Origin of the sequence: Rhabdobacter roseus (assembly GCF_014202275.1) — a bacterium.
GTDB classification, from domain to species: domain Bacteria; phylum Bacteroidota; class Bacteroidia; order Cytophagales; family Spirosomataceae; genus Rhabdobacter; species Rhabdobacter roseus.
In genome coordinates this window covers 57,672-115,342 of record NZ_JACHGF010000015.1, presented here as the reverse complement: position 1 = coordinate 115,342, position 57,671 = coordinate 57,672, and the positions used below count along the sequence as shown (strand labels likewise).

Genomic DNA, 57,671 nt, shown 5'->3' with positions numbered 1-57,671 from the left:
CTTCTTATCGTGGTAAAACATACTTAAAAAAAGGTTTAGTTAAATAAAAAAGAAATGATTGGCTTCTGTTTCTATTCTTCTTATACTAAAAATATCTATACCAGTCATTTACCCTCCTCTCTTTTATAGGCTTCGTGAATATTTTACTCAATGTAGGCTTTTATTTCAGCATAAGGGGTGGAAAGTACCTTTGGTAAATTTTCCACAACTTCGAAAATTAGCCTAAATAAAAATAAGATTATCATTTAAACATAAAGTCTACTACAAAGTCTATGCACGTATTGTTCCATCATATATAACCTTTATATCTATACGCGATCGTAAATTGAGTGATATTTGTTTAATAGCAGCCACCAACGAAGGGCAATCCTGGCAAGCTTTTTCTAAAACATACCATGTAATAACCCTTAGGGTATAAATAAATTTATACAAATCAGAATTAACTAGCCAAATCGATGGCTTCAGATATTTAATTTGATATCGATAAATTAATACACACAAAAGATATAAGGCATATATCCACCTTTTATTTCATAATAAAATCAGTAACGATTACGCACTATTATTTGCTTCATTAAAGGAATTATTAAGCTAGAGATCAGACTTCTTATTCTGATGCGCAAAATAGCGATGCTTCCAATGCTCGCTATCACGGAAAAGAAAACATTATCAACTTAGAAAAGACCAGGCAGTAGGAGCTAGAAAGCAGAGGCCGGTTAGCTCCTGCCCTATACGGTACTCGAAGAATGGAAACTCCATATTTACGCTCAATAGTACAGCCTTAAACCAGGCTGGCCGACTGGTCTAGCACCCCGCTGGTGGCCCTTCACTTTTCCATCAACGCCATTGATGATATCAAAAACTCCTCAGTCACTTATTATACACACCTGACAAAGACGTCTTCCAAACAGAAGCGCCGTAAGTTAGGTACTTACGGCGCTTCTGTTTGTTTGGAAGACCTGCTCCTGTTTTCCTTAACAATCCTAAGGATTTGTTGGGCGGTTGTGGTTCATGACGCTATCGCGTAGCATCATTGCGTGTTCCAAGTGTTGTTCCAGGGTCGGTATTTTGCTGGAGGCCCACCCTTTCAAATCTGCATCTTCACCGTTGTTGGCTTCGTTCCGGAAGAGGGTAATCGTTTCCTGGTGCGAAGCAACCATCATACGGGCGAAGGTACTATCGAAAGCCATTCCTTGCATGGCCGACAAAGAGTCAACTTTCTGCTGCTTTGCCGTACTCAAAGTGGTAGGTAATGTAATACCCTTAAAGTTGGCAATTGCCATTAGTTCTTCATTGGCCTTGGTGTGGTCGGTTACCATCATTTGTCCAAATTCTTTCACACCCTGAGACATCCCTCTTTCCTGAGCCAACTGCCCTAGTCTCACTTCCAACATTCCGCCATCAGCTGCTGCTACGGCAAATGCACGATCCGTTTCCGGAACCAACATCTCGTCATCGTCGTCATTGTTACAGGAAGCCGCTATAAACAAGCCCGCTACCAGGTAAGCGAATAATTTAACTTTTTTCATAATTCTACATGTTGATGATTAATAAATCCATACCGGTTAAATAAGTGTGCCAATCCAATGCTTATTAAAAGTTAATATTATTCTATAATAAGCAGGATCAAAAGCTAGTAATTGTAACCGATTAGCGATACTATACGCATTAAAGCTAATGGTAGTCATTAAAAAATGAGATATACCTACTTCTTTCGTAAATAAATGTGGAAACTAATGGGCAATAAAGTACCATTTAGTATTCCAGGGGCTACTATCTTTACCTATTAATTGTAGTTCAGTAGCTTACTCAACATAAATCCAGAGATAGGATTGGAATGTTTAGCTTAAGTCATCACTTTCATTTTTTATCATTTTAACCCAAGTTCTAACACACAAAAATATAGCATAAGTGTATTTCCAAAGCGTATGCACTATTTAGGGATATTCTATTGGTGCTATTATAAATTTTTCTACAATGTATAGTCAGTACTTAACTACCAACGCCATATTTTTTTGTTGGCCAATTACAAGGCACAGCATGTACTTCTTTGCCTTGTAGCCATCATTTCCTATCTTATACGTAGTAGTTCGAGTTTAATCCATCTAAAATACAAGTCCGGTGCAAACGAACAGTTCGTTTACACCGGACTTGTACATTGAATATATATTCAGCTTACTTTTAGATTCTGTTGGGATGATAACTGGGCTCTCGCTTCGTAACGAGGCCAGCTCCGGCCTCGATGAGTCCAAAGACCAGGTGAGGAAGGTAAACCACCTCCGCAAAGCCAAACAACCAGGGGGAAGCGGCCAGAAAAAGCCCCACAATCAAATCCGTATTAAGGTGGGTGGTCATCTTGATGCTTTTCATTACGCCTAATTCATACTCCGTAAATAAAGACATGAGTAGGATGGAAAAACCAACTACCATCGGTAACCACTGGGCGGCCCCTCCGTCGTTGAAGCCAAATAGCCAGGGCGAGGCAATAAAAAGTACCCCGCTCAGGTAATCGAGCACACCATGTATTTTTGTGCTTAAGAATCTCATATTCAATTGACTTAAGGTGTTAGATATGAATATAGTAGTTAAAATAGTATGCCAGCCTTCGTTTCTATTCTTCGTACGCTTAGCTACTACTCTTCAAATTGGCCTTAGCTTCTCAGGGGCATTTTAATACCACCGTGGAGCGGCCCGGTACCAGGATCTCCCCCCCCGGTGGGTAGGCTATCCCTTCTTCTTCCAGGTAGTTTTCGTGGGTATCAAGTACTTTAAACCACTCCTGCCCATTCTTTTCCTTAGGAAGCACGTAGGATATGGGCTCATCGTGGGCGTTGAAAATCAAATAAAAACTGTCGTCCACAATTTTATTATTTTGATAGTCGACACAACGAATACCCTTTCCGTTCAGATAGACCGCCAGCGACTTAGCAAAGGCTTCCTCCCAGCTGTCGTCCGGTATATTACTACCATCGGGCAAATACCAGGCAATATCCTCCACATCTGAGCCTTTGATAGGTACTCCCTGAAACCAACGACGCCGGTGAAAAGCCGGGTGGTGCTTGCTGAAATGAATCAATTTTCTGGTAAAGGAAAGGAAGTCCTGATCCGCGGAAGACCAGTCCAGCCAGGAGATTTCGTTATCCTGACAGTAGGCATTGTTGTTTCCCTGCTGCGTGCGCCCCCATTCATCCCCGGCAAGCAGCATAGGTACCCCCTGTGACAAAAACAGCGTCGTCAGGAAATTTCGCTTTTGCTTAGCGCGTAGGGCCAGGATCTGCGGGTCGTCGGTGGGGCCTTCTACCCCACCATTCCAGGAGTTATTGTCACTTTCGCCGTCCTGGTTGTCTTCGCCATTGGCCTCATTATGCTTTTCGTTGTACGATACCAAATCGTGTAGGGTAAAGCCATCGTGCGCCGTTATGAAGTTGATACTGGCGGTCGGATGCCGGTAATCGCCTTTGTATAGATCGGGGCTGCCCGTAAAACGCTGGGCAAACTCGGCCAGTTTGCTTTCGGCCCCGCGCCAGTAGTCGCGCACGCAGTCACGATACATACCATTCCATTCGGCCCAACCGGGCGGAAACTTCCCTACCTGATAGCCGTCTTCACCCATATCCCAGGGTTCGGCGATCAGTTTTACCTGTGAGATAATCGGGTCCTGATGAATGATGCTAAAGAAGGCACCCAGGCGGTCGGTTTCGTGAAGTACCCGTGCCAGGGCCGCCGCCAGATCAAACCGAAAGCCATCGACGTGCATCTCGGTGATCCAGTAGCGAAGGCTGTCCATGATCATCTGAAGTACGTAGGGCATCCGAACGTTCAGGGTATTGCCCGTTCCGGTATAATCCATGTAAAAACGCGGGTTCTCTTCGGTGAGGCGGTAGTAGGAGGCGTTGTCAATGCCTTTGAACGACAGCGTAGGGCCCAAATGATTCCCCTCGGCCGTATGGTTATAGACTACATCCAAGATTACCTCGATACCGGCCTTATGCAATGCCTTTACCATTTCCTTAAACTCCCTAACCTGCTCGCCCATTACACCACTGCTACTATAGCGAGCGTCCGGCGCAAAAAAGCCCAGGGTATTATAGCCCCAGTAATTGGTCAGTCCTTTTTCAATCAGGTGCCGGTCGTCCACAAAGTGATGAATAGGCTGTAATTCCAGGGTAGTCACACCCAGCTCCTGTAAGTACTGGATCGTGACGGGATGCGCTAGGGCGGCATAAGTACCCCTCATTTCTTCGGGAATGGCGGGGTGCGAAATGGTAAAACCTTTTACGTGCGCTTCGTAGATAATGGCGTCATGATAGGGCACTTCGGGGGGACGATCACCTTCCCAATCAAACTGCGTATCCACCACGACCGACTTGGGCAAGAAAGGCGCACTGTCCGTCTCACTAAAGCTTAAATCTGTTTCCGGATGGCCCAGCTCATAACCAAACAGGGCGTCGTCCCATTGTACGGCTCCCGCAATGGCCTTGGCGTAGGGGTCCAGCACGAGTTTATTAGGATTAAACCGGTGGCCTTGGCTTGGCTCGTAGGGGCCGTGGATGCGGTAGTTATAGAGCTGGCCGGGGGCTATGTCAAGTACATAGACATGCCACACGTGGTGCGTCACCTCTTCTATTTTTATTTTGTAAGTTTCGGTCTGGCCGTTGGTAGATTCAAAAAAGCACAGCTCGACACCGGTCGCATTTTCAGCAAATATGGCAAAATTTACCCCCTTTCCGTCCCAGGTTGCTCCCAAGGGGTAAGGCTTTCCGGGATATATCGCTTTATTTTCTGAAACATTTCCTGATTCTTCGAGTGCGTGATTATTAATAAGCTTATCCATATTTGTAATGAATGATGGGTAATTTTCGATCAGGTAGTTAATTTTTTTACGGCCACGGCTAGGCAGGAAGTAAGCTTGCCAAGTCTCTCTTGTGTCAACCTCCAGTTGCGCTATCTACTTTTACCGATTGTTTAATTCAACTATAGAGCATGATCAATCTATAGGGATAGCGACTTATTATTAGCCAGGTACGTGTTTACCGGGCAGGCTGTGTTTTCTTCAGGGCGGGCAGTACTTTATCCCCAAAAACCTCGATGAATTGTTCCTGTTCCAGGTTGACATTGTGCAGGTACAGGTGGGACACGCCAAGTTCCACGTCCTGAAGCAGCCACTCCAGGTGCTGGTCGGTGCTGTCCGACACCCGCACGTGGGGCGGAATATCATCGGGCTTCACGTTTGCGCCCGCGGCATCAAAGCCTTCCGGGGTACGTATGTCGGATAGGATATTCGGCGGCAGAATGTTGTTTTTCCACTGCTCATGGGCCCCCGTCAGGGCTTTTTGGTACGTTTTGTCGTAAGAAAGCTGCACTTTGAGGTATATAGGCTTCCCTTCGCCCCCGCCTTTCCAGAAGGCCTCAATCATTTTTTTCAACTCCTCAGGTGGCCGGGAAGTAGTGATCATGCCGTCGGCCCAGCTTCCAAGCCACTCAGCCGTGGCTTCCGATAGCGCCGCTCCAATGACCGTCGGCATGTAGCTGGGTCGGGTGTAAAGCTTGGCGTCTTGTACATTTACCAAGCCCGCGTGTGTAACCGACTCCCCGCGCCACAGCGCCCGCATGAGGTCCACGCATTCTTGGAGCCGTTGGTTCCGGGTGGCTTTATCGGGCCATTTTTCGCCGTTGATGTGCTCATTGAGGTACTGTCCGCTACCGGCGGCAATCCAGAACCGCCCGGGAAACATTTCACACAGGGTACCTACGGCCTGCGCGATAATGGCGGGACTGTACCGCTGTACGGGCGCGTTCACGATCCCAAAGCTGAGTTGAGTGGCTTGAAGTGCGGCTCCCAGCCAGCTCCAGGCATGGCCGCTTTCGCCCTGTAGCTCGCTCCAGGGAAAATAATGATCGGATGATAAGGCGTCGTCAAAGCCGGCTTTTTCGGCCCGTTGAACCAGCTTTATAAGCTCGCTCGGCTTGAACTGCTCGTGCGAAGCATGAAATCCGAGGGTGCATGATTGCATAGGTTTGGTACGGATCAAGTGAGTGACTACATAACTAATGGACGGATTCCTCCTGAAGCTACGAAGGAGACTAAAATTGTACCAGGTACCTGTTTCCCAAACCAAGCGGCTAAGTGTGTAAAGTACCTTTCCCCACCGGGAAGATGGCACAGATTTTTGCGCTGTCGCTGGGGCTGTAAGCAGCTACCGGTAACAATCTTTTCCAACACGCCTTTAACACAACGGATATGAATAGAGATGGTGCACGTACCAGTTTGTGGCAAGCCAATCGCCCCAACTACCAGCCCGTCGGGCGCTGGGACAAAAATGGGATTTATGACGTACTTATTGTGGGAGGTGGCATTACCGGCCTCACGACGGCCCTGCTGCTACAGGAGCAGGGTAAAAAATGCCTGGTAGCCGAAGCCCACACGTTGGGTTTTGGAACCACCGGCGGGACTACCTCCCACCTCAATACGTTGGTAGACACCACCTACCCTACCCTGGAGAGTGACTTCGGCCAAGAGGGTGCCCGCCAGGTGGCACAGGCCACCGGCGAGGCCATTGCGCTGGTAGAGCGCCTGGTCACCCAGTACCAGATCGACGCGGGCTTTTCGTACCAGTCGGCCTGGCTCTACGCCCAGGACGAGAAAGAAGTACAGGAGCTGGAAGAAATCTACGAAGCGTCGCGCCGGGCCGGGCTGGAGGTACAGGCGGCGGGCGCCATTCCGGTGCCCATTCCCTTTCAAAAAGCGTATCGTTTTGCCGGCCAGGGGCAAATCCACGCCAGCCAGTACCTGCTGGGGCTGGCGGCGGCCTTTGAAAAAGCGGGCGGCGTGATCGTGCAGCAATGCCTGGTGCAGGGTACTTCCCACCACGACCCCATCGTGGCCACCACGAGCCAGGGCGAGATTCGCGCCCGAAAGCTGGTCTACGCCACGCACCAGCCACCGGGGGTTTCTATTTTTAATTTTCGCCTGGCTCCCTACCGCAGCTACGCCGCCGCCTTTACCCTGAAAGACGAAAAGTACCCCACGGGCCTGGCCTACGACATGAAAGATCCCTACAACTACTTCCGCACGCAGGAGTCGGACGGCGTCCGGTACGTCATTGCCGGGGGCTTCGACCATAAAACGGGCCACGAAGACAACACCGACCACATCTTTACGGAGCTGGAAGCTTACCAACGTACCTACTTTAACGTAGATCAAATGGCGTATCGGTGGTCTTCGCAGTACTACGAGCCGGTGGACGGTCTGCCTTACATTGGGGCGTATCCGGGGTTGGAAGGTACCTTTGTGGCCACGGGCTACAGCGGCAACGGCATCACCTACGGTACGGTGGCCGGTCAGCTACTCAGCAATTTACTAATGGGGCAAGATTCACCCTATGCCGACCTTTTCTCGCCCGCGCGCATCAAGCCGGTGGCTTCTTTTGCCAACTTCATCAAAGAAAACGCCGACGTCGCCAGCGTGTTCATCGGGAAGCGGTTTAGCTACGAGAAAATCACCGAGCTGGCCGAGCTGGCGCCCGGCGAAGCCAAGACCGTAAAGTGGGAAGGTACCCCCATTGCTTTGTACAAAGAAGAAAACGGCAAGGTATACGCCCTCGATCCGGTATGCCCGCACGCCAAGTGCATCGTGCACTGGAACGGGGCCGAAAAAAGCTGGGACTGTCCCTGCCACGGTGCCCGTTACGGCTGCGACGGTAGCCTGCTCACGGGCCCTGCCCGCCGGGGACTTACCGTACTGGAGTGGGAGAAACTACCCATCTAGGGTGCTTTGTAACGTACTTTTTCTCAAAGAGGTAGTGGGAGTAGGTACTTGTAACACCAAGGTACTTTGCTCAAACTACCTCTTTGCCAAAAGGCGTGAGCGATAGATTGAGTAGCTTAAAGTGCTGCCGGGCAAAGGGCAGTCCGATGATGGTAATGGCTAAAAGTACCCCGAAAACCAGGTGCGTAAGGGCAATCCAGATGCCGCCAATGAAGATCCAGATGATGTTGAACAGCGAAGCCAGGCAACCCGTGGGCGCCGCGACGTCGCGCACCTGGCGACCGAAAGGTACCAGCGCCAGAAAACCGATCTTGAAGCATTGCAATCCAAAGGGAATACCGACGATGGTCAGGCACAGGAGCAGCCCCGCGACCATGTATTCCAGGAAGATCAGGAATCCGCCGAAGACGAGCCAGATGATATTTCCGAGTAGGTTCATGCGTTAGGGTAGTTTATAAAGAGGGAGTACATTCGGATAAATTAAGGTACCTAAAGAATTCGGTTTCGGGTACTTCCCGCACCTCGCCCGGCTGCATACCGGCCAGCTCCAGCCCGTCGATCGCCACCCGGATCAGCCGTCGGCAGGGGTACCCCAGCGCCGCCACCATCTTCCGGACTTGCCTGAATTTCCCTTCGGTAAGCGTCAGGCGCAGCCAGGTACCGGGGGCCACGGGAGCCGGTACGTTGTTTGGCAAGTACCCTGCCGGAGGGGCCGGAAGTACCTCTACTTCACAGGGGGCCGTGCGGTAAGTTTGTCCACCTTTTACGCGTATATCTACACCCATCGCCAGGTGGCGCAATGCTTCCGGCCCAGGTTGCCCTTTCACCAGCACCAGGTAAGTACGGCGGTGAGGTACTTCGCTCTGAAAAAGCAGCCGCGTTACTTTCTTCTGGGTAGTCAGGATCAACAAACCTTCGGAATCGCCGTCCAGGCGCCCCACCGCGTGGGTACCTTCCGGAAACGCGTAGTTTAGCGCTCCCAGCAGCCGCACCGGGTGCGGACTCACAAACTGCGACACCATGTTGGCGGGTTTGTACACCAGAAAATAGCGATGCTCCAAGGTACAATGAGTCAATTAGGTACTTGATGCTTTAGTATGCGGTGGATCAGCATCCGGCCCAAAGAGCTGGCTCGTCTTCCACATGAGCTTAATCATACCCCAGGCCACAAACAGCATGAGGATAAGGGCCGGAAAGCCCCCTAAATTCGACAATATTTTAACGCCGTCCAATCCTTTATCCTTGCCCTCGCCCGCAAAGGATACCATCACCCAGGCAATGAGCCCGATCAGAATTCCCCAGCTCACCTTCACGCCCACCGGCGGCTCCCCCGCCGGGTGCAAAGTACCCCGCGTGCTGATGCTGCTCATGGCGGCGGTGTTGGAGTCGGCGGCCGTTACGTACGACAAAAAAGCGGCTCCCAAAAAGATAAAACTCGTCAGCTCCGAAAATGGCAGCCGCGCCAGCAGGGCAAAGATCACGCGGCTCGCGCCGCCTTCCTGATTCAGTACCTGGTACAAAGGCGATCCCGCGCTCTGGTGGTCCATCTGGATGGCGCTTCCGCTGAAAATCATGATCCAGAGGCAGGCAAAGAGCGACGGCAGCAGCAGGTTGAAATGAATGAAGTCACGCACGGTATAGCCCACCGCAATGCGCCCCAGAAAGAGGGCCGTGATGGGCGTCCAGGCCAGCCAGTTGGTCCAGTTGAAGATGGTCCAGCTGCGGGCCCAGGCGGTGTCGGGCGTGAGGGTACCGATGAGGCTGCGTTGCAAGAAATGCTGGAAAAATTCGCCCAGCGCCTCTCCGCCAAACGAAAGCAGGTAGGCCGTGGGGCCAAACGCAAAAATAAACAGCGCCAGCCCGGCAAAAACCACCACGTTGATCTCCGACAACACCCGAATCCCCCGCATCAAACCGCTCGCCGCCGACACCACAAAGGCCGCTACCACCACCAGCGCAATGGCCCCCAAGGTACCTACGCCGTAAGGTACCTCGGCCAGCTGCTCCAGCCCCCCGGCCAGGATCAGGATGCCCGCGCCCAGCGACGCCGCCATGCCCGCCACCAGGCAAAAAAGACAAGCCGCGTCGATGACGCTCCCCAGGGTGGTATGCGCGCGCTGGCCCAAAACGGGGTACAGCATCGAGCCCAGACTAAACGGCTGGTGGAGGTTGTAGTGTGTCAGCGCAAACATGAGCCCCGCGAGCGTGTAGATACCGTACGGAATCAGCGACCAGTGCAGGTACATGGTCGAGACGGCAAAGGTACCGGCCTCGTGGGAGTTGGGCCGGAGCCCCAGGCTGGGTGGCGGCGCGTGCAGGTGAAACAGCGGCTCGGCCGTACCCCAGAACAAGATCCCGGTGGCAATGGTGGTACAGAGCGTAATGGCAAACCAGCGCCAGCGGTTGAGCAGCGGCACGGCCCCCGCGCCCCCGATCCGTACCCGCCCCAGCGGCGACAGGTACACCACCACGCAGAGCAGAAAAAAGCCCAGCGCCCCCACCGAAAACAACCAGCCGAAGGTACCCATCATGCCCGCGTTGAGCTCGGTGAGGTACTTGATGGTACCCGGCGGGTCGAGCAGGCTGTACCCGCAAACCAGGATCAGGATGATAAACGGGGGCCAGAAGACGCGGTGACGCAGCGAAGACATAGCAAGTAGGGTCAAACGAAGGCTGCAAGGTACTTCAAAAGTACCTCCAAACCCAACCCCTACTCCACTACCTGCACGCCTTTCCAGAACGCCAGCCGCCCTTCGATCTGCCGGGCGGCCGCTTTGGGCGTGGGGTAGTACCAGGCGGCGTCTTTGTTTACGTCCCCGTCTACTTCGAGGCTGTAGTACGAGGCCGTCCCCTTCCAGGGGCAAACCGTATGCGTATCCGACGGCCGCAGGTACCTGACCTGCACCGCATCAACGGGGAAATAGTGGTTGCCTTCCACCACCACCGTATCGTCACTCTCGGCAATGATCTCATTGTTCCAAATCGCTTTCATGGTACTTACGTAGTTTGGGTTTGTGTGGTATCTACTCGCAAGGTACCTGGTTTGTTTGAAGCTATTTTTTGGGGGATGGGTGCAGGTACTTTACACAAAACGTCTCCTCCTACGAAAAACAAAAACAGTCTGACCGGAAAATGGGTATCTTTGAAAGTAAATGATTACTACTCATGGCAGAATTCGTAGAAAGATACATCAACCCCTTCACCGACTACGGTTTCAAGAAACTCTTTGGCGAAGAACCCAACAAAGACCTGCTGCTGGACTTTCTTAATGTACTTTTGCAGGAAGAACAAGGCGAGATCATAGACCTTACCTACCTCAAAAGCGAGCACTTAGGTACCAGCGAGCTGGATCGGAAGGCCATCTTTGATCTGTATTGTGAAAATGAACGAGGCGAGAAGTTTATCGTGGAGCTCCAGAAGACCAAGCAGAACTTCTTCAAAGACCGCACCATCTACTACTCAACTTTTCCCATTCGGGAACAAGCCAAGCGCGCCGATTGGAAGGGCCCGGCCCCCCGGTACGAGTTAAAGGCCGTCTACACCATCGCCATTCTCGACTTTGTATTTGAAGAAGATAAAAATGAACCCGCTAAATTCAGGTACGATGTAAAGCTCACCGACACGGAAACCAAGCAGGTGTTCTACGACAAACTCACGTTCATCTACCTGGAGATGCCCAAGTTCAACAAGAGCGTTGAGGAGCTGGAAACAAGATTCGACAAATGGCTCTACGTACTGCGCAACCTGAATCGCTTAGACAAAGTACCGGATAAACTACGCGAAAGAGTCTTTGAAAAGCTCTTTGAAACGGCCGAGATCGCCAAATTCACTCCGGATCAAATCCGCTCCTACGAAGACAGCTTGAAGTACTACCGCGACTTAAAGAACTCATTGGACACGGCCAAAGAAGAAGGAAGAGAAGAAGGAAGACTCGAAGGAATTGAAAAAGAAAAGTTAGAGGTAGCAAAGAATGCAATAGAAATGGGTCTATCAATTGATAATATCATAAAATTGACTGGCTTAAGCAGAGAGGTTATTGAGCAAATAAAAACAAGTGGAGAAAAGCCCTAGAAAAAGTACCTCTATGCTTTTTAGGGCCGGTTTACGTACCCTACTCTAAGAGAAAAAAACGAACGTCAAAAACCACCAAAAGGTACCCATGCTCACCGCAATCCACCCCAAACTACCCATGCGCGACAAGGCCGCCACGAAGGATTTCTATCTGGATAAACTGGGCTTTCAACCGCTCGGAAGCACTGACTACGAGGGGTACCTGATGATTCAAAAAGACCAGGTCCAAATCCATTTTTTTGAATTCAAAGAACTCAATCCTCTCGAAAACTACGGCCAGGTCTATATCCGGACCGACCGTATTGAGGAGCTGTACCACATGGCGCTGGACAAAAACCTAAACCTACCTACGGACGGGCATTTACACACAAAACCCTGGGGACAAAAGGAATTTTCTCTCCTGGATCCCGACCATAATTTGCTGACTTTTGGGCAAAATATGTAGCGAAAACGACTAAAGCAGAATCCTTTCGAACGAGTATCCACTATAAAAAGCATGATTTTATGAAACGCTTTGCCTTCAACTCCCTGTTCTTGCTGCTGCTGGCTACGCTGGCGGGTTGCGCCATCCAGCCACTGGGGTACTTTACGACGGAGCCCTACACCAAGCCGCTTCCCCAAAAAAGGAGCGAGCCGCTCACCATTGTGCTGCGCGAAGACGTCAAGGATAGCCTCCGGATGGAAGGCGCTCATACGCAGCGCTTCCGCATGAAACTGACCGATTTTCGGCAAACGTTACAAACCAGTTTGCGGCACACCTTTAGTAAGAACTTTGAGCAGGTAACCTTTGCGGATACCGAGCCAACACAAGGCTTGGTGCTGGTGATCTACCGCATCCGGCCCCTCTGGCGGCTGGGGGGTACTTCTACCTCCGACCTATACATTGAGGGCCAGACGCAAACCGTTTCGGAGTCGCACTGGTACGCGCTGTTTCAGTTTGAGTCGACGCTCTTTCGAGATGGTAAACAAATACAGTCGGCCGACGGACAGGCCGGTAGCGAACTGGCCATGTCGAGCTTCAGCCAGGCGCACGCCGTGTTTAAAAACGGCCTCCGTGTCACCTGCGAGAGCCTCTACCGCAAGCTCTTCACCGACGACGTACTGGCCACGATCAAGTAAGGTACCTTGAGCCCTACTTGCCCGCAAAGGCCGGTCGGCCCTGGATTTCGGGAGCGGGCCGGGTTTCGATCCACCAGAGGTGGTCAAGCTGCTGGTCGTAGTAGCGGGCCAAAGTACCCTTAAATACCGCCACGCGCTTGATCTCCTCTTTGAGGGGTATCAGATTGCTTCCCACGCCGTAGACCTGCCGAAAGCCATCCAGGAAGTAGGGCTCGCTCTGCAGCGTGGCGAGGTCGAAGTCTTCTACCGTTTTCCACGCTACATTTTTCGCCGTGAGTAAATGCTTGGGAGGGGCGTCTTTATAAAGCGGGAAGGTCAGGAAAACCATCTTTTTGTTCCAAAAAGAGCCCTCACCCGTTTGGTCCTCCTTCAGCAGCGCTACGGGACGCTTTTTAAAGGTTTGGTTTATTTCTTCGTAGTCCACCTTTTTCCCATCCAAATAAAACTCCGTCACCGACTCGTAGCCCATCAACTCTTTCTGCTGGTTAAAGTACCCCTTTTTGAATTTCGTAATTAGTTGATTCGGAAGAATTTTATACGTGTTCTGAAAGTCTACTTTTAGCGCGTGTTCTTCGGCAAAGGCAGGTAGTTTTTCAAGTAGTAATTCCTTGATGTTACGCTTCGCGTGGACCGAGCGCATCACCGTTTCAAGTCGTTCGTCTGAGATCAGAAACCAGTCATGAGGGGCACCTCGTTCGTTCTTTTTATTCAGATACTCTATATGTACCTGCGTAGTAGCCCAGCCCCAGTCTCCCGTAGCGTCGCCCAAGTGGGTACTTTTAGCAAAAAAATAGGTACCATCAGCACTAAGTAGGTCGTAGCTCATCAAGGAATCGGCGTTGTTTTTTAGGTCGTAACGCCAGAAATAAAACCCATCCCGGTCGGTATGTAATGTCTGCACGAGGCGGCCATTTACCGACAGGCTGATCGGTAAACCCGCGATGGGCTGTCCGCTGGCCGCATCCAGCAGTAGGCCTGTCACTACGATTGCTTTTTCCTCCTCCGCACTTATCCCGGCCATTGGCTTCGTGGCCGCCGCCACTCCCAGCTCTTTACGAAATACCACCAGCAGCAGCGCCAGCAGGGGAACGAAAAACAGAAACCGAAGCAAGTATACGGATGGGGTTTTTGGGCGGTTCATCATACGAATTCGTTGTTTGAGAGAAGAAAGATTGAACGAGTGGGCGACGCGGAAATCCGGCCCGCCCACCACCTTCAGGAGCAGGTACTGGTAGGCTTTGGCGTCGATGCCCTGCTCAAGTACCCGCCGGTCGGCGATGAATTCCAGGTTTTGTCGGATGGCGTGGCGGATCAGCCAGGCGAAGGGATTGTACCAGTTCAGCAGGCACAGGCATTCGGCCCAGATCACATCCAGCGTGTGCTTTTGCCTGACGTGTACCAACTCGTGCAGGATGATCTCCCGGAGCTCGTCTTCGGTATGCAACGCCGGATTGACAAACACCGCTCTCCCGAACGAAAAAGGCGCTATGTCGGCGGCTACGTGGTAGAGTTTTACGGCTTCGTCGGCCACGAGTTCGGCCTTCTTTTTGAGTCGTAGGTAGGAGAAATAAAGTATCCCCAGGCGCAAGGCCATCAGCAGGCAGCCCGCCCCAAATAGGTACATTAAAAAATCATCGAACGGGTAGGTACTTGGCTGATTAACGTCGACAGCCAGGACAGCCTCCGGGGCCGGTAAGGAGGAGAACGAAGGTACCGACTGGATCAGCTTCGGAGGTACCCACGCGGCCTTTTCAATGGGTTTACTCAAATTTATAAACGGAATAAAAAAAGCAAGTGCCGAATAAAAGAGCAGGTACCAGCGGTTCCAATTATAGAACGTATGTCGCCGCAAAACCAGCCAATAAAACAGGCCGACAACCGCCAGACTGAGGGTGACTTTGGCGAGGTATTCCGTTAGGGGAGTCATGGTGGATTGACGTTAAAGTACCTTACTTTTTTCCTTCAATGCGGTCGATAATATCCCGGAGCTCTTCGGTCGAAATTTTCTTTTTTCGCACAAAAAAACTCACCAGTTCCTGGTAGGAATTCTCGAAATAATCGCGCACCACATGGCCCATAAATTTCTGCTTGTAGGCCTCCTCCGTCACGGCGGGTGCGTACAACAGGGTGTTCCCCACGAGCCTGCTGTGCAGGTACCCTTTCTTTTCGAGATTCTTGACGGTAGAAGCCAGCGTGGTGTACGGCGGGCGCGGCTCGTCGAGCTGCTGCAAAAAGGTTTTGATGTTCCCTTCGCCCGTCTTCCACACGGCCTGCATAGCTTCTTCTTCTTGCTGGGTTAACTTTTCCACATCTACGATTTTTTCGTAAATCTACGAATATTTCGTAGATCAGTCAAGTACTTATCTATTCTTTTTTACCTAGACGGCTTTGATAAGCCAGAAGTACCTACCCAAAAAACACCGCAGGTACCTTGTCCAAGCGACAAGGTACCTGCGGTAGGCTAACACAAAAGTACCCTACTGGAAGTACTCCTACTGGAAGTACCCTACCGGCCCGGACCGGTACTTCCGCCCACCGTCGTGACCATACTGCTGGTGGTAAAGCTAGTGGCGGTAACCGTACCCACCGTGTAGGTACCGCTCAGGTACAGGCCGTTGAAGTCGCGGCCGTTGGCTACGCTCCCGCCGGTGTAGACGCGGTAGGTTTGGTTGGATTTGAGTTTGGGGCTCGAAAAAAGCAGGGTCGAGTAGTTCTTCGGGATCAGGAAGGTGAGTGCTTCGGTGCCGTCGCTGGCCTGGATGTGAAGTACCTGGCTGGCCGAGCCACCGCCCAGGATCACCGCCGGTTGGGTACTTACGCTGGCCGTGGGCGAGCTGGTACTGCCCCCGATGCCCAGCAAAGTACCCCCCGTCACTTTGAAGGTACTTCGGTCGCAGTCGATGCCCGCCTCCGGGGCGTTGGCTCCCACAGCCACGACGCGCCCGCCCGTGATGGTGAGCGGGCCGTTGGAGTCGATGCCGTCGTTGGAGGTACTGTGGGCGTAAATGGAGCCGCCGTTGATGTAGATGAACTTACCGGCGTTGATGGCGTCGTCGGCGGTTTTGATGACGAAGGTACCGTTGTTGATGGTGAGAATACTCTTGCTTTCGATGCCCTCGCCACCCGACGAATTGATGGTAAAAGTACCCCCGTTGACGGTCACGTAAGGGTCGATGGTGGCGTCGGTATCGTAGGTAGCGGCGATGCCCTTGCCCGCCACGTTGATGGTAAAGGTACCTTCGTTGATCACCATGTACCCCTCTTCGCACTGAATGCCGTCGTCGGAGGCCGTGAGGGTGAGCGTGCCGCCGTCGGCGATGAAGGCGTCGTTGGTATGAATGGCATCTTTCACCGCGCCCGTCACGGTAATATTCCCGCTGATGACGCGCACGTAGTCGTCGCTGCAAATGCCGTGGCGGTAGTTGGCTTTGACGCTCAGGCTACCGTTGCCGCTGAAGATCAATTGCCCTTCGCTAAAGAAAGTACCTTTCATGTCCTCACTGCCACTGGCCGTGTAGGAGGCGCCATCGGTGAGGGTGTTGGTGGTGTTGTCGGCCAGGACCACAAACACCCGCTTGCCCGACTGGATATTGATGGCCGGTCCGTCGGTATTGGTGAGGGTGAGTCCGTTGAGAGTCAGCTTGAACTTCTTGTCGCTGTAAATTTTCACGGAGCCGTTGGTGGAGGTACCTGACAGCTCGTAGGCCACGCCCGTAGCCGTGGCGTTGATGACCACATCGCCGTTGGTTTCGGTGATGGCCACACCGCTGCCCGCCAGCGGATTGGAAATGCTGACAGTACTGCCAAAGGTGATCGTTACCGTGGTACTGAAGGTAGAGTTGGCCAGGAGGTCTTCTTCGTTGGCCGCCCGGCCCTGGTTGCCCTCGGGCGTTGCCGCCGAGGTCGTGGTACTATCAATCACGACGGAAGTACCCGTGGTGGCGGGGTCAACGTCTTCGAGGGTACTTGGGGAGCAGCCCATCCAGGTGGCCATCAGAAAAAGCAGGAGCACCACCAGGGTACTTTGGGTTGGTAAAGAAGTAAGAGGGGGCGTTTTCATGGTACTTTAATAAGAAAAAGTCGGTTGATCCTTCGTTTGTTTCTACATAGTACGTTCCGGAGCAGGGGTAGTGTGGCAGCCGGGTTCGAAATAGTTCTTTTGGATGCTGGGCGGGTCTTTGACGTTGCGCTTAAAACTACCAGGAGTATAAACCTAAGATCGACTCCGACTGGTCAAATTTTCCGTTTGGAAATTGATGTTTCACTAAGTACCTTAGTAGCTTTTGACGCATTCAAAGCATACCAGGCCATATAAAGGGATATTTTTTCGCTCGATAGCGGGCACAGTAAGTAAAAAAATTTCCTTTTATTTCGCTAGCTACTACTCCCCAAGGAAGACGAGATTGTGCTTACCTGATTGCGATCAACGGACTATCTTAGTACCCTTGTTTCCAACCTCCCTCGTAATGGCTAAAAGTGTACATGACCTGGTACTGGCTGATGACGACGCCGACGACTGTATTTTCTTCAGAGAAGCGCTGGAAGAAATACCGGTTGCGGTGACGCTCACGACCGTCAAAGACGGCGTTGAACTCATGGAATTACTGACGAACCGAAAAGAAGCACTCCCCGACCTGGTGTTTCTGGACCTGAATATGCCCCGCAAAACGGGGCTTGAGTGCTTGACCGAAATCAAAGCCAACGACGCCTTAAAAAAACTACCGGTCATCATTTATTCTACCTCCATGGATCGGGAAATGGTGAATTTACTGTATAAGAAAGGCGCGCATTATTACATCCGCAAACCGGGGGAGTTCTCCAAGCTCAAGGAAAGTATCTATACGGCCCTGGCGCTCAACATTCAACAAGATCCCGCCCAGCCCGCCAAAGAACAGTTTGTTATTAAGGTATAAAAAATACAAAAAGAATAGAAGGCATGAGTCTTGAAACGAACGAAATGCGCTTTTTGGCGGGTGGGGGCGAAATGGGAGCGCTGACTCGGAACAAAGACTGGAGCCAAACCCCCGTGGGGCCCGTAGCCCAGTGGCCTCAGCTCCTGCGAACTACCCTTAGTATCCTTTTGAACACCCGGTTTCCTATGTTTTTGTGGTGGGGCCAGGAGTTGATCTGCTTCTACAATGATGCCTATCGCCCTAGCCTCGGAGACCGAGGCAAGCATCCGGCCATCCTGGGCAAGCGGGCCCACGAAGCCTGGCCCGAAATCTGGGACACCATTCATCCCCTGATCGACCAGGTACTGGAGGGCGGAGAAGCGATCTGGCGGGAGGATCAGTTGATCCCTATTTATCGCAACGGCGGTATGGAAGATGTGTATTGGACGTTCAGCTATAGCCCCGTAAGGGACGAGTCTGACGCGGTGGCCGGGGTATTGGTGACCTGCCACGAGACAACCGACAAAATCAATACACTAAAACGAATCGAAGAAAGTGAGGAGCGTTTCCGGCAGGTGGCTGATAGCGCCCCGGCGCTCATCTGGATGTCGGGCACGGATAGGTTGTGTAACTTCTTCAACAAAGCCTGGCTCCGTTTTACGGGCCGGGCCATGGAGCAGGAAAGCGGTAGCGGCTGGCTGGAAGGCGTACATCCCGACGACCTGGAAAAGTGCGTAGGGATTTATTCTTCTTTCTTTGACAAGCGCGAGGCGTTTTACATGGAATACCGCCTCCGCAGGCACGACGGCACTTACCGCTGGCTAGCCGACAGCGGGGCTCCGCGCCTGACTCCCAGCGGGGACTTTGTGGGGTACATCGGGGCCTGCATGGACATTCACGAGCAAAAACTGTTTTCGGAAGAGCTGGAAAAACAGGTTAGAGATCGCACGTGGGAATTGGAACAAAAAAACGCGGAGCTCCTGGCGATGAACAAAGAGCTTCAATCCTTTGCTTACATTTCCAGCCACGATTTGCAGGAGCCCCTCCGCAAAATCCAAACCTTCTCCACCCGCATCCTGGATCAGGAGTACCCGAATTTGACGGAGGACGGGAAAGATAAGTTTCAGCGGATGCAAAAGGCCGCCAAAAGAATGCAAACACTCATCGAGGACCTGCTGGCGTATTCGCGCACCAACACCGAAGAGCGGAAATTCAAGACCATCAACCTGGGCTCCATCGTGGAGCAAGTAAGGGAGGATCTGCAGGAAGAGCTGCTGGAGAAACAGGCTACCGTGGAGGTACTGAATTTGGGCGAGGTCTCCGTCATTCCTTTTCAATTCCGACAGCTGATCTATAATCTGCTGAGCAATGCCCTTAAATTTTCAAAAAGTACGCTGGCTCCTCACATCACCATTACCAGTGAAAAGGGGCAGGGCAGCACCCTTGGCCCCGAAAAACTAGCCCCCGAAAGGGAGTATTGCTGCATCCGCATTTCCGACAACGGAATCGGTTTTGAGCAGGAGTACAGTGAAAAAATATTTGAAGTATTCCAGCGGCTTCACGCCCAGGAACGCTACCTCGGAACCGGTATCGGGCTGGCCATTGTCAAGAAAATCGTAGAAAATCACAACGGCATGATCCAGGCAAAGGGCGAACCTGGCCAGGGCGCCACTTTTACTATTTATATTCCTGCCTCGCCATCGAAGGCGTAGAAAATCCAGTAGGGCTAAAGGCGCCACACGTACTACGCTGTGTGGGTACTTACCCGCCCGCCACGAAGTCGCGCTGGCTTATTCTACTGTCCTTAGGTACTTTTCTTGGCCTGGCCCTAAACCTTACTCCCCGTATGTACCTCCCCTACCCCGACCAGCTAGAATCTCCGCGCCTGCGCACGCGCTTCGTGACGCCCGCCGACCAAGTACCCTGGGCCGACTTTTTCAAGGACCCGGAAGCCGTAGCGCTTTTTCCCGACGCGGGCTCGGCCTCGTACGCGGAGCGGGCCGAGCGCTGGATCGAGCGGCAGCTGACGCGCTACCGCGAAGGCAGGTTTGGCATGCAGGTACTTTTGGAGAAAACCACCGGGGCGTTCGTCGGGCAGTGTGGGCTGCTGGCGCAGGAGGTAGATGGCGTCGCGGAACTCGAAGTAGGGTACCACGTTTTCCGGAAGTACTGGGGCCAGGGCTACGCGCCCGAGGCCGCCCGCCTGTTCATCGACCTGGCCTTTAGTAGGTACCTTGCCGACTCGGTGATTTCGATCATCGACGTACGCAACGTCAATTCGCAACGAGTAGCCGAAAAGAATGGGCTCCAACGCGAAAAACAAACGCGCTGGTCGGACCTGGATGTGTATATTTACCGTATCGAAAGGCCCCACTGGAAATAGGTACTTTTGGTACGGTCAAACTAAACTACATCCCCATGGCCATTGCCCAAACTCCGCCGCCTCCTTACTACGCCGTTATTTTTACCAGCCTGCGTACGTCCATCGACAACCACTACGGCCCCACCAGCGACCGGATGGTGGAGCTGGCGCAGCAGCAGCCGGGGTACCTGGGCCACGAAAGCGCCCGCGACGGCCTGGGCATCACGGTTTCCTATTGGGAAAGCCTGGAGGCCATCCGAAACTGGAAACGAAATACCGAACACGCCCTGGCCCAAGCCCAGGGACGCGACCAATGGTACCGGGCCTACAAAACCCGCATCTGCTACGTGGAGCGCGACTACGGCTTCGAAGCGGACGATTTTTCCGATTAAACCCTTTATGTAAAAAATGATGAACGACTGGCAAACGGAATTGCTTGAACAAGCCGCGTACCGGATGAACGAAAACACGCCGCGCATCGCTGCCTGCCTGGCGGAGCTACATGAAGAAGAGGTGTGGCTTCGACCCAACGCCGCCTCCAACAGTATGGGCAACCTGGTCCTTCACCTGTGCGGCAACATCCGGCAGTACGCTATTTCGGGCCTGGGCGGCCAGCCCGACGTCCGCACCCGCGACGAAGAATTTGCCGCCCAGGGTGGCCCGACGAAGGCAGAGCTGCTGGCGGCGCTAACGGCGACCGTTCACGAAGCTCTCGTAATTATCCAAAATAGTGACGAACAAAATTTACTCGCCAGACGTTGGGTACAAGGGTATGAACTATCGGGAATTGGGATCATCATGCACGTGGTGGAACACTACTCGTACCATACCGGCCAAATTGCCTTCTGGACGAAGCTATTGAAAAACAAAGATCTTGGATTTTACGCAGGCGTAGACCTGAACGTAAAAAACCAGCGCTGACAAGTACCTCCCCCTTATCGGCTCCTTTCTTGCTTTCCGGATAGGTACTTTGATGCCACCAATTCAGGAATTACGTAAAGTACCTCCACGGTAGCACGCTGCCGCGCGGGTCATGGGCCAACCGCATGTTACAGTTAACACACGTACACCACATTGCCATCATCTGCGCTGATTACGAGCGCTCCAAAGCTTTCTACACCGAAGTGCTGGGGTTTAGCGTAGTGCAGGAAGTGTACCGCGAAGCCCGGCAGTCCTACAAGCTGGACCTGGCCCTGAACGGGCAGTACCTCATCGAGCTGTTCTCCTTTCCAAACCCTCCCGAACGCGTCTCCCAGCCCGAAGCCCGGGGACTGCGTCATTTGGCTTTTTCCGTGACCGACCTCGACGAAGCCGTGGCTTTTCTGCAAACGAAGCAAGTACCTACCGAACCCATTCGGGTAGACGCTCATACGCAGAAACGATTTACGTTTTTTGCCGATCCGGACGGGCTACCCTTAGAACTATACGAAGCCTAGCCAATACATTTGAATAATCCAAATATAACCCAAGATCCTTCTGTTTCTAACGGAAAAAGATCTTGCCCATTGTTGATCTATTTTTTGAAAAATGCCGCATGAGTAAGAAAGAATTAAAGAAGGTCATCCTGTTGCTGGGCGTTCTCAGTGGGCTGGGTCCTTTCAGTATCGACATGTACCTGCCGGGTTTCCCGGCCATTGCCAAAGACCTCCAGGCCAGCATCGCCGACGTAGGCCTGTCGCTGACCAGCTACTTCATTGGTATCAGCGTGGGACAGCTGATCTACGGCCCCATCATCGACCGCTACGGGCGCAAAGTACCCCTGCTCTTTGGGCTAGGGCTGTACGTGACGGCGGCCATATGCTGCGCGCTGGCACCCAATATCGAATCGCTCATTGCCTTTCGGGCCATGCTGGCGCTGGGCGGCTGCGCGGGGATGGTCGTGGGCCGGGCCATTGTCCGCGACTTGTTCCCTCCTTCCGAAACCGCTAAAGTATTTTCAACGCTGATGCTCATCATGGGCGTAGCGCCGCTGATTGCCCCCACCCTGGGCGGACTGGTGGTTGAGACGCTGGGCTGGCGGTATATCTTTGGTTTCCTGACGCTGGTGAGTGCGCTCATGTTTACGGGCGTGTACTTCCTGCTGCCCGAGAGCCGGGGCGTGGATAAGTCAGTAGACCTGCGGCCCAAAGCCGTCCTGCGCGACTACTGGATTGTCCTAAAAGAGCCCGCCTTTATCATTTACGGGCTGGCTGGGGCCTTTACACTGGGCGGACTATTCTCCTACATCACGGGCTCGCCGTTTATCTACATGGAGCTTTTTCATTTTTCCAATACCGAGTACAGCTGGTTTTTCTGCTTCAACTCATTCGGGTACATTTCGGGTAGCCAGGTCAACCGGCTGTTGCTGCGCCGCCTGCCCAGCGCCCGCATTGCCGAGCTGGCGTCGCTGACCATTGCCGTGCTGGGCTTTCTGATGGTGATCGTGGCTACGGTACCGGGGCTACCTACGTACACCCTGCTGGTGCTGCTGTTCCTGTTTTTGTTCGTAGCCGGGCTTCTCATGCCTAACGCCACGGCGCTGGCCCTGGCACCCTTTACGCGCTACGCGGGTAGTGCCTCGGCGCTCATGGGTTTTTTACAGATGCTGGTAGGGGCGCTGGCTTCGGGCTTGGTGAGCCTTCTGCACAACCATACCGCCCTACCCACGGCGGGCGTTATGGCCGGTTGTGCCATGGGTAGTGCGGCGCTGGTCCTGACGCAACGCTTCCTCGAAAAGCGCCGCCTGCTTAGCATGCAGGGGTAGTTAGGTAGCCTCCGCCTGGATGAGTCCATCCGTGAGGTTTTTCCACTGTACCTTCGAAAAAATACCAATCCCTACCGCGCCAGCCAGGGTGTTTCGAAGCTTGTCGCCCAGGCGCTCGGAGTCGGTATTGGGCTTGATGTTCCGGTCATAAACGGCCGCCGTTACTTTGTTTTTTTCGCGCGTAACGGTGAAGGTACTTGTGGATTCGTCGGAATAAAAATGGGCCACTTCCTCTTCGGGGGTCTGTGGGTTGGATGCTGGCCTGACCCGAATCGCCACGCTTTCAATATCGGCGGTGTCAAAGGTTTCCACGGCTTCTACTTCTACCCAATCGTAGCCTTCGCCGGCCTCGGTACCAGGACCGGGAATATCCAGCTTGAAGCGATAACCCTCCTGAACGGGACTAGGTACTTCCCGGCCTGCGGCGTCGGTCAGCTGAAAGCGGGCCAGCAGCTCTCCGGCTACGTGCTGCCAGTTGTTTACGTCCAGCAGGCGCTCCTTGGCCGTATTGAACAAGGCTTGGGCCAGCTCCGTGTCTTCAGTTTCAACGTGGCTCTCAGCGGTGATGATGGAGCCTTCCTCTTGCCCAGGAATAATACCCGTATAATTTTTTTCTTCCTTTTCCATGTGGAGTTTTATCCGGTTAAATGCGGGATGAAGGTGTAAAAATCCATGCCACCAAAGTATCCCTTTTGATCACTCACCAGAACGGCAAATCAAAAACCTCCGTGACAACCTGATTCAGGGTATACTTGGCTTTATGGGTCCTAAGTACCCCGACCACCGCAGCTGCGCCCTAAAGCTTAGGAAACGCAGGTTTTCAATGGCCCAGAACGGGAAACCTACTGGCACTACCACAAGGTGAGGAATCTATTGCTCTTCGGCACCAGAAACACGAAAAGGAACCTTAACCAGCTTGATGATCAATCTGAATCACAGCCAGATGGTACAGTTTCTGTACCATAGCCTCTTCAACTTTTACGACCAGTACTTCGTAAGCACCTGGCTTTAAATCTTTAAAATGAAATTGATTAAAAAATCCAGGAGCCATAGGTCTGTAAAACTGACGAAAGAAGATACGATAGGCTGTGGGATAAGCATGATGTGCGTAAAAAGCGTAGCGGGGGGATTTGTGCTGATCCGTAAGTAAAATATAGATACCGTCTTCCTTGTTTTTATTATTGACCACAAGCGATGTATCCCTTATTTCTGCATAGTCCGAAAATTGCTGCATACGGGCACTTTTCAAAGTGTCTTTTATTACTGAGAGGTCTAGCTCCGGAATAAAATTCATGAATGGATGCTGCCTAGACAGGAGGCCTTTTTGACGTAAACTCTCAAAATGCTCCACGCTGGCAGCATCTTCAAAAATAGGAGGATAATATATTAGCTTGCTCCAGGCATAATTAGGTTGATTGAGGCTAATTTCCTTACGATATTCTAATATAGATCCCTGGTAATGATAATATGTGAGGATACAGAAAAAAAATGAAACCATAGTAATAGCCGGGGCAACGTATCGCTGTATAGGATTGGGGTGAGCCGTAAAAAATAGTAACCCTAAACTGAAAATTGGAAAGAAAGGATAGTAAATATTATAGCGCGCAAGCTGTAGAAAGCTATAATCCACGCTTTCATTACGAAGCTGAGTTACAAGTACCGCTGTAAACCACACGAAGAGTAAGCCCGCCAAGCTTATCCATTGGAGAAAACTAAACGAGGTTCTATATCGTAGGAAGAATAATTGGTAAATACCTAACAACATAGGGAAGAGGAAAAATACGCCAACTAGCTGATTTACCAGAAGAGATTCTGTAAATAGACGACTGAAACCACCCGCAAAAGCCAGCAAAGCCAGTAATTTTGCTGGTTGGCCGTACAGCAAGTGAGTCAATCGGCCTCCCGAATATAGGGTAAGTGTACTAAGATGCCAAGCGGCTATAAGGAGATAAAGGGGGATGGCCCACCACAAGGGCTGGTACCTTTTTGTTAAGAAAAGGACTCCCAATACCAGAATGGGAGCCAGGATGCCATTAGCACTACTAAGCATAGCCACCAAAGCAACTACCATAGCCCATGAGGCTCGGTTTTGTAGGGCTAATTGCACAGCAAAGGTGGTTAAGAAAATGCATGGTGCATGTTGTAACGCACAGGTCATCCATAAAATAGAGCTCTCGAAGTGCTGGACTTGGAACAATAGCGCTGCTATAGCCACTAGCAGCCAGGCATGGCTTAAAGAACGCGATGCCAGCAAGTAGAATTGCAGCCAAATACCTACTAACGCCAAATCCCCAATAAGAATCAGTATAGTGATGTTGAGGTGTGAAGTAAGCAGGTAATAGCTAATACAAATAAGTTTGAGAAAAAGAACCCTGTGATCAAAATTCTGCTCAAATAATAGCTTTATTTTCCCCCAGCCTGAAGCAGTACCTTCCCATTGCGCCACTAAGCCTGCGCAATCACCAAAATCATCATAATAAGGAAAATTGACGCTATACAGATACACATACCGAAAAAAGAAGATAACAAATAAAGGGATTGCAGACAGTAAAGCGATTTTGATAAAATGGCGATTCATGAGGGTATAATAAAAACTTTAAATTGGGTGATTTAGAATGTTAATACCTCAAAGACTTTATTGTCAAAGAGTTCAACCCAAAGAATTGACATTAAATGGTATTAAAGCTGTCTTATTCACAATCCTACTATAATGTTCTAATCTTAGCCTTTAATTCAGCAGCCAAGATACTTAAAACTGGCTAGGCTTTCAAAGCTATTTTAATTTATCTGAAGTTGTAAGGTCAGGGGAAATGAGTATCTGCCGCTATTTGGCAAAATACCCAATTTCATCCTATTAAGAGCGAATTCTTATCGCTAACAATAGATAATTACGTAACTTTGGGTGTCATACCAAATACACCGTCACCCTTGCTCAACGATCTGTACCATTGGCTGAGTCGCCACCGTTGGCCGGCCCTTCTCTGGACGCTCCTGATCCTGCTCGCCTGTAGCTGGCCGGGCCGGGACCTACCTTCGGCTCCCGTCGCAGGTTTCGACAAAGTAGTACACATCGGTCTGTTTGTTGGCTGGTCTTTTTTGTGGCTCGTGGCGCTGCCGGGCCGGGGCACCTGGGTAGTACTGGCGGGGATTGCCTACGGTATTTTCCTGGAGTTTTATCAGCAGTGGCTCCCCTTCGACCGCAGCTTCGACTGGTGGGATGCCGCCGCCGACGCCCTGGGGGTACTTATTGGGTACTTGCTTTTTTATTTTAGTCAAAGGTACTTTTCGGTGTATCGAGGCGAATTGTAGGGCTGGCTATTTCAGCTCTTTTCGCGACCTATTAAACACCCGCACCTATTTATGCTGGCTAGTGGAATGAAATCTTTCGTGCGTTTCTTTTTGGGGAGTTGGTTGTTGCTGGTACTTGGTCCCGCTCAGGCGCAGCAGGCCTACGTATCGATGAGTAACGGTGACTTGGTGCTCCTTGACGTCAACCAGTGTACGTCACAAATCATCGGCAACTCGGGCATCCCCATGTTCGACATCGCCATTAGCCCCGGAGGTACTTTGTACGGCAACGGTGCCAACAACATACTCTACCGCATCAACCGCCAAACGGCCGCCATTACGCAGGTGGGCCCGCTCAACCCGCCACCCGGCGATGATTTCAATTCTCTGGTGTTTAGCGACAATGGTACTTTATACGCGGCTACTGCCAATACTACCAATCTTTATGTCGTAGACACCACCAACGCCACCAACCGCACCGTAGGCAATGTAGGGTACCAAGCGGCGGGTGATTTGACTTTTTTTGAAGGGAATCTTTACCTGGCAGCCCGCAACAACAACCTCGTCCGGATCGAACCCGGCAATGCTAACCAGTCCCAACTGGTGGGGCGAATGAACGCCAACTCGAATATTTTTGGAGTAGTGACCATCGGTACCCTCGACTGCCGCGACGGCCGCCCCCGCATGTACGCCCTGGGCGGAAACGAGCTCTACGAGGTGTCTACTACCAACGCCAGTGTGACCCGCCGATGCACCAACCTCCGGCTCAACGGTACCATTTACGGCGCAGCCTCGGTGTTGGAAGCCAGTACCCAGATCCGCGCCCAGGCCGGCCGCGACACCACCCTGACCCTCTGTAACCCTACGACCGCCCTGCTCCACCTGGACCCGCTCCCCGGCCCCAAAGACGCCGGGGGTACTTGGCAGGGGGTCAATAACGCGCCCTTGACCAATACCACCTACGTACCTACCACGGCACTAGCTGCCGGTACGTACCGCTACCACTATAGGGTAGGCGACGGCAATTGCGCCGACACGGCTACCGTCACGCTTAACGTAGGCGTGCCAGACCCCACCTGGCCCGCCGATACGGTACTTTGTACCAACCAGCGCTGGAGCATCCGGCTCAACGACCCCACCGCCAGCTACGTGTGGCAGGACGGAAGTACCGGACCCAGCTACACCGTGGCCAGCGCGGGTACCTATACGGTAAGCATCCGGACGGTCTGCGGCTCCACAACCTCCTCCGTGCGGGTTAGCTACGACGACTGTGGTACTTGTCCGCTCTTTTTGCCCGATGCGTTTTCGCCCAACGGCGACGCGCACAACGACGTCTTCCGGGCCGTTCATGATTGCCAGTTTACGGAGTTTTCCTTACAAATTTATAATCGCTGGGGAGAGGTCATTTTTCAAAGCTCGGACCCAGCCGTGGGCTGGGCGGGCAGCTACCTCGGAAACCCCGCTCCGCCGGGTACCTACACCTACCGGCTCCGCTACCGGCTGGCCTACGACAGCTCGGTGCCCTACGCGCGCGCGGGCAGCGTTTTGCTGCTGCGCTAGCCCTACTTTCCTCTTAGGTCGTCGGGGGTACTTTGGCATAATTACAACAAGTACAAGTCCCCCCCGCAGGGTACTTGCTAGTCCGAGGCTTTCACCAGCTCCAGGCGTTCGTCCTTAAAATCGTTCCAACCCGTCCAGGGGCTGTTGAGTACCAGCGTTTGTCCGTCGAACGAAATCACCTCATAAATCCACACGCGCGGCGGGCTAGCCTCGTTGGTCCGTTTGCTATCTTGAGTAAAAAAAGTACGGTTGCCGAGCCAGCGGAGCTTGAGCGTATCCGGGTACTGGCAAGCTACTTCGTTGGTCCAGGCGGCGGAAGTAGGATTGATAAAATCGAACCCGGCGCATTGGGACCCTTTTAGAATAAATCTCCCCGAAATTTTCCCCGCGTAGCCTGACGGGGCGTCGGCCGCTGACTCCGAAGACTCGGGCTCAGCACCGGGCACGCGGACGTTGTCAGGCACCGGCTCGCCGGGGGTACTTCCGAAGGTAGCGCTTTTCAGATCATGGAAAAACCAGCCCATCCCGAAGGCCAGGAGGGCTACGATGCTCGCGATTAGTACGTTCCTGTTCATTGTCTGTCGGTGGTTGGTCGCCCGGTGGCTGCTCCGTGTCTTCAAAAGTTGCCGCCTCCTCCTGCTGCCGCGCCCACTCCCGGAACGACTCATTGAATGTCTTGAGATTCACGCACATGGCTGGTTTGCTTATTTTCAAAAAGGAAGCCTCAAAAACCATACCCAGGTACTTCAAAGTACTTTGAGGGTACTTTGTTACTGGTTTAGCAGGAGGTTTCCGCCGTTGGCAAATTGCAAAGTACCCCCCTGAAACTCCACGGAGCGCGCGTTGGCCTGGATGGCGTCGACGGTGACAAGGTGACCGGCACTGATCACGACGTTGGTGGCCGCCGTAGGCAGGCAGCCGCAGTTCCAGGTACTGGGGCTGCTCCAGGAGCCGCTTGTGCTACTGCTCACCGCCACCGACACTGTACTTTGGCTTTGGCAACCGTAGACATTCCGGGCCGTCACCTGGTAAATACCCGCCTGACTCGCGCTGGCGTTGGGAAGAGTTGGGTTGGCCGCCTGGCTGCTAAAACCATTGGGGCCGGTCCAGGATACGCCGCAGGCGTTGGTGGCGGAAGAAAAAAGGTTGATCGTACCTCCGGCAGGTACCTGGCTGGTACCCGACGCCGACACGCCCACCGCCAGCGAAGCCGGTACGGACAACGTTGCGGAAAACACCGTGTTGTTGGTGGCATTTTTTTGCCGCAGGCGGTACTGCCCGCTGGCGGCGTTGTATTGCTGATTGGTACCAAGTACCTGCGTAATGTCCGTAGCCGGGTGCCAGCGGTACTCCGCTACGCCCGCCGGAGCTGTAAAGGTAAGCGTGCTTCCCCCGCAGGCCACGCTTACCGGCGGAAGCGGCGTGGCCTGGTAGGGCGTGGAGCTGGTTGTAAAAAACGACATGGGTAAAGTACCCGCCCAGGCCTGCGCCAGGGCCATGAGGCCGTTGCCGGTAAAGTGAACCTCGTCGCTGGTGCGGTAGTCGGGGCCTATGAGCGGGTCGGTTTCGGGGCCGGGAAATACGTACGGCAGGTACACGTTGGGGTCCGAAGTACCGTTGACGCCCGCCACGTCGTTCTGGGCATCGATCACGGGTTGCCAGGTGCGGGAAGTACCCTCCACCGTAAAGCGCGACGCCCGCGCCACCACCCAGGCCAGGTTGTTCTTCCCCGACAGGCTGCGGCTCGTTTCCACCAGCGTACGGAGGTCGGAGCGGTAGTCTTCGCGGCTGCGATTAGCGTAGTTGTCAGTTTCGCCCTGGTGCCAAAGTACCGCCCGGCATCCCTGCTGCGCTACGTAGTAGTTGAGCGCCAGCCGCAGGTGTCCGAAGGGCATTCCGCTCGGATAAGGGTACCCAAAGTCACTCACCGAGTTGGCGTTGGTCGGGATGCTCTCGCGCCAGTTGCGGATGCCCGAGCCGGACCAGCCCGCGTTGAAAATCAGAATGGGTACATTGAGCTGGGCGGCCATCACATCGCCAAAGGCGGCCCAGCACCAGGCGTAGTTGCCAAAGGGCGCGGGCTTAACGGGGGCATCGAAGTGTACAAATACCGGGAAAGGGAGCTGGGTGTCGGCGTAGCTGATCGGCCCCTGCTGATTGAGGTTCTGGAAATCGACGCTATTGACGCGGTCGTCGGTAGCGCCCGGCCCGTTGGGGAGCCCGTCGCCGCCGGTGGCGTTGGATTGCCCCGCTACCACAAACACTTCGCCCACGCCCACGCGCTCTACGGCATCCTGCACAATGACCGAGTCGTTCCGAACGCCCCGTACTTCCAACCGGTACCAGCCACCCAGCACCGTCCGGGAGCCGTAGAAATGCCCGCCCTGCGGATTATCCTGCACCACAAACCAGTCTACCGCCGTACCCTGCCCGGCGGCACGCGGCACAAACCGCGCCTCGACGCGGTCCAGACACACGGCATGGTAGCCCGCCACGTAGACGGTAGCCTGGTTGGCATTATTGCGTTGAAAAACGGCGCGGTTGGCGGGGTAGCTTACGGTGAGCTGCGCCCAGGCGCTCAGGGGGCCCAGCAAGGCCAGCCCAAGTAGATAGTTTTTTTTTGTGATGCGGAACATGATGTTCAAAGGTATAGTGTAATGTAATGATATAGCCATAAAAGCCTCGCTTTAGTAGCGCCACCAACCGCCGGTAACAAGGGCGAAGGGGATAGCTACAAGCCGGGGAACGACAGCACAACCCAACCGGACAAGGTACTGTTGATCAAGTAAACAAAGTACCCCTAGCCCCGACAGAGACGGGTGAACAACCGGGCGTGGCCGTGGTTGTAAGGCCGCTACCGCGCTGCTTTTTTCTGGCTGCCGTTGATATAAATAACTCGTGAAGCGGTGATCCGTTGGGTACAGGTGGCCATCGTTGATTCACTGTAAGACGGCAGGAGGTAATTCGCGCGAATAGGTCAAGGTTTAACATTAAATTGTTATTTTAAAGTAGCTATTGTACTTTTGAGAGGCGGCAGGAGCCACTTACCCAGTACTCTGCTGCCCTTTTTGAAAGATGCTGTCATCCTTTTAGGTTCATGAAAAAGCGAAGATATGTTGCCGTAACCGCCTTGCTTTTTTTGGCCTTGCTGGCAACGCCGGGCTTTGGGCAAAGTACCCACCTGGGCTTGCCCCTCCTAAAGGCCAACTCCAGCAAACTGAGTGTCCGGATAGGCAATGTAGTTGTGGATGGCCTCTGGACGCTAAAGCCAGACTATAAACTGAATACACTACAGGTGGAGTTAAGGAAACAGAAGGAGTGGATAGGCATCTACACCGATCTGGATTCGGCAAGCTACGAGGTACGTCCCGGCCAGACAACCCAGTTTTACGTGCTCCTCAACAAGCAGTATGTGCTTTCTGAGGTACAGGGCATTAAAGAGGAGCGGCAGGGAAACCGACTGCTGAACATAGACAAGCCCCGCAGCAAAACGTTTGGTACTCTTTGGGAAAAACACAATGTAGATGGTGTAGTGGAAGATATTAACAACTATGCCGACAAAGCTTCAGGTTTTTACAAAAGGGTAAAAAATCTTTTCGGCTCCGACTAGGCCCTTCTTCTTTTCCTGCAATTTCTAAGCATTCATTCTACTTAAGCCGATCAAGTGCCGCTGCTGCTTACAGGGTATACAGCGTTGCCAGCACCACCAGCAGGCCAGAGATCGTCAATAAAAAACTATAAGCAAAGGACAGCAGGAAAAACTTATAGATGGTACGCCAGGGCGAGTTCTTGTACGTATTTCGTAAGGACATGTAGATGTACCAGACTACCACAACGACGCCGAAAGCCTGAATCCAGTCGGAGAGCGACGGCACTATCCAGCTGATTACCATTAGGATAGAAACAAACAGGAAAATAAAAGAGTGCACGTGAATGGAGTAAACCAGGTGCTCGATGTAGTATTTGGATGACCGCCGGTGCACCAGCATCAGGATAAGGGCAAACAAAGGCAGCAGAATAAACATCACTTTGGGCAAATGGCTCATCATCTTATTCTTAAAAAGCTCGCTGCTCAAATCATCATCCATGACGGTTCTAAACTTGGTTTGCAGGGATTGCATGGCTTCGTTATCCTGTTCCTCTTCCGCACGTAGTTCCGGCTCCTTTTGGTACACTACCACCGCATCAGAAGAGGCTTTTACCACCGGTTTGGTAGTAACCACTGCGTGCTGGTTAGCCCGTTGGTTCGTGTCCTGGCTGGTACTTTGGGCCGCTTCGGTATTATTAAGTATAGTGTAGGTATGAGCAGCGGCTTGTTGGGGCATAGTACCGGCGGCTACTTCGTCGGATATTGCTTTTCTTACTTCGGCTATAGCCTGCTTCGCCTGAGCCTTATCTTCTGCCGGTGCTGCCTTTAGGGCATTGCTATTCCTGGCAATCCCTTTTTCATTGTCCTTGATAATATCTTTTTTGTTGATACTGCTATTGATGCTGAATAGGGTGAAGAAAACAATGCTGATGAAGATGTACATGCTGATCGGGTTGAGGTGCGAGGCTCGTTTGCCAGCAAAGTATTCTTTGGTGAGGTGCCCTGGTTTTGTAAAAAGAGGCACAAAACTATTGAAAAACTTAGACTCAAAATGAAAGTAGTGCCCTACACTGTGCAGCGCTAAGTGCCAAAAATTCTCGTGCAGTTCCAGGTTTTCTTGCCCGCATTCAGGGCAAAACTTGCTGGTAACGGTGGTGCCACAGTTCAGGCAGTTTTGGTCGGAGCGGTAATGCTTTTTCATGGTTGGGCCAATTATCCTTCACGCCGCGGCTACTTCTGGACAGAAGCTCCTGCGGCAGCTACTACAAATCTACTCAATTTAGAACTATGAAAAATATAACTCTTTGTTTTTAACCCGGCTGATAAATAAACACAAGCTATGCGCTGATTGGCCGCGTAGCAGTCTAATGTTTAAAGAAAACTTATCAATGGTTCGGACCCGTATTTTGTCCTAGTATCAGGCTTTCTTTAACTACCTTTTTAAAAAGGCACATTATATATCCAAAGTACCCCTACCGCCAGCGCTTATACTGGTTGATGAGGCCATTGGTGGAGCTGTCGTGCTCGGAAATGGGCCAGTCGTTCTGGAGCTCGGGGTATATTTTGTTGGCCAGCTGCTTACCCAGCTCCACACCCCACTGGTCGAAACTGAAAATATTCCAAAGTACCCCTTGCACAAATATTTTATGTTCGTAAAGGGCTATCAAACTACCCAGCACGCGGGGCGTTATTTTTTTCACCAAAATAGAATTGGTAGGGCGGTTGCCTTCAAAAACCTTGAAAGGGGCCAGCGCGTCGATTTCTTCCCGGCTTTTACCCGCCAGCTCGGCCTCTACCTCTTCGCGGGTTTTGCCGTTCATGAGGGCTTCGGTTTGGGCGAAAAAGTTGGAGAGTAACATCTTGTGGTGCTCGCCCAGCGGGTTGTGGCTGATGGCCGGGGCGATGAAGTCGCACGGAATGAGCTTCGTACCCTGGTGAATGAGCTGGTAAAAAGCGTGCTGCCCGTTGGTACCCGGCTCGCCCCAGATGATCGGGCCCGTTTGGTAGCTGACGGGCTGGCCGTCGCGGCCCACGTACTTGCCGTTGCTCTCCATGTCGCCCTGCTGGAAGTAGGCCGCGAAGCGGTGCAGGTACTGGTCGTAGGGCAGTATGGCGTGCGACTCCGCCCCGAAGAAATTGTTGTACCAAATCCCCAGCAGGGCCAGGATCACGGGCATGTTGCGCTCAAACTTGGTGGTCCGGAAGTGGTTGTCCATGTCGTGGGCCCCGGCCAGCAACTGCTCGAAGTTCTGGAACCCGATGCCGCAGGCAATGGACAGCCCAATGGCCGACCAGAGCGAGTACCGCCCGCCTACCCAGTCCCAGAAACCGAACATGTTCTCCGGATCGATCCCAAACTTCTCCACCTGCTCACGGTTGGTCGAGATGGCCACGAAGTGTTTTTTCACGTGGGCTTCGTCCCCCGCTTTTTCCAGAAACCACGCCCGGGCCGAGTGGGCGTTGGCCATGGTCTCCTGGGTAGTAAAGGTCTTGGACGCAACCATAAAAAGCGTCGTTTCGGGGTCAAGTACCTTGAGGGTTTCGGCGATGTGGGTACCGTCTACGTTGGACACAAAGTGCAGGTTCAGGCCTTTTTTGCCGTAGGCCTTCAGCGCCTCCGTTACCATCACCGGGCCCAGGTCGCTCCCACCGATCCCGATGTTCACCAGGTCGGTGATGGCCTTGCCCGAGTACCCCTTCCACTCGCCCGAGCGTACTTTGCCCGAGAAGACTTTCATCTTTTCAAGTACCTCGTTCACGTCCGGCATCACGTCCTTGCCGTCTACCTCAATGGGCACGTTGGAGCGGTTGCGCAGGGCCACGTGCAGCACGGCGCGGTTTTCGGTGGCGTTGATTTTCGCTCCGCTGAACATTTGCTCGATGGCCCCGGCCAGCCCGCATTCCTCGGCCAGTTGCACCAGGTAGGTACGCGTGCGGGTACTGATGCGGTTTTTGGAATAATCTAAGATAAGGTCACCCAACCGAATGTTGAACTTCCGGAAGCGGTCGGGATCTTCGGCAAAAAGCTCCCGTAAGTGCTTCTTAGCGATTGTCTTATGATGGGCTTTGAGTTTCTTATAAGCGGTAGTCTGATCGAATGGAGTAGTAGGCAGCATGAAGATAAAAGATTAGGTACAAAGCGGAATCACCAACCGGTAGTACCGCTTCTAAGCTACAAAAGTAGTATTTTCAGGTATCGCATCGAAAATCTACCCCAAAAGTCCGTCGTCTTTTTAACCAGACAGGTACCATTCGATAATATTTATCGCCAGGACCGGTAATCCTAAAGTTGTTTTAGTACGTTTATAGTAGTCCCAAGCGACCGGTAGCGCTGCTGCATCCACCTCACTCCTAACCTCATGAGACACAACTACCCATTTTTGACGATCATGCTGCTGACAAGTACCCTTGGCTATGCCCAGCAGCAATCCAAGGTGCGGGCGGCACTGGATGTGGGCACCGGATTTAGCCGCACGCAGGGGGTACCTTCGGTGGCTTACTCCGAAGAGGTAAGTATGCACAGGGCACCCTGGCTTCATCTGGGGCTGGGCCTGCGCGCCTGGGGCTTTTATGGGGGCGAAGTTACCTTGCTTTCTGCTCGCTCAAGTACGCCCAAAGACACCCTCTACTACAGACGCCAGTCGGCGCAGGGGCTAAGCCTGATGGCGGGCGCAAGCCTGCGATTGGGTCCCATTGACCTGGGTTTGCATACCGATCTGGTGGGGGTGTCGTGGGGACGGAAGCGAGATGCCTTTTACCAGAAAAGTACCCCTACACCCGGTGAGGGAGCGGCCTACTATCAGGGGTTAGTCCCCAGCAGGCCGGTCATGCTAAGTACCCTACCGCTGGCGTGGCCGGGCAGCAGCGGCCAGTCGGAGATTTACGCGCGGCTGTGGGTATCCAGAGCCGTAGGCGTAAAAGTAGCCTACCTCTACGGCCGTCAGGCCTACCGAACCAAAGTACCCCTCGACAACTGGCAAAGGAATTTCTCGACGACCTACGCCCTCCCCTACCTGGCGGTTAGCTTCGCGCTGTCGGATCGGTAGCCAGTTTTTTTGAAGAATTGATAGCCTTCAGGAAACTATAGTTTTTGCCGCAAGCCGGGAGGGGTTCCGGGAAGTGGCACGGGGTCGGATTCGCCTTCGATGGTGGGAAAACGTTGGTTTTGCCAATCGGCTTTGGCTTTTTCGATCGTCTGTAGGTCGCTGGCCACGAAGTTCCAGTAAATGTACCTTTCTTCCGCAAAAGGCTCTCCCCCAAAGAGGTACACCGTACTACCCGCCTCCATTACAAAGGCACACAGCTGGGTATGCTTGGTTACCAGAATCCGCTTAGGCTCGTGCCAGGTACCTTCGCACTGCACCGCTCCTTCCAGAATGTACATACCTACTTCGCCAAAAAGATCAGCGCCGATGTCGATCCGTTGCCGGACGTTGGAGGTTATTTCCAGTAAGAAAAGTGGGCTGTACACCGGAATCGGCGACTCATGCCCCCGGAACGTACCGGCCAGCAACTTGTAGGCAACGTCGTTTTGTTCCCAGGCAGGTAGTTCGGAGGCCTCCGCGTGGTAAAAAGCCGGATCCATGTTTTCAAGCGCCTTGGGTAGGGCCACCCAAATTTGTAGGCCGTGTAGGTTTTTGGAAGTACCCCGGAGGCGCTCGGGCGTACGCTCCGAATGCACCACGCCTTTTCCGGCGGTCATCCAGTTTACCTGGCCGGGCATGATTTCCACTTCCGTTCCCAGCGAGTCGCGGTGCAGTACGGCGCCTTCGAAGAGGTACGTCAGCGTAGAAAGCCCAATGTGCGGGTGCGGTCCGATGTCGACGTTGTCGGTGGCATCCATGGCGACGGGACCCATGTGGTCAATGAAAATAAAGGGGCCTACCATTCTTTTTCCTTTGAAGGGAAGCAAACGGCCTACGAGGAAATTGCCAATATCGGCGGGCCGCTCCTCAATGATCATGGTCAGGTTGGACATATCGGGTGTTGAGTTTGTAGTTTGTAGGTACCTCTCTTTTGTGGCTTCTGCTTTAGCTACTGCAATATACGTCGTCCCAGCCGGGAGCACAACCTTGTGCGGCTAGCGAAGGTCATTTTGCCGCGTTTTATACAAGTACCTGTTTGATAATTTGCTACATTCGTGCTAGTCTGGCAGGCTATACACGCGCTAGACGTGTTTTATTCAAGATCCATCCTCTTCCATTAGCTATGGGTAAATTTCACGATTTCATCAAACCCGCCCACCGGGAGTTTATTGAAAAGCAGCACATCTTCTTCGTCAGTACGGCCCCGCTCAGCGCCGACGGACACGTCAACCTCTCGCCCAAGGGCCTGGATTGCTTTCGGGTACTTTCGGAGAGCCAGGTGGGGTACATGGACCTGGTGAGTAGCGGCAACGAAACCTCCGCCCACACGCTCGAAAACGGCCGTATCACCTTCATGTTTTGCTCCTTTGAAGGCGCCCCCAACATCCTGCGGCTCTACGGCCAAGGGCGCACGGTACTGCCCGGCACGGCGGATTGGGACCACTACGCGCCGCTTTTTACGATCTACCCCAGTACCCGCCAGCTCATCCTGGCCGACATCGAGCTGGTACAAACCTCCTGCGGCTTTGGGGTACCGCTTTTTGAGTACGTCGGTGAGCGGGATATTCACTTCGACTGGGCCGAAAAAAAGGGGGAAACCGGGCTGGCTCAGTATGTAAAACAGAACAACCTCACCAGCCTCGACGGCCTGCCCACTCCGCTGGGCCTGACCAAGCAAACTACCCATTCCTAAGCTTATCGAAGGTTTTTTATAAGTAGTTTATGCCAAAAATACCCTTTCTTCGTTAGAGATTCAGGTACCATTCGCAGCACAGCTCCCATCCATGACTTTTACTAAACGCTCCGGAAACACCCCCACCGTCGATTTTGAACGCATTCCTCAGAAAACCATCCAGGCCTACCTCCAGGAACGGAATCTGTGCCAAGTCAAGGATTTCAAGAAGCTGAAAGCAACCAACTACAATCCGGCCTCCGCCGACCACTACTACGAGCACAGCCGTACGTTTCGGGTGGAGCAGCCGCTGGAGCAGGTGTGGCGTACCTACCTGAGCATCCCCCCGCGCGACACCTGGCGCAGTCCGATGGTGTCGTTTGGCTGCCAGTATTGCCAGCAGGAACAGGAGCTCACCTACCTCGAAGACGATTACGACGGCCTTAAAACCGGGCAAATCATTTTTCTGAATATTAGTCTATTCTGGGGGCTGGTTAACATTGCGGTGGCGCACAAAATTACGGCCATCAACGAGGCCGAGAAGTACATTGAGTTTTCGTACATCGAAGGCGGCAAGACCGAAGGCAGCCAGCGGCTTTCGTTCCGGACCGCCGCTGAGGGCGCTACGGAGGTAGTTCACCGGACGCTCTACAAGGGTAGCTGCCCCTCGCTCATCCGTGAAAAGTACCTGTATCCCTTCCTGCACGGCCGCGTGATCGCTTCTTTTCACAAGAACGTGGCGCAGAAAATCACCGCCGTTCCGGCTTGATGAGGGGAAGACAGGGCAAACAGAAAATTGTTTAGGGTACCTAAGCGGCACAGCAGCGCAGAGGAAAACGGGTAGCGGGATCGCGTTAGGGTATAGCTAGTTAATAAATCGCGCATACGTATGAATCCATTCCATAGCCAACTTCCCCATGACAAAAATCCTCGCCCTCTCCCTTTCCGGCTTGAGCAGCCTGCTCGCGCTTACTTTATTGCTCAGCTGCGGTAAGCCTTCGTCCCAAGACAAAACCACGGCTGAAGCCCCTCCTGAAAGTACCCCTCAAAACACAGAGCCGGGCGTTGTGCATATTCAGTTTGTTGATAAGCCCGTCTTCAACAGTGCGCTGAATACAAAAACCAAGCGAAATACGGGAAGGCTTGAGTATGTTGTCTTTTATGACGGCTTTGAACGCGAAGGCTATTGGTTTGATGAAATAGCGAAAAATAAAGCGGCGGCTTATACCACTTCGTCAGATCGGGCCATACTCAGAAGGTACCTGAGCTATTTTGAGTTCCAAGACTTTTTGGTCCATAAGGGTGATTCCCTGGTGATGAGCTTCGACCCCGCTAAACCCGTCGTCATCAAGCATGCAGCGGGTACCTACGCGCCCCACGATCTAAACGTCGAAGCCATCATCAACCAAAAGTACCCGGGCGCTTACCTGACCGCGGGCATGGCGGATGATACCCGTATGACAGCTTTCAAGTATTTCTTTGATGATCCAAAAGAGAGCGAAAGGCAAAGCGCCAGGAAAGGCTATGAAAAAGGCTTATACCTCGAAACCCTTGAAAATCAAATGGGGAGCGACCTTCTTCCTTCGGCGAACGATCTGAAAAGGAACAGCCAGCAGGTACTCGATTCACTACATGCCCATAAACACATTTCGGACGACGTCTATCGTTTTTATCAGCAAAAGTACGCCCATTTGCCTCTCAAACTAGCCATCATGTCGGGCTCGATGGATTCTACCCAGGCGGCCCGCGCGCTTACGGGTAGCTTCAAAAACCTGCGTTTTCAGGATACCTATTTTAACCAATGCCTGGATCATTTTGAGAAAAAATACATCACCTCGCGGGCCCAATGGACCGTAGCGAATCACTATTATTTCCGAGATCCGAAGGAAAGCTTCTCGCTGGCCCAACACTCTTCCCTACTGAGTCCGGCGGTGAAAGATCAGTTGCTCTTTCTCAGCCTGGGTAAAATTGACAACTTCTTTCCGGACGAAACGGATACCTACTTAAAGGCATTTGTCAATTCCGTGACGGATGCCCGTCTCATTCAGCAAGCCCAGGCCAAATACGAGCGGGATAAATTGCTGAATACCACCCCTTCGGATCTCCATTTGATGGCCTTCAACCGGGAGCAATTCACCATTGAAGAGGTGCTGGAACAGAAAAAAGGCAAAGTGGTTTACCTGGATTTTTGGGCCAGCTGGTGTGCCCCCTGTATTGAAGAAATGAAGTACTCCAAAAGCATCTTGCAAGACTATGAGCATAAAAACCTGGAGGTCGTGTTTTTTTCGCTCGACGATAACTATATGAAGTGGAGTAAGGCCGCCGAGCGCTTAGAAATTAACCTTACCGAGAACAGTTTCAAAATCCTAAAGCCCGAGGGTTCAAAGTTCATTCAGGAACATAAGCTCGGCTCCATTCCGCGTTACATGGTGGTGGGTAAAGACGGCAAAATCATCAACGCCAACGCCCCCCGCCCCAGCGATCCCAAAATCAGGAAAGTACTCGATGCGTTGGTCGCGGAGTAGCCCGGCGGCTTTTATGCTCTCCTTGTTTTTAAGCCATCAAGAGCTATGCTAGTAGCAGGTACTTTATGATTAAAAAAGCTGCGCTATGACTTTCATGGGGAGAACCCTTTTGCCGCTATCTGGTAATAAAGTAAAGCCATATTTGCCATAAAACTTGACCGCACTTTCACTAATAGGATCCACAACAACGGCCATAGAACCAACCCCTTGGGTAGAAATAGTGTAGCTACGCCGTAATGCGTCCTAAAGAAGATATTCACCAAATAGTCTGACATGTTTTGTATGATCCGTCCTAACCATGTTTGAGGCTCATGCATGGCTTGCTTATCAAAAAATACAAGAGGTGGCAAGTCATTCCTATGTGGTTGCCAGACACCAAAATAATTACTACCGCGCCAGGGTAAAACTAGCTCTTCCCTGGCTTGGCGGAAGACAGTATGAAGGCGAGGTACCAAGCTATGCGCCGATCTGAGACTTTTCGGGGTAGGCAGCAGTCGCATTGATCATCTAATAGGGTAAAGCCGTTCAGCCCGAAGTTGACTTGGTTCAATTCCCTCATAGGCGGATGGGGCGAGGGTTGAGCAACGCTACGCCGGAATATAAATATCAAACCTGGCACCTTTGCCCGGCTCGCTGGTGGCCGTTATCAGGCCTTGGTGATTCTCCACGACTTTTTTTACTATGGCCAGGCCAATGCCGGTGCCTTTGTAGTGGCTCCTGCCGTGTAGGCGTTGAAATACGGCAAATATTTTTTCGCTGTACTGGGGGGCAAAGCCAATGCCATTGTCCTCGACCAGGATGTGACAGTATGTTTTTTCGGGTGAAAGCGTTGAGTTCGGGAGTTGGCTGCCTGGTACCATCCGGCTCTTGAGTATGATGTGGGGCGGGACCTCCGGATTGGAAAATTTAAGTGCGTTACCAATCAGATTGTGAAGGAGTTGGCGAAACTGAAACTCGATAATGGGGGCAGAGCCGAGTTCTGTGGCGTCCAGGGTGGCCCGTTTTTCGGCCATGGTGTCACTCAGCTCACCGGCGACCTCCTCCACAAGTAGGCGGAGGTCGGTGCTCTCCACGATTCGTTCGGCGGCATTCAGATGGGAAAAAGCCAGCAAATCATGGATGAGTTGCTGCATTCGTTGGGCGGCTTTCTGCATACGCTGGAAAGAATCTTTGCCACGCTCGGTCAAGGTCTCCTTTTCCAGGATGCGACCCGACAGGGCTTGTATTTTGCGCAGCGGTTCCTGTAAGTCATGACTCGATACGTACGTGAAGGCTTCCAATTCTTTATTCTTCTGTTGAAGCTCTCCGTTTTTATCGGCCAGCGTTTGATTAGCTTGCTGCAATTCGTGCGTCCGTTCGGCGACGGCTTTTTCCAAGGTTTTCTGGTGGGTTTTCTGCTGATCAATCTCCGTGTTGGTGCCAATCCACAGGCTGATGGCACCGGTTGCATCCTTTTGCGCCAAACCCCGGCTGAGGTGCCACTTATAGTGCCCTTCCGCATTTAAAAACCGGTGCTCCATCTCAAAGTCAGCCCCAGTGTCAATGGATTGCTGCCAGCGGTTTTTAGTTTCTTCCCAATCTTCGGGATGAATGATTTGCTTCCATCCCCAGTCTTTTAAATCCTTAAAGTGAAGTCCCGTGTAGGCCAGCCAGGTTTGATTATAATAATCAATATTGCCGCCTGGATCGGCAGTCCAAACTTTTTGCGGCATGGCATCGGCAATGAATTGAAACCGTTTGTTCGCCTGCCCTTCGGCATCCCGTGCGGAGATTAGCTGCTCATTGAGGCTAATCATTTCCTGGTTGACAATCGTCAGCTCCTCATAGGTACTTTGTAGTTCTTCCTTACCCGTTTCTAATTCTTCATTCAGGCTCTGCAACTCTTCGTTGCCGCTCAACAGCTCTTCGTTGGCACTTTGCAGCGCTTCATTAGCGGCTTCCTGGTCCTGGGTAATGCCGCGCATATCGTCACGGGCCTGGGCCAGCTCCTGCTCCAACTGGTGGATGCGCCGGTCCTTTACGTCCTGGTTGGCGCTTGAATCTTTTTTTTTCGCCTGCCCTCCTTTCGGCGGCACGGATCGCCGATGACCGATGGTATCCGTTTCGTGAAACAGCACTAAATAATGGGGATCGACGGTAGTCGGCAGCGGGATTGCTTCAATCGAAATGCTGCGCGACACATTATCCAACTGAAGGGGAATATTTTCTTTACTGACGGCCACCTGCCCTTTTTGCGCTTTATGCAACAGGTTGCGTAGCTCAAAGGTCAACCCGTATTTCGCCAGCAATAACAAATTATGGGTGGGCTTGCCGGTCGATTGCTCCAAATACCGGCTGGTGTTGCCCCGAAAATAGACAATGTCCAGGGCCTCATCGACGACCACACCGGCGGGGGTGTATCGGGCCAAAATAAGGTCATCTGCCGTTTTTTGAAAGTCGGTACGCCCAATTTCAAGTTTCGGATTTTCGTTCGCCCGGCTCAGGCTGGTTTCACTTTGTCCGCTGGCGAGGTGCGCCGAGCGACCAGGCCCCTCTTTACGGGAAAATAATTTATCGCTCCTGGCCACTGAGGCAAACAGGTCGGGAACCAGACTGATGGTTTCGGTCTTACCCAACAATAAAAACCCGTTGGGCTTTAAGGCATAATGAAAGGTCGTGAGCGCTTTCTTTTGCAGGTAGGGCTCCATGTAAATCAGCACATTGCGGCAACTGATAAAATCGAGCCTGCCGAAGGGAGGATCTTTTAAAAAATTGTGCGGGGCAAAGACACACATGTCCCGCACGTCCTTATTTACCTGATACGTATCCTTGGTTTTTGTAAAGAACTCCTGTAGTCGTTGGGGGATACCGTATCCACTTCGGCCTTGGTATACAGGCCCAGGCGTGCTTTGGCAATGGCGGGAGCGCTCAGATCGCTGGCAAAGATTTGGACTCGTTCTGGCTTACCGCCCAGAAATTCCTTGAAGCATATTGCAATGGAGTAGGCTTCCTGGCCGGTGCTGCAGCCCGCCACCCAGATGCGGATGGCTTCACCGGCGGTTTTGTTGACCAGGTGCGGAAAAACAGACTCGCTCAGATGATCAAATACGGGATGGTCACGGAAGAAGTCCGTCACGGGAATGAGTAAATCCTGATAGAGGCTATCCTGCTCTGGTTTATTGTCCCGTAGATACTTCAGGTAGTCGGCCGGCGCTTCGTTTTTGTGAATGGCCATCCGGCGCAGAATACGCCTGCGGATGGTGGTTTGTTTGTAATAGGTAAAATCGGTCCCCCGGCGGATCCGCAGGAGCGCCAGAATTTGCTTAAATGCCTCATTATCCGCCATCGGGGTGGCGGATTCATTTCCCGCATTTCCATGGATGAGGTTGGTGAGGGCCAACACTTTTGGGGGTATTTCTTCGGGCGGTAAGACGAAGTCAACTACCCCGGCCTGGGCAGCACTTTGGGGCATACCGGCATGAGCTGCCGAGGCTTCGTCCTGGGCAAAGGTGATCCCTCCGTACTCTTTGATGGCTTTTAGTCCCTGGGTACCATCGTTACCGGTGCCCGATAAAACCACCCCGATGGCATTACTTTGGTGAATCTCGGCCAAAGAAGTAAAAAAAAGGTCGATGGGCAGGTTCAGTTTGCCTTTTTTGGTAGGGCGGGGACTCAGTTGCAGTACGCCGTCATTGGCCACCAGCATTTTGTTGCTGGGCAAGATGTAAATATGGTCCGGCTCCACTTTTATCTCGTCCGCTATTTCCAATACCGGAATGGAAGTAACCTTTTGCAGTAGTTCGGGCAGATGACTTTCGTGCGTGGGAGCCAAATGCTGCACCAGCACATAGGCCATTCCTGACTTTTCGGGAATGGCTTTCAGTAATTTCCGAAAGGCTTCCAAGCCGCCTGCCGATGCCCCAATACCCACCACAGGAAATGTGTTGGTAGAAAGAATTTTCCCGGCCACTTCCATCGTGGTATCAGTTTAAAGTACCGTTGAGAACAAATCCTTCTTTGGGCGGTTGCTGCCCGTTGGCTGACGCCAGTAGGGTAAGTACCTGGTGGATGAGTTGTTTGAGACGGAAAAAATCGGTCGGCTTACGCATACAGTAGTGCGCTCCGTTTTTGTACAGTAGATTGGCCATCGCTGGCTCAAAATAAGTAGAGAGTATAACAACCGGAAGGTGCTCTAGCTTTAGGTCGCGCTTCAGTTCAACCAAGCATTCGGCACCGCCCTTACGGGGCATATTCAGGTCAAGGAAAAGCACGTCGGGAAGCGGCTCGGCCGGCCGGCTGAGCCATTGTATGAGTTGCTCGCCGTCCTGCACGACCTCAAGCCGGGCGGTTATGGGTAGGTCGTCTAAGGCCTCCTTAAAAAAATGGACATCGTCGTCGTCATCATCAGCCAATAAAAGATACCAGTGCTCACTTGCCATAGTCTGAAATTAGATCGATACTGATTCATGGGAACAAAAAGCGAAATAGCATCCGTACTAATCCATTGTTTTATAAAAGCACTAGCCTTTCATCAGTGTAAGGTAGTTATATTCTATCTCATTCTATCAAGTATCTTGATATTTAGTTCTCTGACCCTTTTGCATTTACTTTACAAACAGACTTATACCAGCGTCTCTCTTACCGCTACCCGACTTGGCCGTAGACCGTGCCGAGTACCCGGGCCAGCGTATTACCCTGCACGGCCACGTGACGGCCTCACCACAACGCTGCCCTCCCCAGCAGTACCTAGTCACGCGGGCGGATCAGGCCCTCCTGCACGACGGAAGCGACCAGGCGGCCGTCCTGCGTGAAGATGTTGCCGCGCGTGAAGCCGCGGGCGTTGGAGGCGCTGGGGCTGTCGAGGGCGTAGAGGAGCCATTCGTCCACCCGAAACTCCCGGTGAAACCACATGGCGTGGTCGAGACTGGCCAGGAAGAGCTCCGTGGGACGTACTTTGTCAAAGTGCGGTAGCGTGGCCGTGGTAAGCAGGTTGTAGTCAGAGGCGTAGGCCAGGATGATCTGGTGCAGACGGAGGTCGTCGGGTAGCGCACCGTTGGATTTGAGCCACACGTGCCGAAAGGGCGGGTTTTTGCGTAGGAGCGTGGGGTTTATTTTTTCGACGGGCCGAAACTCCATGGGCCGCGGAAAGGCCAGGGTACGGTACACGTCGGGCGCGGTTTCCTTAAAGGCCTCCGCCAGCTTCTCGTCCGACACCAGGACGTCGGGCGGGGGTACATTGGGCATACTGATCTGGTGGTCGAGCCCCTCCTGCACCGACTGAAACGAGGCGCTCATGCTAAAAATAGGCTTGCCCTTCTGGATGGCCACCACGCGGCGGGTCGTGAAACTACCTCCGTCCCGGATGCGGTCTACGTCGTAGATGATGGGGTGGTTGATGTCGCCCGCCAGGATGAAGTAGGCGTGCATGGAGTGGGCAAAGCGCCCTTCGGGTACCGTTTGGTAGCAGGCTTGCAGCGCCTGGGCCAGTACCTGCCCGCCAAACACCCGCTTCCAGGGGGCCAGGTAGTTGTCGCCCCGAAAAATATTCTCCTCTATTTTCTCCAGATTCAGCAAATCCAGCAGCTCTTCGGCGGTAGTCATAGGTCTATGGTTTTTCGCAAAGATAGGGAGTCGGCGGGTTTTCTGGTCCGGATGCCCGCTCACAGACCGGGCACAAAAAAAGAGAGCTCCGATAGTCAGAGCCCCTTTAAATCAATCAACCTATGATGAAAATCTTTGGATCGCGCGTGCGAAACCATATTTTTACTTACGAAAAACCTACTTTGGGTTCATGAGGTACTTTTATAATCTCTCTTCCACCGTGACTACCTCATTATTACACTACTAGACCAGAAAAGGGGGGCAAAACCCTTACGCACCAACTAAAAAAATTACAATAAATTTTTACCACACTTAGTTTCAGGTAGTTACTTTTCGCCACTTAGCTTCCAAAACCCACCCAAACCATACTTTCTTTTCTAGCGGGGGTACTTTGATGGATTTTTAGCTAGTCTTACCAAAGATATTTTTGCGATACCCTTTATATCCTTACGTTCATTTTTCCTAAAAGTACTACTGGAACTGGTTGTACTTTGAATAAAAAATGACAATACTGGCTTTGCTCCGCCCAAAAGTACCTTGAGCCGGGGTGCTGTATCAGGTACTTTCCGGGTTGGGTACCGCGCCGTCGAGCAGGTATTTGGGCGCGGCGGGGGTATTTGCATCCGGAAGATCACTTCTCCATCCCCACTTTCCTGCTATCGCTATAAGGTACTTTCATCTTCCACGTCCTACCCTCGGCCGTAACTTCCACCCGTACTTCTTCCTCATTTTCGCTTAAAATCCTGGCTTTTACGGCGGGCGTTTTGCCTGCGGAGGGGAAGAGCAGCCAGACAAAAGTCTGGTCGCGGGCAACGTTGGCACTGTAAATGGTGGCCGTATTGGGCATGTACACGTTGTATTCCGGACTGTACCAACCCTGGATTTCGGGCTGTTCCTGCCCTTTGACAAAACGAATATCCATTCGGGGAATATCCATTCCAGAGGTACCTACCGGAATGATCGCCAGGTTGCCCTGGGTATTATTCGTCTTGATCGTATTTCCGTCTTGGGTCACGGTGCAGTCGGGATGCCAGTGCCACAGGGTTTCTATTTTCCGGGGCCGGTCGGTTTGGATGCGGTCCACTACGACCCAAAACTTGCCGCGTACGTAGAGTAGCGCGCGCGTATGGCGGGCGGTACCTTCCGTATTTTTGAAGTCGGCAAACTCGTTGGTGGCGTAGTCAAATTCGGGGGTGATTTTGATATGGGTATCGTTCAGGGGTACCTTGGCCAGGGTTGGTCCGGGTTTTTGTCCTTGCCCATCGACCAAAACCAGGTTATGCCCGGCGCTGCTGGCCGCGTAGGGATGGAATTTTTCGGCGATTTCACCGGTATACGCAAAACGCCCCGCATCCACCAGCAAATCGCGTCCGTAGGCCGACACCGAAATATGCAGCTTGTCATTGTGCTGATGTCCACTTCCCCAGGGGCCAATGTCAAAAAACGACCACTGCGCGCGGGCATCGTACCCAGAGCGGGAAATCAACTGGCCCGCCCACGGAAAAAAGTACGACGGCCCCTGCGCGGGTTTGGTACCTTGCTGCCCGTTGGAAGCCAGGTAGGCCCACTCGGGTTTGTTATACTTTTCGGCCGCTCTCAGGAGCAATTCCCGGTCGCTACCCCGATCCCCGTCGTTGTTCAGGATACGGTACCCGTCGGGGCGAATGGCCCGGGCAATGTAGTCGTACATGCTCACGATGGTTTGATTGAAGAAGTCGGGCAATGGACGCTTGGCCCGGTCGCAGATGTCTTTAAAAAGCGCAAAATTAGCCAGCGCCACGTTGTGGTAGTGCGAGGTGAGTTCGGTCTGGATGCCATCGGGATATACCTGGCCCTTCATACTTTCGGTCATGGCGTCGATGGCGTAGGTGAGCCATTCGTCGGCCTGCTTGTATTCCGGGAAATTGGTAGCCGCCGTAGCCAGCGCCGATATTTCCATTGTGAGCCAGTTGTTTCCGGCGTGAAAGTACCGGTTGTAATGGGCGTGGTCGGGCAGACTGCTCAGCATCAGCAGCTGCGTGGCCGGCGAAAAGTACGGACTACCAACCAGCCCGTAGAATATCCGCGACCATACCTTCACCCGCGCGGCTACTTCCAGTCCCCGCCAGACCGACGTAGTACTTTTCACCGCGGGATAGGGCCTGCTTTTGATAATAAAATCCCGCAAAAAGGCATCGATGTACCGGGCATATTTGGGGTTTCCGGTTTCCAGGTAGGCATTGTATACCTCTGATAGTTGCGAATGGCGGTTCGAGAGCCAAGCCCACTCTTTGTCATTATTCGGGCCTTTGTAGTACCAGTCGCGGTGGCCGTCGGGTAGTAGAGGTGGTACGCCCCGTACGTTCTGCACCACAAATACGTAGTTAAGGGTTGTGTCTGCCGCGGCCACGGTTTTGGTTGTAGCAGGCGGCAGGGCTTTGCGTAGGTAGGTAGCCGTGTTTCCGTTCTTGTAATAGGCCAGTAATGCTTGGCAAGCCTGCACCAAATCGCCCTTGGCTTGGGCTTGCTTCGCCTGTTCCAGGCCCGGCGCCTCCAGATTAAACTGGTCGAGCATCTTCTTCATCGTTTCCGGCATGTAGGTACAGATATCCTCCACGGTAGTCAGGTCCTGCCATTTTTTTTGGGCAAAAGCGTGGGTGGAAATAAGGACACAAACCAGCAGTAGCGATAGGAGTCGGGAAGGTGTCGGGAACCGCATGAACGTAAGGGTTTGAAAAGGCATGAATCAGGGTTTAGATAAGGTACGTAAAGATTGACGGGAGCCCCCAGGAGAAGTCGCTCCAATAAAAGCGCTTTGGCCGGAAGCCTACTGTGCCAGACGGTGGAGGAGGGCAGGATACCCTGAATCAGCCCTATCCATACGAAACAGAACTCGTGGGTAGGTACCTAAAAGCAAAAGGGGGTACTTTTCTCAGCCATCGCCCGGCACGCCCGAAACACACGACCGCTAGGTCGCCTAACAATCCCTTCTTTTACAGAAATTAAAGCCGGTCGGGCAAGTATAGAATGGATTGTGATGCGCTTTTTTGGGTAATCAACGGCTCAAATGACCGGGACGGAACCTACCTACCTTTCATTTCCTTTTTATGCCTACCTTAACATCTTTATCTCTAAAAAATAGCATGAACACCTTACGTCAAATCAAATCCCGCTCCTTTTTCCACTACTGCCTGGTACCAGCACTTACGGTCCTACTGGCTATGCAAGCCGGTAACCTGAAAGCCCGCCCCCTGGCCACCCCGCTGGAGGGAAGGTGGGACATCACCGTTGATATGGATGGAAAACCGGCCCCGTCGTGGCTGGAAGTGACGCACTCGGGTACGCGTACCCTGGTCGGTCGGTTTGTGTCGGTGTCGGGCAGCGCCCGGCCCATTTCGGAGGTACATTTCAAAGACGGTACGTTTAATTTCTCCATTCCCCCGCAATGGGAAAGCGGCGACGGACAGTTCTCGGTGCAGGGTACCGTCCAGGGCGATCAAATGAAAGGTACCCTCACCACCCCCAGCGGAAAAACCCACAACTGGACGGGCGTGCGGGCCCCGGCCCTGCGCCGTACCTCGGCGCCCAGCTGGGGAAAGCCCGTAAAACTCACGGAAGGTAACACGCTCAAAGGCTGGCACGCCTCCACCGCCACCAACCAGTGGACCATGCAGAATGGCGTGCTGAAAAGCGAGAAATCCGGCGCAAACCTGATTACGGATGAAAAATATGACGACTTCAAACTGCACGTGGAGTTTCGCATCCCCAAAGGCAGCAACAGCGGCGTGTACCTGCGCGGCCGTTACGAGGTGCAGGTGACGGATGGCAAAGGCCTGCAACCCTCCGTGGGTGAGCTCGGCGGCGTGTACGGTTTCATCGCTCCCAGCGAGATGGTCGCCAAGGAACCCGGCGAGTGGCAATCGTTCGACGTCACGCTCATTGGCCGGATGATCACCCTCGACGTCAACGGCCAACGCGTCATTACCAACCAGGAAATTCCCGGCATCACCGGCGGCGCGCTCGATAGTAACGAAGGCGAGCCCGGCCCGCTCTACATCCAGGGCGACCACGGCCCGGTGGAGTACCGGAATATCATCCTTACACCAGGGAAGTAGATTTGACCAAGTACCTAAACAAAGTACCTGTCTCCGCCCGAGGTAGGTACTTTATTTAGGTACTTGTAAAAAAAAAGCCTTCAAAAACCAGTTTTACCATGCATCGTACCGCTACCTGCGTTCTTTTACTACTACCCTGCCTCCTGTTTTCGTGCCATTCCAAACCCGATCAGCTTCCCCTGGAAGGTACCTGGGAATTGATTTCGGCCACGACTATGGAAAGGGACAGTACTTTTTCGACCTTCGATTCGACGCGTAGCATGATCAAGATCTTGAACAAAACCCACTTCGCTTTTCTGAATCACACTATCGATGCCAATACGGTGGCCCCCTATTCCGCCGGTGGCGGCAAATACACGTTGGTGGATTCCACTTATACGGAGCACCTGGACTACTTCTCGGATCCGGCCTGGGAAAACCACACCTTCTCGTTTACCGTCAACATCCAAAACGATACGCTCATTCAGAAAGGCGTCGAGAAAGTAGAGGCGCTGGGGATTGACCGGGTGATTATAGAAAAATATACGCGCGTAAAAACGGAACAAAAGCCATAAAGGTACCTGCGCAATTTCCGCCTACAGGTACCCCTTAGCGCCCATCCATGTACAGGTAGAATAGCCGGTTTACGTAAGCCCCAATGCAAAATCAAGGCGCTCCGCAAGCGGGAAATTCTTCAAGGTACCTCAGCGCCGCGCGTTCCTTGGCCTTGGCTTCCAACATAACGTCCACTTCCTGACCGTGCAGGTCGATGAATCGGTATACATAATCGGCGTGGGCTACCTCAGCGGCCAGCGGCTCCTCAAAAGTCCGGCGCGAACTCGAATAATGAACGATGGGCGGAACTCCCAGCGGCCAGGTAGCGGCGGCGGCAGTCATGGCTTCAGCTTCCGCCCAACCGCCCGGGTGCAGTTGATGATGATGGTAATCAAAGACCAACGGAATGCCGACGCGCCGGTGGATTTCCAATAAGTCCTTAGTTGAAAACAGATTGGGGCGATCATCGTTCTCTACCGTCAGTCGGAGACGGGCGGTATGGGGTAGTTGGGCGTAGTTTTCGCAAAAACGGTCGATGGCCGTCGCTTTGTCTCCGTAGGCCCCGCCTACGTGGATATTGATCTTGGCGAAGGGACTACGGGGCAAGCCAAGCAGGTCCATCACTTCGCCGTGTTGTCGTAGTTCCTTACTCGTTTTGCGCAGCACATCGGCACTTTTAGTAGCCAGCACGTTAAAGGGCCCGGGATGGTACGTCAGACGCAAATGGCTGGCCCTGGCCTTCTGCCCGATTCGGGAAAGTACCCCTTCTATTTCCAGGAAATCCGGCAAATCACCAAACTCGTATTCGCTCATCCAGGGAAACATATCGCTGCTCATGCGGTACAACAACAAACCGTTTTGCACGTTCCAGTCGGTAATCTTCTCCAGGTCCCTGACATTTTTTAGGGCCAATTCCGACGCATAGGTTACGCCTTTGGCCAAGAATGTTTTCTTGACCATTGAGCGATTGACGGAAATTTTACTTTCGCCCAAAGACAGATTGATGCAGGCGTAGCCAAGACGCATGGAATAGTGGGTTTATATTGGGTTTTAGACTCGCTGGAGATTTCCTTCAAAAATAAAAAAGTATGCCGCGCGCCCCGCCGGACTTATCAGGTCGCTTTCCGCTTACCTACATCCCACTAAGAATCTCGGAATGTTTGCGCACCTTCTTCAGTCTCGTGAAAATGATCCAAATCAAAGATACCGTTATTCATGAGGCAGGTAGATGTAAGGAAAACGGAAAGCTTGGCACGATGTTTATATTACAAAACAAATATAGTTTGTGCTGTTCTATAATATAAATAAAATATAAGCTAAAACGTATGAAAATCGCAGTAGAAAAAGGCCAGGAAAAAACGTTGCTCGCTGATGGTCGGCAACGCGTCACAATCACTGACATTGAGGAGGGCAGCAGCGAAAACAAGGGGATTCCTTTTTTTGCCGTACGATTCGAGAACGACGAAGGCTACGTTACCCACCGTTTTTACCAATCAGAGGCGGGTATGCCCGCCATTATTAGTCTGTTTGAGGAAGCCGGTATCGAGGTAAAAGCGGGGAGAGAATTAGACACGAAGCAACTGGTGGGAAAAGAAGTGACGATCGAAGTGGGAGAGCGTACCTACACCGATCCCGTCACGCATAATGAACGTACCCTAAAACAGGCGATTAATTTTTTAGCCAGCTAAAGGTTAAGTACCTTTTGTACCATTTCATCCCTGACCGATCCTCCGTCTAGAGGGTCGGTCAAACTTTTTTTGGGCAGCCAGGTTCTTACAAAAAACACGACGATGAGCTACCAGCAAGGCGACAAAGTGGAATGGCACTGGGGAAAAGGTACCGCTACGGGTATAGTGCAAGAGAAATTCACAAAGAAGGTGACGCGCACCATCAAAGGCAGCGAAATAACCCGCAATGCCACCGACGACGAACCAGCCTACCTCATTGAACAAGAAGACGGAGACGAGGTACTTAAATCGGAGTCAGAGCTGACCAAGAGGTAGGTACCTACCAGAGCAAATCCAATAAACACCCCTTCACTGGCACGCCAGCAGGTACTTGAGCCCGGCCAGGGCGATGGTTTCGTCGAAATCCTCCGGCTCGTAGACGCGCGCGCCGATGATTTCTGAGCGAAGTACCTCGTCCGGAAATAGTTTGGGGACCAGCCCCATTCTTTCCAGTAACGCGTCATTTCCAACCCGGAATTTCCGGGCATCTCCGGATAAGTGCTCGACAGTAACGAAGGTGACCACGGCTCAGTAGTCCTTTCTTTCTCTAAAAGGGTAGTATTGCCTATATACCTTTTTAGCACTTTCTTATCCCCTTTCTTGTCATGAAGTACCTCCTCCCGGTTTGCCTCTTTTTTTCATCCACGTTATTGGCCCAAAATATAGGTGATCGAAAATTTGTCCAGGAGGTGGCTACTGTCTACTCCATAGAACAGGGGCTGCCCGCCGGTCCGGTTGATAAGATCTACTGGAAGGACAATACTCTCACCGCGCAGGCCAAGGGTACCTCGTATACCTTTCAGGACGAATCCTGGGTTCCTGCGACGGGTAAATCTCCCGTCAGGAATATCGAAAAGGCACCCGTCCCGAAAGGAACCAGGGTACTCGCCCAGGCTCGCTACAAAAACAGCTGGGCGGTAGGTACGGATCAGGGACTGTACCTGTATGAGGGGAAAAAGCCGGTAAAGCTATACCCCGCCGATAGCCGGTACAGCTGGTCGCTGCGGAATGTAGCGGCGCTAACCGTTGATTCACAAGGGCGGCTATGGTTTGGGGCCGATGAGGGCGTGGGGTACCTGGATGGCAAGCAGTGGAGGTTGTTTACGGGCAAGGAAGGCCTACCCTACACGAAGTTTACCTGCGCCGCCGCCGGGCCGAATGGGACGGTTTGGTTCGGGACGGAGCGGGGGGCTATCGTAGCACAAAACGACTTTTTCAGGTACCGGGCCAGTCGGCGGTGGCTACCCAACGACCATGTGCTGGACATCGCCGTTCAACCCAACGGAACGGCCTGGATCGCTACCCGCGGGGGCATCAGCCGGATTGAACCCCGGGAAATGACGCTGGAAGCCAAAGCCGACTACTTTACCAACCAAGTAGAAACCCGCCACAACCGCATGGGCTTTATCGCCCAGAACGAATTAACAAAGCAGTTCCAGATCGAAAGTTCGCAAGTGGCCATCTCTGACAATGACGGCATGTACACCGCCATGTACGGGGCCGCGCAAGCCTTCCGCTACGCCGCCACGGGCAGCGCCAAAGCCAGAGAACTGGCCATTCGTAGTTTCCGGGCCTGTAAATGGCTGGTGGACATCACCCACGAGCCCGGCTTTCCGGCCCGGGTCATTATCCCCGCCGACTGGCACGAGCCGGTCAACGAGCAGTACGGACGGGAGTACAACAAAAAACGCCAGGCAACCGACCCCCAGTGGAAAGACATTTATCCCCGTTTCCCCAAAAGTAAGGATGGCAAGTACCTCTACAAGATCGACACCAGCTCGGACGAACTGGCCGGTCATTACTTCTTTTACGGCATCTACTATGACCTGGTCGCCAAAACCGAGCAGGAGAAGCAGGAGGTCAGACAGGTGGTGGGCGACATCACTGATCACCTTATACGACACGGCTATAAACTAACTGACCACGATGGGAAGGTAACCCGCTGGGGAGATTTTTCGCCGGAGTACTTCAGCTCGGTGTACGGCTACGACCAACGCGGCCTGAATTCCATGATGATGCTTTCGTTTTTGAACGTTGCCCGGCATGTTACGGGCGACGTAAAGTATGATGCGGAAGCCAAAAAACTGCGTGATACCTACCAGTACCATATTTTCGCGCTTCATCCCAAGGAGTACTTCCCGGCTGAGAATGTGGTGCCCTGGGACAACAACCTGTGCCTGATGAGCCTGTACGGACTTCTGAAATACGAAACCGATCCCGCGCTCTTGCTCATGTACCGGCAATCGCTGGAAAATGCCTGGTTACACATCAGCAAACAGAAAAATGCTTTCTGGGATACGATCTACGAATCCCTGGCCGATGAATTCACCCGGCTGGTGGACCAGAAGGCATTTGCCCGCACCGACCTGTTTCCCGAAAATCACCTGTACGCGCCCTCCGTGGTCAAAACCCATTACCGGGCCGCCAACCACCCAGCGTATATTTTGGAAAACCTGCAAAAAATACCCCTGGACCTGATTGGGTACACCATGCACAATACCCACCGGCTGGATGTAGTACTGGACGGTACCCCCGGCCAAAGCGAGGACATGGGCTGGCGTACCGACGGCCTGGCCCTGCCGGTGGATGAACGCGCCCACGTTCGGCAGGATCGGGATGGTTTTGCCCTCAACGCCTCGGAAGGCGACGGCTACTCCGAACACGAGGGAACGTTTTTTCTGCTGCCCTATTATATGGCGTTGTACCATAAGTTGCTGGATCGGTAGTTGGTCCTGAACCATATCGTATTTTTACCCGCAAAACAAACCAGGAAATTCCGGGCGTCACCGGCCGGGACCTCGACAGTAACGAAGGCGAACCCGGCCCGCTCTACATCCAGGGCGACCACGGCCCGGTAGAGTACCGGAATATTGTCATTACACCCGCGAAGTAAGGTACTTAGAAATAATACAAAGCGCAGTCTTCGAGAGGAGGTTGCGCTTTGTGTTTTTATGGAACTGATCAGAATAACAACTTAGCTACTGAAGTTTTTATTTAAAATAGCGTTTCTTAGCCTAACTGTATTCCTTTTAGTATGCCAACCTCCATAAAAGAATTAAGAACTGATTTATAAATCAGTTAATTGTATCTAACCACAAACAAAAAAGGCATACCGTTGGATAAGTTTTTTGAGCTTATGTATAGTAAATAGCAAATTTATCTTGTAGCTTTCCTAAAGTAGCTTCATAAGCATTCAAATTTTCTAAACTGTTTAAAATCTATTAGCACTAATTTTTTATCATGAAGGCTAAATTAGCAGCTAAATCCGATTCTGTATATAAAACTGTTGTAATAAATTATTTATAGCACTCAAAAAGGAACCGATAAAAAATGAAAACACTTCTTCTTTCTTCACTTATATTCTTATGTTTCTTTTCAAACGTAAGATCCCAGTCAGGTCAAACATCTGTTTTTCCGCCAGATAATCATATAAAAAAAATTGACCCTAGACAGTATATTAATATAATATATAGAAAAAGTGAAAGGCAGGAAAGGTTTGACAATATTTGGCAATGGGAGGATAATTCTAGGCTCCCTAACCAAAAATATCATTTTCTTGATAAAGATGGTGAAATAGAAATTCGATTTGACATTAATGGGTTAATTAAAAACACCGATTTTGAAGGCAAAATTTCTTTAGAAGCTGACATTACAGGCCCTGATGGTAGCAGAAAGATTGAAGTTAGCCCATATTCTGAAGTAGGTGTTGAAAGAGAAAGAATTGGTGTAGAGTCCGACCCACCTTTACAACTATCAAAAAAAATACTAAACATGATTTTAGATTTAAGAGAAGCTAATGACAATTACCAACTTAATACATTGTATTATAATAATTTTACACTTATGGATTTAACTAAAAACAAAAATATTGAAGAAAAATTTAATGAATTAACACTTTTGGCAGAAAAAACAATTAAAGAAAATACTTTAATACAAACTGATATTGAATCATTAGACGAAGAACAAAACGAATTTATCCAAAAAAATAAATCTAAAAGCACAACTATTAATCAAAAAATTAAAAAAAATCAGGTGAATACTATCAAAATATTGATAAATTTATCAAAGAAGCTGTTAGCTTATATGAATTACTTAGCACATCCAAGCATTACATATCTAATTTTGAAACTTATAGAAGAATAATCAAAATAGAAAATATTAACGAAATAAATCCTATATTATCCGAATTAAAAAATTCTTATTTATATAAAGCACAAAGAGATTTGTTTATAGAACAGTATTCAAAATCACTAAAATACTGCAAAGCAAAGCTAGGCATAACTCTTAACTACCTTAACTCATTTGAAGAAAGTGGTATCGATGCAAAAAAAGCTCTACTTTCATTAATGAATAAAGACTTGATAAATTATGAGACCATCAAGAAATCCTTAGAAATCTCAAATACTTTGTTAAGCACTATTAATTTAAATATACAGAATCAAGATACATTAGCCACTAAATTTTCAGAAAACATAGATTTAATAAATGAAACTATGTTGAATTTAGATTTAGTATCAAGATTTAAAGGATCTGAACTAGAGTTTATTTTGGATAGAAAGGATTCACAACTAATAGCTTTGAAAAAGAATATTACTTTAGAAAAAATTGATTCAATTAGAAATGAGTATGATGTAGAAATTAGAGAAAAATATTATAATTTAATTATAAATTATTTTCCAGAAATATCAGAAGAACTATCTAAGCTAGCAGGACGTGAAATTTACAAAAAATTAGTACATGCAAATATAGATCTTGGAAAAAGTGGAGCAAAGAATGGCGAGGTACTCAATTTGTATGTTACGTGGAAAATAGACTCAAAAATCAATGTAAACCAAAATCCTCCCAGGCTATCCTTAGGCAAATACTATCTAAAAGACACTGGATGGAAACTCGAAATAGCTGATATGTTTTCTTTAGTTAAAAGGATAAATGAGCCAACTTCTACAGAGGACACCTTGCTTTCACCAAGTAATTTCAAAGGAACTGGCGGTGCTGTATTAATGTGGACTTTTAACTCTCTTGATCGAGGTATAAAGTTGGTCGATAGGAATGGAACTGAAAAAATTATAAGAAAAAATAGATTTATCAATTTTGTAGAACCTTCAATTGGAATTAATATTTCTTACCTCGATTTTAGTACTGGAAAGGATGTAGAGATTGGGACTGGAATTCAAGCAGGGCTTTTTAGAAATAAAATATATTTTGGTTATGGTGCCAATCTGCATTTACTAAGACCAAGAGACCAAAATCCATATTACTTTTTTTTAGGCTTTAGCTTTACAAAGCTTTCTGACTTCTTTAAAGATTCAAAAAGTGTTGCTTCTCAATGAAAAGCAAGGCATTTAGTTGCCTTCTGTAAAACTCAGCTATAATATATCCCAGTAAACTTACTTTACAAAGCAGACCTCATTTTTGTAAAATAGTGTCCACTTCCCTATAATTACCTCCTAAAAAAAATCGACACTTCTCGCTAGGCCACGCCATATCAACACATAGAAAATAACTTACCGTATACCCCAATGTTTGAACTAAAGCACCCCCTCACTGGCAAGCCAGCAGGTACTTAAGCCCGGCCGGATTGCCATCGATAGTCTCAAACACTTCCTGCGCGGCGGCGAGCGGGGCTACCTGCGTAATGATGGCTTCGAGGGGTAGTTGGCCGCTGGCGGCCAAGGCAATGGCTTCGTCGAAATCCTCGGGCTCGTAGACGCGCGCGCCGATGAGCTTGAGCTCGCGCCAGAAAAACCGGAACAGATCCACCGGCTTGGGCTGGGCGTGAATGGCCACCATCACGATGCGGCCGCGGGCGCGGGGTACTTGGGTCATGGCGTCTACGCCGGCCTGCACGCCCGATACTTCGAAGACGACGTCGGCCATCGCGCCCTGGGTAAAATCCTCGACCCTCGTCACCAGGTCTTCCTCCCGCGGATTGACCGTCGCCAGGCCCAACGAGGCCGCCAGCTCCAGGCGCGCGCCGTTGATTTCCGAGAGAAGTACCTTCGCTCCTTTATGTTGGGCCACCAGCGCAATGAGCATCCCGATGGGCCCGCCGCCAATGACCA

General features: G+C 51.7%; 52 protein-coding genes (2 of these 52 cut by a window edge). 25 read left to right on the top strand and 27 right to left on the bottom strand.

Annotated features, from left to right (window positions below; all coding sequences use genetic code 11):
* The 5 genes from HNQ92_RS26670 to HNQ92_RS26650 form a co-directional block, all read right to left on the bottom strand.
* Positions 1-21: the beginning of a manganese catalase family protein gene (locus HNQ92_RS26670; RefSeq protein WP_184179254.1), read on the bottom strand. Its footprint begins 858 nt before the window's first position; the window shows 21 of its 879 coding nt (coding positions 1-21); it begins with the start codon at positions 19-21; its stop codon lies off the left edge, out of view.
* Between the two features lie 962 nt (positions 22-983).
* A complete protein-coding gene (locus HNQ92_RS26665; RefSeq protein WP_184179253.1) occupies positions 984-1,529 on the bottom strand; it encodes a DUF4142 domain-containing protein in 546 nt (181 codons plus the stop codon).
* A gap of 652 nt (positions 1,530-2,181) precedes the next feature.
* Positions 2,182-2,547, bottom strand: a complete 366-nt coding sequence (locus tag HNQ92_RS26660) for an SPW repeat domain-containing protein (protein WP_184179251.1) — start codon at positions 2,545-2,547, stop codon at positions 2,182-2,184.
* A 112-nt stretch (positions 2,548-2,659) separates the two neighbouring features.
* Entirely contained in the window at positions 2,660-4,834 is a 2,175-nt protein-coding gene (glgX, locus tag HNQ92_RS26655) for a glycogen debranching protein GlgX (protein ID WP_184179249.1), read from the bottom strand.
* A gap of 196 nt (positions 4,835-5,030) precedes the next feature.
* Positions 5,031-6,014, bottom strand: a complete 984-nt coding sequence (locus HNQ92_RS26650; RefSeq protein WP_184179247.1) for a TIGR03885 family FMN-dependent LLM class oxidoreductase — start codon at positions 6,012-6,014, stop codon at positions 5,031-5,033.
* A 227-nt stretch (positions 6,015-6,241) separates the two neighbouring features.
* Between HNQ92_RS26650 and HNQ92_RS26645 the strand changes: the two genes are divergently transcribed.
* Entirely contained in the window at positions 6,242-7,768 is a 1,527-nt protein-coding gene (locus tag HNQ92_RS26645) for an FAD-dependent oxidoreductase (RefSeq protein WP_184179245.1), read from the top strand.
* Positions 7,769-7,838: 70 nt separating this feature from the next.
* On the opposite strand, the gene HNQ92_RS26640 is transcribed toward HNQ92_RS26645, so the two are convergent.
* The 4 genes from HNQ92_RS26640 to HNQ92_RS26625 are packed head-to-tail and all read right to left on the bottom strand — an operon-like array spanning position 7,839 to position 10,760.
* Positions 7,839-8,207 carry a YccF domain-containing protein gene (locus tag HNQ92_RS26640; RefSeq protein ID WP_184179243.1) on the bottom strand — a complete coding sequence of 123 codons (369 nt, stop codon included), beginning with the start codon at positions 8,205-8,207 and terminating at the stop codon, positions 7,839-7,841.
* A gap of 13 nt (positions 8,208-8,220) precedes the next feature.
* Positions 8,221-8,829, bottom strand: coding sequence for a pseudouridine synthase (locus tag HNQ92_RS26635; RefSeq protein ID WP_246440896.1), 609 nt, complete (start codon positions 8,827-8,829; stop codon positions 8,221-8,223).
* A 15-nt stretch (positions 8,830-8,844) separates the two neighbouring features.
* A complete protein-coding gene (locus HNQ92_RS26630) occupies positions 8,845-10,434 on the bottom strand; it encodes a BCCT family transporter (protein ID WP_221307554.1) in 1,590 nt (529 codons plus the stop codon).
* Positions 10,435-10,478: 44 nt separating this feature from the next.
* Positions 10,479-10,760 carry a DUF427 domain-containing protein gene (locus HNQ92_RS26625; protein ID WP_184179239.1) on the bottom strand — a complete coding sequence of 94 codons (282 nt, stop codon included), beginning with the start codon at positions 10,758-10,760 and terminating at the stop codon, positions 10,479-10,481.
* A 173-nt stretch (positions 10,761-10,933) separates the two neighbouring features.
* On the opposite strand from HNQ92_RS26625, the gene HNQ92_RS26620 reads away from it, so the two are divergent.
* The 3 genes from HNQ92_RS26620 to HNQ92_RS26610 all read left to right on the top strand — a co-directional run bounded on the left by HNQ92_RS26620 (position 10,934) and on the right by HNQ92_RS26610 (position 12,958).
* Positions 10,934-11,839, top strand: a complete 906-nt coding sequence (locus tag HNQ92_RS26620) for an Rpn family recombination-promoting nuclease/putative transposase (protein WP_184179237.1) — start codon at positions 10,934-10,936, stop codon at positions 11,837-11,839.
* Positions 11,840-11,927: 88 nt separating this feature from the next.
* Positions 11,928-12,284 carry a bleomycin resistance protein gene (locus HNQ92_RS26615; protein WP_184179235.1) on the top strand — a complete coding sequence of 119 codons (357 nt, stop codon included), beginning with the start codon at positions 11,928-11,930 and terminating at the stop codon, positions 12,282-12,284.
* Between the two features lie 59 nt (positions 12,285-12,343).
* A complete protein-coding gene (locus HNQ92_RS26610; protein ID WP_184179233.1) occupies positions 12,344-12,958 on the top strand; it encodes a hypothetical protein in 615 nt (204 codons plus the stop codon).
* Positions 12,959-12,971: 13 nt separating this feature from the next.
* Here HNQ92_RS26610 and HNQ92_RS26605 read toward each other — a convergent pair whose 3' ends face one another.
* From HNQ92_RS26605 to HNQ92_RS26595, 3 genes are all read right to left on the bottom strand, one after another.
* Complete coding sequence (locus tag HNQ92_RS26605) at positions 12,972-14,885, bottom strand: M56 family metallopeptidase (protein WP_184179231.1); 1,914 nt, start codon at positions 14,883-14,885, stop codon at positions 12,972-12,974.
* Between the two features lie 22 nt (positions 14,886-14,907).
* Positions 14,908-15,267: a BlaI/MecI/CopY family transcriptional regulator gene (locus HNQ92_RS26600; protein WP_184179229.1), complete on the bottom strand. Its 360-nt coding sequence runs from the start codon at positions 15,265-15,267 to the stop codon at positions 14,908-14,910.
* Between the two features lie 197 nt (positions 15,268-15,464).
* Positions 15,465-17,018 (bottom strand): carbohydrate-binding domain-containing protein, encoded by a 1,554-nt coding sequence (locus tag HNQ92_RS26595; protein WP_184179227.1) that lies wholly within the window; start codon positions 17,016-17,018, stop codon positions 15,465-15,467.
* Positions 17,019-17,424: 406 nt separating this feature from the next.
* Between HNQ92_RS26595 and HNQ92_RS26590 the strand changes: the two genes are divergently transcribed.
* The 7 genes from HNQ92_RS26590 (at position 17,425) to HNQ92_RS26560 (ending at position 22,955) form a co-directional block, all read left to right on the top strand.
* Positions 17,425-17,871, top strand: coding sequence for a response regulator (locus HNQ92_RS26590; protein ID WP_184179225.1), 447 nt, complete (start codon positions 17,425-17,427; stop codon positions 17,869-17,871).
* Between the two features lie 23 nt (positions 17,872-17,894).
* Positions 17,895-19,562, top strand: coding sequence for a sensor histidine kinase (locus tag HNQ92_RS26585; protein ID WP_221307553.1), 1,668 nt, complete (start codon positions 17,895-17,897; stop codon positions 19,560-19,562).
* Positions 19,563-19,696: 134 nt separating this feature from the next.
* Positions 19,697-20,233, top strand: coding sequence for a GNAT family N-acetyltransferase (locus HNQ92_RS26580; protein WP_184179223.1), 537 nt, complete (start codon positions 19,697-19,699; stop codon positions 20,231-20,233).
* A 35-nt stretch (positions 20,234-20,268) separates the two neighbouring features.
* Positions 20,269-20,604: an antibiotic biosynthesis monooxygenase family protein gene (locus HNQ92_RS26575; protein WP_184179221.1), complete on the top strand. Its 336-nt coding sequence runs from the start codon at positions 20,269-20,271 to the stop codon at positions 20,602-20,604.
* Between the two features lie 16 nt (positions 20,605-20,620).
* Positions 20,621-21,133: a DinB family protein gene (locus HNQ92_RS26570; protein ID WP_184179219.1), complete on the top strand. Its 513-nt coding sequence runs from the start codon at positions 20,621-20,623 to the stop codon at positions 21,131-21,133.
* 125 nt (positions 21,134-21,258) lie between these two features.
* A complete protein-coding gene (locus HNQ92_RS26565) occupies positions 21,259-21,648 on the top strand; it encodes a VOC family protein (RefSeq protein WP_184179217.1) in 390 nt (129 codons plus the stop codon).
* A 98-nt stretch (positions 21,649-21,746) separates the two neighbouring features.
* Positions 21,747-22,955: a multidrug effflux MFS transporter gene (locus tag HNQ92_RS26560; protein WP_184179215.1), complete on the top strand. Its 1,209-nt coding sequence runs from the start codon at positions 21,747-21,749 to the stop codon at positions 22,953-22,955.
* Here HNQ92_RS26560 and HNQ92_RS26555 read toward each other — a convergent pair whose 3' ends face one another.
* Both HNQ92_RS26555 and HNQ92_RS26550 read right to left on the bottom strand, forming a co-directional pair.
* On the bottom strand, positions 22,956-23,582 hold the full coding sequence (locus HNQ92_RS26555; protein WP_184179213.1) for a hypothetical protein: 627 nt from the start codon (positions 23,580-23,582) through the stop codon (positions 22,956-22,958).
* Positions 23,583-23,862: 280 nt separating this feature from the next.
* Entirely contained in the window at positions 23,863-25,533 is a 1,671-nt protein-coding gene (locus HNQ92_RS26550) for a hypothetical protein (RefSeq protein WP_184179211.1), read from the bottom strand.
* A 350-nt stretch (positions 25,534-25,883) separates the two neighbouring features.
* Between HNQ92_RS26550 and HNQ92_RS26545 the strand changes: the two genes are divergently transcribed.
* Entirely contained in the window at positions 25,884-26,264 is a 381-nt protein-coding gene (locus HNQ92_RS26545; protein WP_184179209.1) for a VanZ family protein, read from the top strand.
* A 66-nt stretch (positions 26,265-26,330) separates the two neighbouring features.
* Complete coding sequence (locus tag HNQ92_RS26540) at positions 26,331-27,803, top strand: T9SS type B sorting domain-containing protein (protein ID WP_184179207.1); 1,473 nt, start codon at positions 26,331-26,333, stop codon at positions 27,801-27,803.
* A gap of 77 nt (positions 27,804-27,880) precedes the next feature.
* Here HNQ92_RS26540 and HNQ92_RS26535 read toward each other — a convergent pair whose 3' ends face one another.
* Both HNQ92_RS26535 and HNQ92_RS26530 read right to left on the bottom strand, forming a co-directional pair.
* Positions 27,881-28,378, bottom strand: a complete 498-nt coding sequence (locus HNQ92_RS26535) for a hypothetical protein (RefSeq protein ID WP_184179205.1) — start codon at positions 28,376-28,378, stop codon at positions 27,881-27,883.
* A gap of 195 nt (positions 28,379-28,573) precedes the next feature.
* A complete protein-coding gene (locus HNQ92_RS26530) occupies positions 28,574-30,439 on the bottom strand; it encodes a sialate O-acetylesterase (RefSeq protein ID WP_184179204.1) in 1,866 nt (621 codons plus the stop codon).
* Between the two features lie 461 nt (positions 30,440-30,900).
* Here HNQ92_RS26530 and HNQ92_RS26525 point away from each other — a divergent pair, with 461 nt between their 5' ends.
* Positions 30,901-31,413 (top strand): hypothetical protein, encoded by a 513-nt coding sequence (locus HNQ92_RS26525; protein WP_184179202.1) that lies wholly within the window; start codon positions 30,901-30,903, stop codon positions 31,411-31,413.
* A gap of 67 nt (positions 31,414-31,480) precedes the next feature.
* Here the strand turns inward: HNQ92_RS26525 and HNQ92_RS26520 are convergent, their stop codons facing one another.
* Both HNQ92_RS26520 and pgi read right to left on the bottom strand, forming a co-directional pair.
* Positions 31,481-32,593: a DUF3667 domain-containing protein gene (locus tag HNQ92_RS26520; protein WP_184179200.1), complete on the bottom strand. Its 1,113-nt coding sequence runs from the start codon at positions 32,591-32,593 to the stop codon at positions 31,481-31,483.
* Between the two features lie 271 nt (positions 32,594-32,864).
* Positions 32,865-34,508, bottom strand: a complete 1,644-nt coding sequence (gene pgi / locus HNQ92_RS26515; RefSeq protein WP_184179197.1) for a glucose-6-phosphate isomerase — start codon at positions 34,506-34,508, stop codon at positions 32,865-32,867.
* A gap of 243 nt (positions 34,509-34,751) precedes the next feature.
* Here pgi and HNQ92_RS26510 point away from each other — a divergent pair, with 243 nt between their 5' ends.
* Entirely contained in the window at positions 34,752-35,438 is a 687-nt protein-coding gene (locus HNQ92_RS26510) for a hypothetical protein (RefSeq protein WP_184179195.1), read from the top strand.
* A gap of 35 nt (positions 35,439-35,473) precedes the next feature.
* Here the strand turns inward: HNQ92_RS26510 and HNQ92_RS26505 are convergent, their stop codons facing one another.
* A complete protein-coding gene (locus tag HNQ92_RS26505) occupies positions 35,474-36,370 on the bottom strand; it encodes a pirin family protein (protein WP_184179192.1) in 897 nt (298 codons plus the stop codon).
* Positions 36,371-36,600: 230 nt separating this feature from the next.
* Here HNQ92_RS26505 and HNQ92_RS26500 point away from each other — a divergent pair, with 230 nt between their 5' ends.
* The 3 genes from HNQ92_RS26500 to HNQ92_RS26490 all read left to right on the top strand — a co-directional run bounded on the left by HNQ92_RS26500 (position 36,601) and on the right by HNQ92_RS26490 (position 39,674).
* Positions 36,601-37,170, top strand: coding sequence for a pyridoxamine 5'-phosphate oxidase family protein (locus tag HNQ92_RS26500; protein ID WP_184179190.1), 570 nt, complete (start codon positions 36,601-36,603; stop codon positions 37,168-37,170).
* A 91-nt stretch (positions 37,171-37,261) separates the two neighbouring features.
* The gene (locus HNQ92_RS26495; RefSeq protein ID WP_184179188.1) at positions 37,262-37,918 is read left to right on the top strand and encodes an SRPBCC family protein; all 657 of its coding nucleotides are present in this window, start codon (positions 37,262-37,264) and stop codon (positions 37,916-37,918) included.
* A 148-nt stretch (positions 37,919-38,066) separates the two neighbouring features.
* Positions 38,067-39,674, top strand: coding sequence for a TlpA family protein disulfide reductase (locus HNQ92_RS26490; RefSeq protein WP_184179186.1), 1,608 nt, complete (start codon positions 38,067-38,069; stop codon positions 39,672-39,674).
* 587 nt (positions 39,675-40,261) lie between these two features.
* Here HNQ92_RS26490 and HNQ92_RS29010 read toward each other — a convergent pair.
* From HNQ92_RS29010 to HNQ92_RS26470, 5 genes are all read right to left on the bottom strand, one after another.
* Positions 40,262-42,520, bottom strand: coding sequence for a CheR family methyltransferase (locus HNQ92_RS29010; RefSeq protein ID WP_343063051.1), 2,259 nt, complete (start codon positions 42,518-42,520; stop codon positions 40,262-40,264).
* A complete protein-coding gene (locus HNQ92_RS29005; RefSeq protein ID WP_221307551.1) occupies positions 42,466-43,629 on the bottom strand; it encodes a chemotaxis protein CheB in 1,164 nt (387 codons plus the stop codon). The genes HNQ92_RS29010 and HNQ92_RS29005 overlap by 55 nt, the downstream gene beginning before the upstream one ends.
* Positions 43,630-43,636: 7 nt before the next feature.
* A complete protein-coding gene (locus HNQ92_RS26480) occupies positions 43,637-44,092 on the bottom strand; it encodes a response regulator (RefSeq protein WP_184179184.1) in 456 nt (151 codons plus the stop codon).
* Positions 44,093-44,399: 307 nt separating this feature from the next.
* Positions 44,400-45,254, bottom strand: coding sequence for an acyl-CoA thioesterase II (gene tesB / locus HNQ92_RS26475; RefSeq protein WP_184179182.1), 855 nt, complete (start codon positions 45,252-45,254; stop codon positions 44,400-44,402).
* A 631-nt stretch (positions 45,255-45,885) separates the two neighbouring features.
* Positions 45,886-47,976 (bottom strand): alginate lyase family protein, encoded by a 2,091-nt coding sequence (locus HNQ92_RS26470; protein WP_246440893.1) that lies wholly within the window; start codon positions 47,974-47,976, stop codon positions 45,886-45,888.
* A gap of 400 nt (positions 47,977-48,376) precedes the next feature.
* On the opposite strand from HNQ92_RS26470, the gene HNQ92_RS26465 reads away from it, so the two are divergent.
* Together HNQ92_RS26465 and HNQ92_RS26460 are read left to right on the top strand one after the other, a co-directional pair.
* A complete protein-coding gene (locus HNQ92_RS26465; protein WP_184179180.1) occupies positions 48,377-49,348 on the top strand; it encodes a 3-keto-disaccharide hydrolase in 972 nt (323 codons plus the stop codon).
* A 98-nt stretch (positions 49,349-49,446) separates the two neighbouring features.
* A complete protein-coding gene (locus tag HNQ92_RS26460) occupies positions 49,447-49,902 on the top strand; it encodes a hypothetical protein (RefSeq protein WP_184179178.1) in 456 nt (151 codons plus the stop codon).
* 91 nt (positions 49,903-49,993) lie between these two features.
* Here HNQ92_RS26460 and uvsE read toward each other — a convergent pair whose 3' ends face one another.
* Positions 49,994-50,908: a UV DNA damage repair endonuclease UvsE gene (gene uvsE, locus HNQ92_RS26455; RefSeq protein ID WP_184179176.1), complete on the bottom strand. Its 915-nt coding sequence runs from the start codon at positions 50,906-50,908 to the stop codon at positions 49,994-49,996.
* A gap of 299 nt (positions 50,909-51,207) precedes the next feature.
* Here uvsE and HNQ92_RS26450 point away from each other — a divergent pair, with 299 nt between their 5' ends.
* A complete protein-coding gene (locus tag HNQ92_RS26450) occupies positions 51,208-51,570 on the top strand; it encodes a hypothetical protein (RefSeq protein WP_184179174.1) in 363 nt (120 codons plus the stop codon).
* Between the two features lie 102 nt (positions 51,571-51,672).
* Positions 51,673-51,885, top strand: a complete 213-nt coding sequence (locus tag HNQ92_RS26445; protein WP_184179172.1) for a hypervirulence associated TUDOR domain-containing protein — start codon at positions 51,673-51,675, stop codon at positions 51,883-51,885.
* 33 nt (positions 51,886-51,918) lie between these two features.
* Here HNQ92_RS26445 and HNQ92_RS26440 read toward each other — a convergent pair whose 3' ends face one another.
* A complete protein-coding gene (locus HNQ92_RS26440; RefSeq protein WP_184179170.1) occupies positions 51,919-52,134 on the bottom strand; it encodes a hypothetical protein in 216 nt (71 codons plus the stop codon).
* A gap of 80 nt (positions 52,135-52,214) precedes the next feature.
* Here HNQ92_RS26440 and HNQ92_RS26435 point away from each other — a divergent pair, with 80 nt between their 5' ends.
* From HNQ92_RS26435 to HNQ92_RS26425, 3 genes are all read left to right on the top strand, one after another.
* On the top strand, positions 52,215-54,335 hold the full coding sequence (locus HNQ92_RS26435; protein ID WP_184179168.1) for a hypothetical protein: 2,121 nt from the start codon (positions 52,215-52,217) through the stop codon (positions 54,333-54,335).
* A 604-nt stretch (positions 54,336-54,939) separates the two neighbouring features.
* Positions 54,940-55,752 (top strand): hypothetical protein, encoded by an 813-nt coding sequence (locus HNQ92_RS26430; RefSeq protein WP_184179166.1) that lies wholly within the window; start codon positions 54,940-54,942, stop codon positions 55,750-55,752.
* Between the two features lie 80 nt (positions 55,753-55,832).
* Positions 55,833-56,939 carry a hypothetical protein gene (locus HNQ92_RS26425; protein WP_184179164.1) on the top strand — a complete coding sequence of 369 codons (1,107 nt, stop codon included), beginning with the start codon at positions 55,833-55,835 and terminating at the stop codon, positions 56,937-56,939.
* Between the two features lie 211 nt (positions 56,940-57,150).
* Here the strand turns inward: HNQ92_RS26425 and HNQ92_RS26420 are convergent, their stop codons facing one another.
* Positions 57,151-57,671, bottom strand: the 3' portion of a protein-coding gene (locus HNQ92_RS26420; protein ID WP_184179162.1) for a zinc-dependent alcohol dehydrogenase. Its footprint extends 493 nt past the window's final position; only the last 521 of its 1,014 coding nucleotides appear in the window; the start codon falls outside the window, past its right edge; its stop codon occupies positions 57,151-57,153.

Coding starts and splice junctions, on each gene's coding strand:
- HNQ92_RS26625 (WP_184179239.1), bottom strand. CDS start 10,760: ATGAAAGCGATTTGGAACAATGAGATCATTGCCGAGAGTGACGATACG.
- HNQ92_RS26560 (WP_184179215.1), top strand. CDS start 21,747: ATGAGTAAGAAAGAATTAAAGAAGGTCATCCTGTTGCTGGGCGTTCTC.
- HNQ92_RS26530 (WP_184179204.1), bottom strand. CDS start 30,439: ATGTTCCGCATCACAAAAAAAAACTATCTACTTGGGCTGGCCTTGCTG.
- HNQ92_RS26445 (WP_184179172.1), top strand. CDS start 51,673: ATGAGCTACCAGCAAGGCGACAAAGTGGAATGGCACTGGGGAAAAGGT.
- HNQ92_RS26595 (WP_184179227.1), bottom strand. CDS start 17,018: ATGAAAACGCCCCCTCTTACTTCTTTACCAACCCAAAGTACCCTGGTG.
- HNQ92_RS26505 (WP_184179192.1), bottom strand. CDS start 36,370: ATGTCCAACCTGACCATGATCATTGAGGAGCGGCCCGCCGATATTGGC.
- HNQ92_RS26610 (WP_184179233.1), top strand. CDS start 12,344: ATGAAACGCTTTGCCTTCAACTCCCTGTTCTTGCTGCTGCTGGCTACG.
- HNQ92_RS26480 (WP_184179184.1), bottom strand. CDS start 44,092: ATGGCAAGTGAGCACTGGTATCTTTTATTGGCTGATGATGACGACGAC.
- HNQ92_RS26605 (WP_184179231.1), bottom strand. CDS start 14,885: ATGACTCCCCTAACGGAATACCTCGCCAAAGTCACCCTCAGTCTGGCG.
- HNQ92_RS26500 (WP_184179190.1), top strand. CDS start 36,601: ATGGGTAAATTTCACGATTTCATCAAACCCGCCCACCGGGAGTTTATT.
- HNQ92_RS26465 (WP_184179180.1), top strand. CDS start 48,377: ATGAACACCTTACGTCAAATCAAATCCCGCTCCTTTTTCCACTACTGC.
- HNQ92_RS26495 (WP_184179188.1), top strand. CDS start 37,262: ATGACTTTTACTAAACGCTCCGGAAACACCCCCACCGTCGATTTTGAA.
- HNQ92_RS26665 (WP_184179253.1), bottom strand. CDS start 1,529: ATGAAAAAAGTTAAATTATTCGCTTACCTGGTAGCGGGCTTGTTTATA.
- uvsE (WP_184179176.1), bottom strand. CDS start 50,908: ATGCGTCTTGGCTACGCCTGCATCAATCTGTCTTTGGGCGAAAGTAAA.
- HNQ92_RS29005 (WP_221307551.1), bottom strand. CDS start 43,629: ATGGAAGTGGCCGGGAAAATTCTTTCTACCAACACATTTCCTGTGGTG.
- HNQ92_RS26435 (WP_184179168.1), top strand. CDS start 52,215: ATGAAGTACCTCCTCCCGGTTTGCCTCTTTTTTTCATCCACGTTATTG.
- HNQ92_RS26580 (WP_184179223.1), top strand. CDS start 19,697: ATGTACCTCCCCTACCCCGACCAGCTAGAATCTCCGCGCCTGCGCACG.
- HNQ92_RS26640 (WP_184179243.1), bottom strand. CDS start 8,207: ATGAACCTACTCGGAAATATCATCTGGCTCGTCTTCGGCGGATTCCTG.
- HNQ92_RS26660 (WP_184179251.1), bottom strand. CDS start 2,547: ATGAGATTCTTAAGCACAAAAATACATGGTGTGCTCGATTACCTGAGC.
- HNQ92_RS26575 (WP_184179221.1), top strand. CDS start 20,269: ATGGCCATTGCCCAAACTCCGCCGCCTCCTTACTACGCCGTTATTTTT.
- HNQ92_RS26490 (WP_184179186.1), top strand. CDS start 38,067: ATGACAAAAATCCTCGCCCTCTCCCTTTCCGGCTTGAGCAGCCTGCTC.
- HNQ92_RS26650 (WP_184179247.1), bottom strand. CDS start 6,014: ATGCAATCATGCACCCTCGGATTTCATGCTTCGCACGAGCAGTTCAAG.
- HNQ92_RS26570 (WP_184179219.1), top strand. CDS start 20,621: ATGATGAACGACTGGCAAACGGAATTGCTTGAACAAGCCGCGTACCGG.
- glgX (WP_184179249.1), bottom strand. CDS start 4,834: ATGGATAAGCTTATTAATAATCACGCACTCGAAGAATCAGGAAATGTT.
- HNQ92_RS26540 (WP_184179207.1), top strand. CDS start 26,331: ATGAAATCTTTCGTGCGTTTCTTTTTGGGGAGTTGGTTGTTGCTGGTA.
- HNQ92_RS26590 (WP_184179225.1), top strand. CDS start 17,425: ATGGCTAAAAGTGTACATGACCTGGTACTGGCTGATGACGACGCCGAC.
- HNQ92_RS26645 (WP_184179245.1), top strand. CDS start 6,242: ATGAATAGAGATGGTGCACGTACCAGTTTGTGGCAAGCCAATCGCCCC.
- HNQ92_RS26615 (WP_184179235.1), top strand. CDS start 11,928: ATGCTCACCGCAATCCACCCCAAACTACCCATGCGCGACAAGGCCGCC.
- HNQ92_RS26460 (WP_184179178.1), top strand. CDS start 49,447: ATGCATCGTACCGCTACCTGCGTTCTTTTACTACTACCCTGCCTCCTG.
- HNQ92_RS26430 (WP_184179166.1), top strand. CDS start 54,940: ATGAAAACACTTCTTCTTTCTTCACTTATATTCTTATGTTTCTTTTCA.
- HNQ92_RS26525 (WP_184179202.1), top strand. CDS start 30,901: ATGAAAAAGCGAAGATATGTTGCCGTAACCGCCTTGCTTTTTTTGGCC.
- HNQ92_RS26555 (WP_184179213.1), bottom strand. CDS start 23,582: ATGGAAAAGGAAGAAAAAAATTATACGGGTATTATTCCTGGGCAAGAG.
- HNQ92_RS26620 (WP_184179237.1), top strand. CDS start 10,934: ATGGCAGAATTCGTAGAAAGATACATCAACCCCTTCACCGACTACGGT.
- HNQ92_RS26450 (WP_184179174.1), top strand. CDS start 51,208: ATGAAAATCGCAGTAGAAAAAGGCCAGGAAAAAACGTTGCTCGCTGAT.
- HNQ92_RS26470 (WP_246440893.1), bottom strand. CDS start 47,976: ATGCCTTTTCAAACCCTTACGTTCATGCGGTTCCCGACACCTTCCCGA.
- HNQ92_RS26550 (WP_184179211.1), bottom strand. CDS start 25,533: ATGAATCGCCATTTTATCAAAATCGCTTTACTGTCTGCAATCCCTTTA.
- tesB (WP_184179182.1), bottom strand. CDS start 45,254: ATGACTACCGCCGAAGAGCTGCTGGATTTGCTGAATCTGGAGAAAATA.
- HNQ92_RS26510 (WP_184179195.1), top strand. CDS start 34,752: ATGAGACACAACTACCCATTTTTGACGATCATGCTGCTGACAAGTACC.
- pgi (WP_184179197.1), bottom strand. CDS start 34,508: ATGCTGCCTACTACTCCATTCGATCAGACTACCGCTTATAAGAAACTC.
- HNQ92_RS26585 (WP_221307553.1), top strand. CDS start 17,895: ATGAGTCTTGAAACGAACGAAATGCGCTTTTTGGCGGGTGGGGGCGAA.
- HNQ92_RS26565 (WP_184179217.1), top strand. CDS start 21,259: ATGTTACAGTTAACACACGTACACCACATTGCCATCATCTGCGCTGAT.
- HNQ92_RS26520 (WP_184179200.1), bottom strand. CDS start 32,593: ATGAAAAAGCATTACCGCTCCGACCAAAACTGCCTGAACTGTGGCACC.
- HNQ92_RS26535 (WP_184179205.1), bottom strand. CDS start 28,378: ATGAACAGGAACGTACTAATCGCGAGCATCGTAGCCCTCCTGGCCTTC.